Origin of the sequence: Photobacterium profundum (assembly GCF_003026285.1) — a bacterium.
GTDB lineage: Bacteria > Pseudomonadota > Gammaproteobacteria > Enterobacterales > Vibrionaceae > Photobacterium > Photobacterium profundum.
In genome coordinates, this window is the sequence record NZ_PYOD01000005.1 from 230,687 (window position 1) to 288,357 (window position 57,671).

51 protein-coding genes (2 of these 51 running past the window's edge) are annotated in these 57,671 nt (G+C 41.7%); 25 read left to right on the forward strand and 26 right to left on the reverse strand.

The annotated features are described in order from the left end of the window. On the forward strand, positions 1–731 hold the final stretch of the coding sequence (torA, locus tag C9J48_RS14935; RefSeq protein WP_006233654.1) for a trimethylamine-N-oxide reductase TorA. 1,747 nt of this gene lie to the left of the window's left edge; 731 of the gene's 2,478 nt are visible here — the last part of the coding sequence; the start codon falls outside the window, past its left edge; its stop codon occupies positions 729–731. Positions 732–862: 131 nt separating this feature from the next. After that, entirely contained in the window at positions 863–1,348 is a 486-nt protein-coding gene (locus C9J48_RS14940; protein ID WP_242610879.1) for a group II truncated hemoglobin, read from the forward strand. Positions 1,349–1,420: 72 nt separating this feature from the next. Here C9J48_RS14940 and C9J48_RS14945 read toward each other — a convergent pair whose 3' ends face one another. The 5 genes from C9J48_RS14945 to cuyB form a co-directional block, all read right to left on the reverse strand. Beyond that, positions 1,421–2,326, reverse strand: a complete 906-nt coding sequence (locus tag C9J48_RS14945; protein WP_006233656.1) for a LysR family transcriptional regulator — start codon at positions 2,324–2,326, stop codon at positions 1,421–1,423. Positions 2,327–2,447: 121 nt separating this feature from the next. Next, positions 2,448–3,194 (reverse strand): LutC/YkgG family protein, encoded by a 747-nt coding sequence (locus C9J48_RS14950; RefSeq protein ID WP_006233657.1) that lies wholly within the window; start codon positions 3,192–3,194, stop codon positions 2,448–2,450. 17 nt (positions 3,195–3,211) lie between these two features. Further along, positions 3,212–4,621, reverse strand: coding sequence for a LutB/LldF family L-lactate oxidation iron-sulfur protein (locus C9J48_RS14955; RefSeq protein ID WP_006233658.1), 1,410 nt, complete (start codon positions 4,619–4,621; stop codon positions 3,212–3,214). Positions 4,622–4,633: 12 nt separating this feature from the next. Continuing rightward, a complete protein-coding gene (locus C9J48_RS14960; protein WP_006233659.1) occupies positions 4,634–5,353 on the reverse strand; it encodes a (Fe-S)-binding protein in 720 nt (239 codons plus the stop codon). Between the two features lie 616 nt (positions 5,354–5,969). Then, positions 5,970–6,680, reverse strand: coding sequence for a cysteate racemase (gene cuyB, locus C9J48_RS14965; protein WP_006233660.1), 711 nt, complete (start codon positions 6,678–6,680; stop codon positions 5,970–5,972). Positions 6,681–6,873: 193 nt separating this feature from the next. On the opposite strand from cuyB, the gene C9J48_RS14970 reads away from it, so the two are divergent. Then, the gene (locus C9J48_RS14970; protein WP_006233661.1) at positions 6,874–7,758 is read left to right on the forward strand and encodes a LysR substrate-binding domain-containing protein; all 885 of its coding nucleotides are present in this window, start codon (positions 6,874–6,876) and stop codon (positions 7,756–7,758) included. Positions 7,759–7,849: 91 nt separating this feature from the next. On the opposite strand, the gene C9J48_RS14975 is transcribed toward C9J48_RS14970, so the two are convergent. Next, positions 7,850–9,151, reverse strand: a complete 1,302-nt coding sequence (locus C9J48_RS14975; protein ID WP_006233662.1) for an anaerobic C4-dicarboxylate transporter — start codon at positions 9,149–9,151, stop codon at positions 7,850–7,852. A 426-nt stretch (positions 9,152–9,577) separates the two neighbouring features. Between C9J48_RS14975 and C9J48_RS14980 the strand changes: the two genes are divergently transcribed. Then, the gene (locus C9J48_RS14980; RefSeq protein ID WP_006233663.1) at positions 9,578–10,348 is read left to right on the forward strand and encodes a TSUP family transporter; all 771 of its coding nucleotides are present in this window, start codon (positions 9,578–9,580) and stop codon (positions 10,346–10,348) included. Here C9J48_RS14980 and C9J48_RS14985 read toward each other — a convergent pair. Continuing rightward, positions 10,308–11,153, reverse strand: a complete 846-nt coding sequence (locus C9J48_RS14985; protein WP_036804399.1) for a LysR family transcriptional regulator — start codon at positions 11,151–11,153, stop codon at positions 10,308–10,310. The genes C9J48_RS14980 and C9J48_RS14985 overlap by 41 nt on opposite strands. A 216-nt stretch (positions 11,154–11,369) precedes the next feature. Further along, entirely contained in the window at positions 11,370–11,864 is a 495-nt protein-coding gene (locus tag C9J48_RS14990; protein WP_006233665.1) for a MarR family winged helix-turn-helix transcriptional regulator, read from the reverse strand. 500 nt (positions 11,865–12,364) lie between these two features. Between C9J48_RS14990 and C9J48_RS14995 the strand changes: the two genes are divergently transcribed. The 7 genes from C9J48_RS14995 to C9J48_RS15025 all read left to right on the forward strand — a co-directional run bounded on the left by C9J48_RS14995 (position 12,365) and on the right by C9J48_RS15025 (position 21,345). Further along, a complete protein-coding gene (locus tag C9J48_RS14995; protein WP_006233666.1) occupies positions 12,365–14,083 on the forward strand; it encodes a L,D-transpeptidase family protein in 1,719 nt (572 codons plus the stop codon). 153 nt (positions 14,084–14,236) lie between these two features. Beyond that, complete coding sequence (gene mepK, locus C9J48_RS15000; RefSeq protein ID WP_006233667.1) at positions 14,237–14,785, forward strand: peptidoglycan L,D-endopeptidase MepK; 549 nt, start codon at positions 14,237–14,239, stop codon at positions 14,783–14,785. 249 nt (positions 14,786–15,034) lie between these two features. Then, positions 15,035–15,688 (forward strand): MBL fold metallo-hydrolase, encoded by a 654-nt coding sequence (locus tag C9J48_RS15005; protein WP_006233668.1) that lies wholly within the window; start codon positions 15,035–15,037, stop codon positions 15,686–15,688. Between the two features lie 427 nt (positions 15,689–16,115). After that, a complete protein-coding gene (gene uhpT, locus C9J48_RS15010; RefSeq protein ID WP_006233669.1) occupies positions 16,116–17,516 on the forward strand; it encodes a hexose-6-phosphate:phosphate antiporter UhpT in 1,401 nt (466 codons plus the stop codon). Between the two features lie 237 nt (positions 17,517–17,753). Next, positions 17,754–18,362 (forward strand): response regulator transcription factor UhpA, encoded by a 609-nt coding sequence (gene uhpA / locus C9J48_RS15015; protein ID WP_006233670.1) that lies wholly within the window; start codon positions 17,754–17,756, stop codon positions 18,360–18,362. Next, the gene (gene uhpB / locus C9J48_RS15020) at positions 18,362–19,942 is read left to right on the forward strand and encodes a signal transduction histidine-protein kinase/phosphatase UhpB (RefSeq protein ID WP_006233671.1); all 1,581 of its coding nucleotides are present in this window, start codon (positions 18,362–18,364) and stop codon (positions 19,940–19,942) included. Before uhpA ends, uhpB begins: the two co-directional genes overlap by 1 nt. A gap of 65 nt (positions 19,943–20,007) precedes the next feature. Further along, positions 20,008–21,345 (forward strand): MFS transporter, encoded by a 1,338-nt coding sequence (locus C9J48_RS15025; protein ID WP_006233672.1) that lies wholly within the window; start codon positions 20,008–20,010, stop codon positions 21,343–21,345. A gap of 26 nt (positions 21,346–21,371) precedes the next feature. On the opposite strand, the gene C9J48_RS15030 is transcribed toward C9J48_RS15025, so the two are convergent. After that, a complete protein-coding gene (locus C9J48_RS15030; protein WP_006233673.1) occupies positions 21,372–21,986 on the reverse strand; it encodes a DUF2982 domain-containing protein in 615 nt (204 codons plus the stop codon). A gap of 505 nt (positions 21,987–22,491) precedes the next feature. Between C9J48_RS15030 and C9J48_RS15035 the strand changes: the two genes are divergently transcribed. Both C9J48_RS15035 and C9J48_RS15040 read left to right on the forward strand, forming a co-directional pair. After that, on the forward strand, positions 22,492–22,905 hold the full coding sequence (locus C9J48_RS15035; protein ID WP_006233674.1) for a hypothetical protein: 414 nt from the start codon (positions 22,492–22,494) through the stop codon (positions 22,903–22,905). Between the two features lie 321 nt (positions 22,906–23,226). After that, positions 23,227–23,532, forward strand: a complete 306-nt coding sequence (locus tag C9J48_RS15040; protein WP_006233675.1) for a hypothetical protein — start codon at positions 23,227–23,229, stop codon at positions 23,530–23,532. Positions 23,533–23,661: 129 nt separating this feature from the next. On the opposite strand, the gene C9J48_RS15045 is transcribed toward C9J48_RS15040, so the two are convergent. Next, entirely contained in the window at positions 23,662–24,852 is a 1,191-nt protein-coding gene (locus tag C9J48_RS15045; protein ID WP_006233676.1) for an amino acid aminotransferase, read from the reverse strand. 529 nt (positions 24,853–25,381) lie between these two features. Between C9J48_RS15045 and C9J48_RS15050 the strand changes: the two genes are divergently transcribed. After that, positions 25,382–26,764, forward strand: coding sequence for an MFS transporter (locus tag C9J48_RS15050; RefSeq protein WP_006233677.1), 1,383 nt, complete (start codon positions 25,382–25,384; stop codon positions 26,762–26,764). A gap of 154 nt (positions 26,765–26,918) precedes the next feature. Here C9J48_RS15050 and C9J48_RS15055 read toward each other — a convergent pair whose 3' ends face one another. Beyond that, entirely contained in the window at positions 26,919–27,695 is a 777-nt protein-coding gene (locus tag C9J48_RS15055) for an enoyl-CoA hydratase (RefSeq protein ID WP_006233678.1), read from the reverse strand. Positions 27,696–28,057: 362 nt separating this feature from the next. On the opposite strand from C9J48_RS15055, the gene C9J48_RS15060 reads away from it, so the two are divergent. Continuing rightward, positions 28,058–28,528: a YehS family protein gene (locus tag C9J48_RS15060; protein ID WP_006233679.1), complete on the forward strand. Its 471-nt coding sequence runs from the start codon at positions 28,058–28,060 to the stop codon at positions 28,526–28,528. Positions 28,529–28,620: 92 nt separating this feature from the next. Here the strand turns inward: C9J48_RS15060 and thiE are convergent, their stop codons facing one another. Both thiE and thiM read right to left on the reverse strand, forming a co-directional pair. Then, a complete protein-coding gene (thiE, locus tag C9J48_RS15065; RefSeq protein ID WP_006233680.1) occupies positions 28,621–29,235 on the reverse strand; it encodes a thiamine phosphate synthase in 615 nt (204 codons plus the stop codon). A gap of 22 nt (positions 29,236–29,257) precedes the next feature. Then, entirely contained in the window at positions 29,258–30,082 is an 825-nt protein-coding gene (thiM, locus tag C9J48_RS15070; protein ID WP_006233681.1) for a hydroxyethylthiazole kinase, read from the reverse strand. A 459-nt stretch (positions 30,083–30,541) separates the two neighbouring features. Between thiM and C9J48_RS15075 the strand changes: the two genes are divergently transcribed. Further along, positions 30,542–31,963, forward strand: a complete 1,422-nt coding sequence (locus C9J48_RS15075; RefSeq protein ID WP_006233682.1) for an alanine/glycine:cation symporter family protein — start codon at positions 30,542–30,544, stop codon at positions 31,961–31,963. Positions 31,964–32,078: 115 nt separating this feature from the next. Here C9J48_RS15075 and asnS read toward each other — a convergent pair whose 3' ends face one another. From asnS to queE, 3 genes are all read right to left on the reverse strand, one after another. Next, positions 32,079–33,479 (reverse strand): asparagine--tRNA ligase, encoded by a 1,401-nt coding sequence (asnS, locus tag C9J48_RS15080; RefSeq protein ID WP_006233683.1) that lies wholly within the window; start codon positions 33,477–33,479, stop codon positions 32,079–32,081. Between the two features lie 341 nt (positions 33,480–33,820). After that, positions 33,821–36,649, reverse strand: a complete 2,829-nt coding sequence (locus tag C9J48_RS15085; RefSeq protein WP_006233684.1) for a hypothetical protein — start codon at positions 36,647–36,649, stop codon at positions 33,821–33,823. Between the two features lie 317 nt (positions 36,650–36,966). Then, positions 36,967–37,635: a 7-carboxy-7-deazaguanine synthase QueE gene (queE, locus tag C9J48_RS15095; protein WP_006233685.1), complete on the reverse strand. Its 669-nt coding sequence runs from the start codon at positions 37,633–37,635 to the stop codon at positions 36,967–36,969. Positions 37,636–37,915: 280 nt separating this feature from the next. Between queE and mlc the strand changes: the two genes are divergently transcribed. Then, on the forward strand, positions 37,916–39,130 hold the full coding sequence (gene mlc / locus C9J48_RS15100) for a sugar metabolism global transcriptional regulator Mlc (protein ID WP_006233686.1): 1,215 nt from the start codon (positions 37,916–37,918) through the stop codon (positions 39,128–39,130). 76 nt (positions 39,131–39,206) lie between these two features. Here the strand turns inward: mlc and C9J48_RS15105 are convergent, their stop codons facing one another. Then, positions 39,207–39,770 carry an LON peptidase substrate-binding domain-containing protein gene (locus C9J48_RS15105; protein WP_006233687.1) on the reverse strand — a complete coding sequence of 188 codons (564 nt, stop codon included), beginning with the start codon at positions 39,768–39,770 and terminating at the stop codon, positions 39,207–39,209. 134 nt (positions 39,771–39,904) lie between these two features. Then, entirely contained in the window at positions 39,905–41,191 is a 1,287-nt protein-coding gene (gene bioA, locus C9J48_RS15110; protein ID WP_006233688.1) for an adenosylmethionine--8-amino-7-oxononanoate transaminase, read from the reverse strand. Between the two features lie 152 nt (positions 41,192–41,343). On the opposite strand from bioA, the gene bioB reads away from it, so the two are divergent. Genes bioB through bioD form a run of 4 tightly spaced genes read left to right on the forward strand, consistent with a single transcriptional unit; the run spans position 41,344 to position 45,063 of the window. Then, positions 41,344–42,396 (forward strand): biotin synthase BioB, encoded by a 1,053-nt coding sequence (bioB, locus tag C9J48_RS15115; protein ID WP_006233689.1) that lies wholly within the window; start codon positions 41,344–41,346, stop codon positions 42,394–42,396. Then, positions 42,383–43,561 carry an 8-amino-7-oxononanoate synthase gene (gene bioF / locus C9J48_RS15120; protein ID WP_006233690.1) on the forward strand — a complete coding sequence of 393 codons (1,179 nt, stop codon included), beginning with the start codon at positions 42,383–42,385 and terminating at the stop codon, positions 43,559–43,561. Before bioB ends, bioF begins: the two co-directional genes overlap by 14 nt. Beyond that, positions 43,551–44,390, forward strand: a complete 840-nt coding sequence (bioC, locus tag C9J48_RS15125) for a malonyl-ACP O-methyltransferase BioC (RefSeq protein WP_006233691.1) — start codon at positions 43,551–43,553, stop codon at positions 44,388–44,390. Before bioF ends, bioC begins: the two co-directional genes overlap by 11 nt. Next, the gene (bioD, locus tag C9J48_RS15130) at positions 44,383–45,063 is read left to right on the forward strand and encodes a dethiobiotin synthase (RefSeq protein WP_006233692.1); all 681 of its coding nucleotides are present in this window, start codon (positions 44,383–44,385) and stop codon (positions 45,061–45,063) included. The genes bioC and bioD overlap by 8 nt, the downstream gene beginning before the upstream one ends. 92 nt (positions 45,064–45,155) lie before the next feature. On the opposite strand, the gene C9J48_RS27935 is transcribed toward bioD, so the two are convergent. From C9J48_RS27935 to C9J48_RS15140, 3 genes are all read right to left on the reverse strand, one after another. Then, the gene (locus C9J48_RS27935; protein WP_006233693.1) at positions 45,156–45,320 is read right to left on the reverse strand and encodes a hypothetical protein; all 165 of its coding nucleotides are present in this window, start codon (positions 45,318–45,320) and stop codon (positions 45,156–45,158) included. A gap of 121 nt (positions 45,321–45,441) precedes the next feature. Next, positions 45,442–46,290 carry a universal stress protein gene (locus C9J48_RS15135; RefSeq protein WP_006233694.1) on the reverse strand — a complete coding sequence of 283 codons (849 nt, stop codon included), beginning with the start codon at positions 46,288–46,290 and terminating at the stop codon, positions 45,442–45,444. A gap of 10 nt (positions 46,291–46,300) precedes the next feature. After that, complete coding sequence (locus C9J48_RS15140) at positions 46,301–47,791, reverse strand: SulP family inorganic anion transporter (RefSeq protein ID WP_107281175.1); 1,491 nt, start codon at positions 47,789–47,791, stop codon at positions 46,301–46,303. A 600-nt stretch (positions 47,792–48,391) separates the two neighbouring features. Between C9J48_RS15140 and htpX the strand changes: the two genes are divergently transcribed. After that, entirely contained in the window at positions 48,392–49,270 is an 879-nt protein-coding gene (gene htpX, locus C9J48_RS15145; protein WP_006233582.1) for a protease HtpX, read from the forward strand. Positions 49,271–49,401: 131 nt separating this feature from the next. Here htpX and C9J48_RS15150 read toward each other — a convergent pair whose 3' ends face one another. The 3 genes from C9J48_RS15150 to C9J48_RS15155 all read right to left on the reverse strand — a co-directional run bounded on the left by C9J48_RS15150 (position 49,402) and on the right by C9J48_RS15155 (position 51,978). Further along, positions 49,402–50,640 carry an MFS transporter gene (locus C9J48_RS15150; RefSeq protein ID WP_006233583.1) on the reverse strand — a complete coding sequence of 413 codons (1,239 nt, stop codon included), beginning with the start codon at positions 50,638–50,640 and terminating at the stop codon, positions 49,402–49,404. Then, on the reverse strand, positions 50,640–50,813 hold the full coding sequence (locus C9J48_RS27940; RefSeq protein ID WP_006233584.1) for a hypothetical protein: 174 nt from the start codon (positions 50,811–50,813) through the stop codon (positions 50,640–50,642). Before C9J48_RS27940 ends, C9J48_RS15150 begins: the two co-directional genes overlap by 1 nt. Before the next feature lie 229 nt (positions 50,814–51,042). After that, positions 51,043–51,978, reverse strand: coding sequence for a LysR family transcriptional regulator (locus C9J48_RS15155; RefSeq protein WP_107281176.1), 936 nt, complete (start codon positions 51,976–51,978; stop codon positions 51,043–51,045). 141 nt (positions 51,979–52,119) lie between these two features. Between C9J48_RS15155 and C9J48_RS15160 the strand changes: the two genes are divergently transcribed. From C9J48_RS15160 to C9J48_RS15170, 3 genes are all read left to right on the forward strand, one after another. Then, positions 52,120–53,247, forward strand: coding sequence for an efflux RND transporter periplasmic adaptor subunit (locus C9J48_RS15160; protein WP_006233587.1), 1,128 nt, complete (start codon positions 52,120–52,122; stop codon positions 53,245–53,247). A gap of 3 nt (positions 53,248–53,250) precedes the next feature. Continuing rightward, positions 53,251–56,352, forward strand: coding sequence for an efflux RND transporter permease subunit (locus C9J48_RS15165; RefSeq protein ID WP_006233588.1), 3,102 nt, complete (start codon positions 53,251–53,253; stop codon positions 56,350–56,352). Between the two features lie 284 nt (positions 56,353–56,636). Further along, entirely contained in the window at positions 56,637–56,999 is a 363-nt protein-coding gene (locus C9J48_RS15170) for a hypothetical protein (RefSeq protein WP_006233589.1), read from the forward strand. 88 nt (positions 57,000–57,087) lie between these two features. On the opposite strand, the gene C9J48_RS15175 is transcribed toward C9J48_RS15170, so the two are convergent. Beyond that, positions 57,088–57,378 (reverse strand): YkgJ family cysteine cluster protein, encoded by a 291-nt coding sequence (locus C9J48_RS15175; protein WP_006233590.1) that lies wholly within the window; start codon positions 57,376–57,378, stop codon positions 57,088–57,090. A 106-nt stretch (positions 57,379–57,484) separates the two neighbouring features. Further along, positions 57,485–57,671, reverse strand: the 3' portion of a protein-coding gene (locus C9J48_RS15180) for a DUF6500 family protein (RefSeq protein ID WP_006233591.1). The gene runs 32 nt beyond the window's last position; only the last 187 of its 219 coding nucleotides appear in the window; its start codon lies off the right edge, out of view; it ends in the stop codon at positions 57,485–57,487.

Below are 57,671 nucleotides of genomic sequence, written 5' to 3' on the forward strand. Positions count from 1 at the left end.
TACGAATGTTGTACGCCGACTGCAAAGAAGCGAATAAAGCCAATTTCCCCATGCCAGAGTTTGATCAGTTTTGGGCGGATGGTGTTGTTGAATTTGGCCCCGGAAAACCCTTCATTCAACATGCCGGATTTCGTGAAGACCCTGAAATAAATCCATTAGGTACGCCTTCTGGTTTTATTGAAATTTTCAGTCGTAAGATTGATCGCTATGGCTATGAGCACTGCCAAGGTCACCCGATGTGGTTTGAAAAATCAGAACGATCTCATGGTGGGCCCCATTCAGATCAATTTCCACTGTGGTTACAATCTTGCCATCCTGATCAGCGTTTACATTCACAAATGTGTGAGTCTGACGAATACCGAGCGACCTATACGGTACAAGGTCGAGAGCCTGTTTATATCAGCCCTGAAGATGCGAAAGCTCGTGGTATTAAAGATGGGGATCTGGTGCGAGTATTTAATGATCGAGGGCAACTGTTAGCGGGCGCAAAAGTATCTGATAACTACCCTACAGGTGTTATTCGTATTCATGAAGGCGCTTGGTATGGCCCGCTAAATGAAAAAATTGGTGCGATTGATACCTATGGCGATCCTAATACGGTTACGCAAGATATAGGCTCATCAGAGCTTGCTCAGGCAACCAGTGCCAATACCGTTATCGTAGAGGTTGAGAAGTTTAAAGGTGAAGTACCGCCTGTAACAGCATTTGGCGGTCCAATATTTGAAAGTTAAGACTCATCTTTAATAATACTGAGAGTTGCTTTGGCAGCTCTTTTTATTTTAATGCCAATTGAATAAGTATTTAATGAAACACGCTATGCTTTGGTATAAAGAACATATTATCGAAAACACAAAAAGAAACCATGATGAAAACAGAACAATCTAGCAGTCCACAAGCTAGCGAAGCAAAAGACGCCATTCAAGAAGAGAATGTTGTACCAGCCAAAAAATCAGCACCTGTTTATGGTATGGGAGACGCTACTTTACAAGCTGCAGGCGGTGAAGAGGGGGTTAAAAAGCTGGTTGATGCTTTCTATGATTATATGGACACATTGCCGGAAGCTGAGATTGTACGTGCGATGCATAAGCCAGATCTGACTGATTCTCGTGAAAAGCTCACTACGTTTTTAACTGGTTGGATGGGCGGGCCATCCCTTTATGCTGAAAAATATGGCAGCATGAATATCCCTGGTGCTCATCGTCATCTTTCCATTGGTATTGCAGAAAAAGAAGCGTGGTTATTGTGTATGCAAAAAGCACTTGATGACCAAGGCTATGATGATGTTTTTAAACGCTACGTTATGGTACAACTTTCTTTCCCTGCTGAAATGTGTCGTAACCGAAGTTAATCTTTTCTTTGCAATAAAGAGCGTTGTTTTACCGCTCTTTATTGCAGGCAATAGCAGGTCTAATACAAGGCGTTAAAACCGTTCTTTCATTGTAATATATCGATCGCGAATATGTTCAATGAGCGCTTGAATTCGCTTTGATGGCTTTTTTGTATATGGATATACAGCGTAAATTCCCACCACTTTGCCGGAATGCTCCGGCAGCACCTCTATCAACTTTCCTGACTTAAGATCATCAAATACCAAGCAAGTGGGTAAGTAGGCTATCCCGTTATTCGCGAGTGTCGCTTTTCGCAGGGCGACGGCGTTATCTGAAGAAAAGTTACCGTTTACTTTAAGCGTGTAAGTTTCAGTGTTATTGCGAATGAATAGCCAATCAAACGGACCTGTGCTTTGTTGGGTATACCCCAGGCAGTTATGGTGTTGAAGGGCTTTTGGTGTTTCCGGAATGCCATTTTTTTCTAGGTAATCGGTTGAAGCACAGATCACCCAGCGAGAATTGAATATGTGGCGGGCAATTAAGCTTGAGTCTTCAAGGTAGCCTGTACGTATTACTAAGTCATAGTTTTGAGCGACTAAATCGACAAAGTGGTTATCCATCGACATTTCTACCGTTAGCCCCGGATGTTTTTGGCAGAAATCAGAAAGGGCTTCAGCAAGTAGCAGCTCTCCTGAAATGGTTGGAACGGATACTCTTATATTACCGGATAGGGCTTCACTATAACCGGTGATAGCATCAAAGGCTGACTGGGCAACTTGGTTAATATCTTTTGAACGATGATAAAGTATCGAGCCTGGTTCGGTGAGCGTGAGTTTACGCGTGGTACGGTAAATCAACTGTACCCCAAGTTGATTTTCAAGCTTGCTGATCCGCTTGCTGACGACTGATTTAGTGATTTTGTTTAGTTCAGCCACTTTGCTAAAAGAGGCGTGTTCTATAACTTGGGTAAAAAGAACCAGATCATCGATTTGAGGCATTCGGATGTTTCTCGTCGTTGGGTTGGTATAAGTATAAAGAGTAAAAGGTCAGCATCCTAGTTATGATATTAAGAACTAAGAACCTGACCTTTGATGGTTATGGGGCGATTAGGTTACGCACTTACATGTCGTCAATGATGACGTAGGTTGCGTAAATAGGGCCGTGTACACCAATAACTTTGATTAGCTCAATATCGGCGGTTGAACTTGGACCTGAAATAAAGTTAACGCAAGAAGGTAGGCGTTCACCTTTCTTGGCTTTTTCGTGTAAAACCGCAGTGGCCTGAGTGAGTCGTGCAACAAGGTGGCTTTTGGGCACGACAAAGATAGATGCTTCCGGTAATAGACTAATGGCACGGCCTTGCGCTGGCTGGCTGTATAGCACCATAGTGCCAGATTCGGCTAAAGCCTGTTCGGCGAAAACAATCCCCACTTTTGCACGCTCGGCAACCTCAATATTCGGGCCATAGCCAAGTTTTGTATCCCAAATATGAACAATATGATCAGGAGTATCAAGTTGTTCTGGGTCAAATATGGCTAGTAGGCGAGGGTCTGCAGAGACGATTGTCTCGTAAGGTGCTTGAGTGGTATCAGTACTGTTATCCTCATCAGTGCAGTATTTTTTACAGACGTCTGCAAGGGTAGTGGTAAGTGCTGCTTTTGTTGTTTCAATAGCCTGTGAACCCAAAGACGTGCGGGTGTAATTAACGAGCACGTCTTTGAGTTCATCGACACTAAACTCAGCCATTACTTCATGGTGGCAAGTGTGCTTTAGCTTAGGGCGCTCAACTGGTTCTGTTTGGCGTGGGCGCCCTAGTTTATTCGCTATATTATCGAGAAAGCTGTCACGGTTATGAATTTGACTCATGGTTGCCACTCCTAAAATTAATTACGGTTTTTGAACCAGCTACGGAAAGATTGACCATCAGGCTGCGGCAGATCTCGCGCTTCAGTCCATTCGCTAATAGCCCCCATTTGCAAAGGCAGTTTACCGTTTCGGATCAAACCACTTGCTGCGGTTGCCCCTATTTTTACCGTCTTATCCCACAAGAGTGGATGAGCATTAATGATGTTAAAGGCACCTACTGCAGCTCGCTCGGCAAACGGTGTGATCTTTTCTTCTCCCATTTTCTGGCGGTGCTTAAGTAGCAGATCGGAAAGAGGAATTTTTACCGGACACACATCATGACAGGCTCGGCACAAACTACAGGCGTAGGGCAGATCTTTAAAGTCATCGTAGCCACCTAATAGGGGGGACAGCACAGCACCAATGGGACCTGAATATATAGACCCATATGACTGACCACCGATATGGCGATAAGCAGGGCAGGTGTTAACGCAAGCTGCACAACGTACACAACGTAGAATGTCACGAAACTCTGAGCCTAGAATATCAGAGCGACCATTATCGACGATGACAAGGTGGAACTCTTCAGGGCCATCAAGGTGGCCTTCCTCACGAGGGCCAGTTAGCGCGGTAACATAGCCAGTGAGCGGAATACCAACAGCACTGCGACATAGTAAGCTGATGACAATATCGAGTTCTTCAAAGGTAGGAACAATACGCTCCATCCCCATAACAGCAATATGGGTTTTGGGCAGGCTTGTCGCTAATCGCGCATTACCTTCGTTGGTCACCAGCGTAACAGTGCCTGATTCGGCAACCGCGAAGTTGCACCCAGTGATCCCAATGTCGGCTTGCAAGAAGTCGTGGCGAATATAATCTCGGACATATCGAGTCAGCTCTTCAGGATCTTCACTACCTTCATAACCAATTTTATCTTTAAAGATGTCGCGGATCTGGTAACGGTTTTTGTGTAAAGCAGGTACGACAATATGTGATGGAGGATCGCAATCGTCAACTTGTAGAATATATTCCCCCAAGTCTGTTTCAATGACCTCACAGCCGTTACGTTCAATGATCTGATTAAGGTTAATTTCCTCTGTGACCATTGATTTGGATTTCACCACCTTTTTAGCATTCTTCGCTTTGATAATGCTTTCTACATAGTTGGTTGCATCACTGGCTGTGCGGGCGAAGAACACTTGTCCGCCATTGTTTTTCACGTTCTCGCTAAGCTGGTGGAGGTAGTAATCAAGGTTTTCTAGCACATGGTCGCGAATATCCATGCCCATTTCTCGCCACTGCTCCCAGTTACCCAGTTTATCTGCCGCTATTTGGCGATTGGTATACATACGGGTTTGGGCATTGGCGACAGATTCACGCATAAAGTCATCTTTCATTTGAACTTTGATGCGTTCTTTGAATTTCAGTTTGCTGGTTTTCATTGACATAGTGTGATCTCCTTAGCGGCTCATCAGCACATCGACAATGTGCAATACTTTCACAGGTTTTCCTTCACGGCTAATACGCCCGCCAATGTTAATCAAGCAGCTAATATCGGCGCCGATTAAATAATCAGGCTCAACCGCTGAAATATGATGGACTTTTTCTTTAACCATCTCTGCAGATATGTCAGCCATTTTGACGGAGAACGTGCCGCCGAAACCGCAGCAGGTTTCCTGATTTTCGATGGGTAGCATCTCTAATCCTTCAACGTTAGCAAGTAGGGCTAATGGTTCTTCTCGTACATTGAGTTTGCGGATTAAACTGCATGATGGGTGGTAGACTGCTCGGCCTTCAAGACGAGCGCCGACGTTGACTGTTCCTAGTTGGTTGACAATAAATTGCGTTAACTCGAACAGGCGATCGGCAACATGCTGTGCACGTTCTGCCCATTCTGGTTCATCGGCGAGGTATTCAGGGTAGCGTTTGATTGACGCAGCACACGATCCAGCAGGCGTAACAATTGGCAGATCATTGCGTTCAAATGCCTTGATTAAATTCTTCATGGCTGGCTTGCTGCTTTCGATATACCCGCTGTTTAGCGAAGGTTGGCCACAGCATCCTTGTTGCTCGGGAAAAATGACTTCGCAGCCAAGCTGTTCAAGTAGCATGACCGTTTTTTTGGCCACTTCGGCTTTCACGGTATCGCATAAGCAGGTGACGAAAAAGTTTACCTTCATAATTGCTCCAGTTGACGGTGATCCGCCATGTATTTCGTTTTGGCAACCGAAGTTGCTGTACTCGCCCTTGTCGATTAACTCTCGGGGCCGTAGGTTATCCAGTAATAAGCGCTGGGCTTAGCGTTGTAGGGTTAAGTAAACGCACCCTCCATGCTAATAATCGTGTTGATGCAAAACATGTTGTATGGGATGTTTTCTGCTTTGTAATTTTGTTTAACGAAATTGGAATGACGACGTCGTGATATAGAATATTTTAAGTATCAAGCGGTTTGGCGCTATGTTTATTTATTGATGCTTTCATCAGACAAATCATCAATGTGTGATTGATGTTTGAATGTTAAATTAGCCCTGTATTATTAATTCAGTGTCTTTCAATCACTTACTTTTCATCTGGTGTTTTAATGAATACTGATTAGTACAATATTGGAAACAATAATTTTGTAGCAGTGCATTAATCGAAGTGCGTGTTTGGTAGTGGGTTAGGGGGTTTTTACCGAATGACAAAGGGAAGGGGTATTGCGGAAGAAATGTAATGTCGTAAAATTACGACATTACAAGGGGATTGATGACTTTTCTGTTGTAAACTTTCTCTACATATTTACGATTTAAGACAAAATTATGCGACGAGCTCTGGCGCATCAGCTTGAGCCCAATGAACACACTGCTCAGCTAAAATATCGAGAGAATCTAAGCAGTGCTGTGGTTGAGAAATTGTCTGTTCTGCAAGCGCAACAGGTATTTCGGTACAACCAAAAATAACGGCTTCAGCCCCACGGTTAAGCATTGCTTCAAAGACAGGTTGCATAAGTTGCTTACCGTGCTCCACATTCCCCGCTTTGACCGCATAAATCCCATTCATTATTGCTTGCTGCTCTGAATCGGTTGTTTCTATCGCATTGATTTGCTGTTGAGCCAGTTTTGTCTGATACATGCCTGCCATCATTGTAGCAGTGGTCGCGAGTAAACCGACGGTTTGGTAGCGGCGGTGCTTAGCCTCGCTAACGACGCTGTCAATAATGCTGATGGTATGCACGTTACAGCTATTTGTTAGGCGGGTGTACCAATAATGGGCTGTATTACAGGGCATAACAATACACTCGGCGCCAGCTTGCTGTAACTGTTCCATACCTTGTTTTAGTGCTGGATATGGATCTTCCCCGTTGCTGATAATATATGCGGTTCTATCTGGAATCTGCGGGTTATTACTAACAAGCATCGGGATATGCTGTTGATCATTATGAGCAGGGGTACGTGAAATAATTTTCTGCATAAATTCAACAGTTGCTAATGGACCCATACCACCAAGAATTCCTAATTTTCTGCTCATGTTATTGTTCCTACAGTATTATTAACTGCAATCACTATAAGGTGACGGTGGTTCGATTTGAAATGCCGTTGCTGAGGCTATTATGCCGAATCCGTATGACTAAATAATTAAATTGTGATCATGGGCGCTTGAAATATATCTGGATAGCCCACTCGTTTCGATATACTACTTTTTTATCTTTAGCTCAAATTTTATGAATATAGAAAGTAAGTGGTTAGAAGATTTTCTGGCTCTCGCGGATGTTCGAAATTTTTCTATGGCAGCAAAAATACGTAATGTGACCCAGCCTGCCTTTAGTCGACGGATTAAAGCATTGGAGCACATGGTGGGTACGGAATTGGTAGATAGAAGCAAAACGCCTGTTTCTCTTACGCCCAGTGGTCGATTATTTCGGATAACAGCACGTAGCCTGATGAACCAAATGGTGGATGGAATTGGTCAGTTGTCAGATTTATCGAAACTTGGCGGTAATATGGTTCGGGTGGCGGCTGCACATTCATTAGCAACTAGCCTTGTACCGTCTATTCAACCTAAGTTATTGGCGGGCAAGCATAGCCCCTTATTGAGTGTTGAAGCGATCGATGTCGATCAGGCCATTGAAGAGCTGCATGAAGGTAGCTGTGATTTGCTATTAGCATTTGATGATGAGTTGCTTCGGTTACCCCCCTATCAGTCGTTACAAATTGGACAGGCGGAGCTGTTGCCCGTCTGTGCGTGTAATAGTGAAGGGCAACCACTTTATCAGATCACCAAAGACAAAGAAGTGCCATGGCTGGCATACAGTCCGAGTTCTTATATGGGGCGTCAAATTGAAGCTATTCGTGATCAGGTTAACCTGAAGGCAGTATTTTTATCATCGATGACAGATTTACTTAAAGTACTGGTACTTAAAGGGCAGGGAATTGCTTGGTTACCGGATTATGCGATACAGGAAGAACTGGCGAGCGGGAAAGTGGCGATTGTCGGTGAACCCTATCTTAGATTACCGATCACCTATTATGCTTATCGCTACCAGGCTCGTTTACACCCAGCAGGTGAGCAAGTGTGGCAAACATTGCGTAACTTGAATGGTGAATAAATCGAAGTAATGATACCAATCAGCAGAAGTCTTTGAATGACTACTTATCCTGATTGGTATCGATTGTTACTACTTCACTATTATGAGTTTGCTACACGATCAGTGGGGCAATCAAGAAGCCACATAAGGTTGAAATAGCGACACCGGCTAGCCCCGGAAGCAAGAAGGGGTGGTCAAAGATATTTTTTCCCATTCGTGTTGAGCCTGTCGAGTCAAATTCGATGGCGGCCAATGATGTTGGATAGGTTGGAAGAACAAATACTCCAGTGACTGCAACAAAAGAAGCGAGAATTGCCCAATGCGGTACTTGCAGACTCAGTGCTAACGGAATGATTAGCGGTGTTGTGGCACCTTGAGAAAGAAGCAGTGTACATGTACCGAATAATACCAGTGCTAATAGCATTGGGTATGATTGTAGCAGTGAGCCAGCGAACTCTTCAATTTCAGGCAAATAGGCGTTAACCATTGTAGAGCCCATCGTCACAATGCCAAGAATAACGGCAACTGAACTCATGCCAGATCGGAATGTCGTTGTACGAACAATCTTATCTGGGTGGATATTACATATTGGTACCATCAGACAGGCAACTGCAAACATAGAAACAATAATGATATCGCGCGTCGACATCATGCCGCCGTCTGCAAACTGGGGGCGAAGCACAGGAAAAGCAGCGTAAACTACAATTGCAGTAGTCGCGAGTAAGAACAGCATGACAGAATATTTGGCTTTAGGATCTAACTCGATTTTTTGATCATCTTTCTGTTGGTGTTCGTGTTGTAAGCGCTCTAAGTAAACAGGATCGTCTTTTAATTCGCACCCTTGGCGAGATGCAATGAAGGCAGCAACCATGGCTGCAATAAATGAAGTCGGTAGGCAGACTGCCATGATTTCAAGAAAGCTGACTCCGATGGGTTCCATAATAGAGATCATCGCAGCCATCGCCGCAGAGATAGGTGAACCAGAAATGGCGACTTGCGAAGCGACAACAGCACCAGCCAGCGGGCGAGAGGGGCGAACGCCAATTTCTTTTGCAACTTCTGAAATAACAGGAAGCGTTGAAAATACGGTATAGCCCGTACCCGCCATAATTGTCATTAACCAAGTGATCATTGGTGCTAGAAAACAGATATAGCGAGGGTTACGTCGCATAAGGTTTCCTGCATGATGAACCAGCCAGTCCATGCCACCTGCAGCCTGCATGGTGGATGCTGCAGTGACGACCGCCATGATGATCAGAATGACATTGACCGCCGGCGCACTGGGTTCAAGCCCGAAACCAAGCGTTAAAATGGCTAACCCAAGACCGCCAGCTAAGCCTACGCCTAACCCGCCCATCTTTAGTCCCCAGTAAATGCAGCCTAAAACTACAATAAGCTCAATTGCTACTAACATAAATTGTCCGTCCGTGTGGAATAATAAATTCTCTTCGGTTGATGGATAGCCACCAATCGGTAAATTCTTAGAGGTAACGTCTTAAATTGATTGTTGTTATGGTGCTTAAAGTGGTTGCTTCTGTTAAATGCCAAATTTTGTATTTTGATAACGAATCGGCATGGGACTATTGTTGAAATTGAGATTTAGTTAACGGAAGTGCCTATTTTCTAGGTGTAAATCACTGGTATTACACTATAAATTAGCGTTTATAAGGTTGTAGGTGCATATTGTTGGTGGAAGCAAAAATGTGACTTCATTTCATTAAGTATATTTTTCTACCAATTCCCATCTGGAATAGGTTGTCGTCCTATCTTTCGCTATTCGTTATTTGTGCGTAATGTTACCGTCATCGCTCTTACTGGTTGTTAAAAGAGACATTATTAAATGGACTTGTCGTTTGAAATTCTTGGGTTGCTGTTTTTGGTGGCAGGTGTAGCGGGCTTTATTGATGCGATAGCTGGCGGCGGAGGAATGATAACCGTACCCGCTTTACTTGCTGTTGGTGTACCACCGGCTCAGGCATTAGCCACCAATAAACTTCAAGGTTCGTTTGGTAGCTTTTCTGCTTCGTTATATTTTGTTCGTAACGGTTTTGTCAGTTTGAAGGAAATGCGTAACGCGATTGTTTTTACGTTTATTGGTTCTGCCATTGGTGCATTGCTTGTTCAGCGCATTGATGCAGGGGTACTAACAAGTCTGATCCCTGCTTTATTGGTCTGTATTTCTCTGTATTTTCTATTTGCTCCTCAAACAGGTAAAGGAGGAGGTACTCCGAAGCTGTCAGAGAATGCCTTTGCTTTCACCGTGGGTACAAGTATCGGATTTTATGATGGTTTTTTTGGGCCGGGTGCGGGCTCTTTGTTTACGGTTTGTTTTGTTGCTCTTGCTCAATTTGGATTAGTGGAAGCAACGGCAAGAACAAAAATTCTTAATTTTACGTCGAACTTTGCCGCATTATTGTTCTTCATAATGGCAGGGCTACCGATTTGGGAAATAGGTTTGTTGATGGCGGCTGGGGGGTTTATTGGTGCGCGTATGGGGGCCAAGGTAGTCATTTCTAAAGGGCAGAAACTTATCCGACCTATGGTCGTGATTATCTCGATGGTAATGGCGATTAAATTACTTTGGGAACAGAATCCGCAATGGTTTCAATAAGTTTACTAACACGTTCTGATTGATAGCTCTTCTGGCGGAAGCATAAATGAACCGGACGGGTGAGCTCATCAAGAAACTCAAAATGATGGCAGTAAATTGGTTCGATTTTTAAGGTTTTGATAATCGAAATAGGTACTAATGCAGGAGCAACACCACCTAATGCCAGTTGTGCTGCAGCCGTATAAGAGTCCATCTCCATTAACGGAATAATGCCTGCTTTTTGAAGTAAGCTGGCTTGGTTGGCATTTGATGGATTATTGAAGTCATTAACAAGTAGTTTCTGGGGCTGCTCTCGCAATGGTTGGTGGCTAATAACAGAGAAAGGCTCATTGAATAGGTGACGGGTTGACAGGCCATGCTGGGGAGGTAAATGCCCAGCACAAAAGCCAATTGTTGCGTCACCTGATTGCACTTTCTCGATGATGACCGGAGTGTGGTGAGTCGTAATGCTAATGTACGGGTCGTGCTGAATGTAGGCACCCATCATACTTCCTAGGTAACCAGCGACTAAGGTTTCGGAACAGGCGAGATAAATGGGGGTATGGTCTTGATAAGGTTGTTGATCAAAAATCAGCCCCTTTATTTCTTTATAACTTGGTCCGACATTGTCAATAAGCGTAATGGCATCGGCTGTTAGTTTTATATGGCGACCAGAAGGCTCGATTAATTTCTTTCCTAATCTCTTCTCTAATTTTGCAATACGTTTACTGACGGCTGATTGGCTTATATATAAACGGCTACCTGTTTTACTCATGGTGCCTTCTTTAGCCAACACCAGTAACGTTTCTATTCCTTCAAGTAGCACACTATTATCCAATCATTGACTTATTGGAATCAATATAATCATGCTTTAGGCTGAAAGCTAGGGTTTGGACGTTTATTATTTGAGAGGTAGTGCTTGAAGGGAGTACTAAGTTCACTGCTGGGGTATAAAAAATGGATTAATAAAGAAAGCCGATATCAATCGACTTTCTTTATTGAGCAATAACAATGTACAAAAGGAATAAGCTGAGTGGCTTAATTACTGTTCTGTCGTTGCTTCTTGCTGCGTAATGCTGCCTACTTCTAAAAGCGGCGCAACATTTAAATGTTCTGCATTCATCATCGAAGAGATACGCTGAACTGATGACAACAACAAAGACTGTTCCCAATCATCAAGATCTTGATATTGAGAGACAAAACTGTCTTGTAAAGGAAGAGGGGCTTTTGCAATAACCTCTATACCTTTTTCAGTTAGGTGTGCATGTACTTTTCGTTTATCTAACTTACTTCTTTCTCGTACCACTAATTCTCGTTTTTCAAGACGATCTAAAATGGTAGTTGCCGTCGCCTGGCTCATATTGGTGTTATTTGAAAGCTGGCGAATAGTGACGTCTTCTCCGGAATCACGGATAGCACGCATCAAAACAAGTTGCGGTCCAGTTAACCCTGCGTCTTTATTCAGTTTTCTTGAGTGCAGGTCGATTGCTCGGATAATTTGTCGAAGGGCAATGAGAACTTCTTCGTGCTTGTCCATTTAACTCTCCAAAGATAATTGCCGCGAAAATACAACAAACTGAACTAACATGGAAGCTTTAGTTTTTGCTCTGGACGACATTTTTCATAACTCAGATATACTTGATTAAAATAGAGACATGCTCAGAACTATTATATCGATACATTTTACGATATTCGTTTGATATAAAAAGTTTAGTGCACTAAACGATATTTATCTCGATGATGTGTATGGCATGTATTTGTCGGTGTATTTTGAAGAGGAAATGCTTAAATATGCAAATATTTCACTGATGATGGGGCGTTTTATGCTTCGTTTTTAATATATATCTAAGATACAGAATTCTCGCTGAAACGAGCCTTTATCTATCAGTATGATAGCTTTTAAACTTGAGAATAACGTGTAAGCGCTCAGGTGTTGTTGTAGTTTTGAAACACACAAAAGTGCCAGTACAAGCTACATTTAAGCCCAAAGGCAAGCATATTTGCCATACTTATGTGGTGCTCCTTGGGGAAATAGTAATGGCAATAATACGGCAATCATGTATTTCTTTACTTCTCAGCGCAATCATCAGCGTTAGTGTGTCAGCAAATGAGCCGGTGTTAACGCCCACACCAGCCCTTTTATCTGATCAAGGCATTAGCACACAGCAACAATTTATACCTGAACCTGTGGTGTCGCCCGAAATCGCATTGCAACAGCAAAAGTCTCGACTTTGGGTGAAAGAAGTTGCCGATGATCTCTCATCGATTCAATATATTGATAAACTCGCACAGCTTTATGCCTCTTTTGCTTACACTCCCATCTGGCAAGATGCATTTGCAGCCACTGAACTTGAAGAGCAATTACGTGTTGTCGCTCTTTCGGGTGTGAGTTCTGATTTGTCTCGCCGCTACTCTCAACTTAAACATTACAAATTAGCGAATGATTGGCGCCAGTATGATTTATTGGCGACAGATACATTGTTAGCGTATATGAGTTATATCGAAAATTTACCTGAATTTGGTCGTGGCTGGCTATTTGGAACAGGCGTCGATATGCCATTACCATTGCCTACCGAGGTGCAAACAGGGCGCTTGCTTGATGCGATTGACAATAATCGTATGCGTTATTTTGTTACCTCGCTTAAGCCTGTAAATGATAATTACAATAAAATGATACTGGCAATGCAGGCACTAGAAGCATCAGAATCTGAACATTGGCCAGGGTTCTATCAACAAGGGATTATCAGATTAGGAGGCCGCCTTAATAATCCTGATAGCCTCATTACTATTCTTGAAAGAATGGGAGATATCACAGAATACGATGCTGATAGAATGCGAGCGTCTCAACTCCGCACGCTGACTATTCCACTTTCATTAGGGGTTAAAACATTTCAAAAGCGACATGGCTTAAAGGTCGATGGCGTTATTGGACCTAAAACGCGATATTGGCTAGCCATAACCCCAAAAGAGCGTATTCGTGTTTTAGCGTTAAATGCTCAACGAGTACGTTTATGGCCTGCAGAACATAATTCAGTATTGATTGTAAATATTCCGGGTTATGATCTTAATTTATGGCTTGATAATAAACATGTATTCGATAGTAAAGTGATCGTAGGTCGTCCAAGCCGGCGTACACCTTTAATATCATCTAGGGTGAATTCAGTGGTATTTAACCCTTATTGGAATGTCCCTAAATCTATAATGCGAAAAGACATCTTGCCTAAAGCTCGCCGAGATAGAAGTTATTTGTACCGCCATAACTATGCGGTAATTCGAAGCTGGAATAGTTCAGAGCAAATTCCAATACATACGATTCATCCAAGCATGTTGTATGCAAAAACGTTCCCATATCGATTACGTCAAAAACCTGGCAATAAGAATGCGTTGGGTTTGTATAAATTTAATATTCCGAATGATGATTCGATTTATTTACATGATACCCCAGCCAAAAGCTTATTTAATAAAGATGACCGGGCATTTAGTTCTGGTTGTGTAAGGGTCGAGAATGCTGATGTTTTGGCATTAATCTTACTCAATTACTCTGGCGTTACAGAGCAGCGTTTTTATGAGCTCTCTGGACGTAAGAAAACCAAGACAATAGGACTTCGGAATAAGGTGCAAGTACACCTCATTTATCAGACAGCTTGGGTTGATGACGGTGGGCTTGTGAACTTCCGTGATGATGTGTATTTATACGACAAAGTGGGCGATGGTTCGCAAAGTGATCAAAAATATACATCTGCTTACAATCATTAAATTACTTATTTCTCAATAATTAGACACTGTTTTGATAAAAAAGCAGTGTTTTTTTGTCATTTTGCTATTTGACTGAACATAACCTGAACGTTATCTTGCTTGAGCTACTTAAGTAGTACACCTTTTTATTCGTTTGATTTTGGTTTTGTTTCGATGTCTGATTTTGATTACATGCGCCGTCAGCTTTTGATTGCTGGTGGACTCACGTTAGGTGCATGTCTAGTGCCAGGTATGGCGATTGCGAGTCCTTTTAAAGCTACCAACCCACGTAAAATTTCACTGTGTAATATTCACACTGGTGAAGATATAGATAGTGAGTTTTTTAATGGTGAAAGCTACATCAAAACCGAGTTAAAACGCATTGATAATATCTGCCGTGATTTCAGACGAAATGAAGTGGCTAAAATGGATAAGCGTCTTTTCGATGCGATTACTGAAATTCAAGCAAACTTAGGTCATAAAGGCCAAGTGCGTATCATTTCAGGTTATCGCTCTCCGGCAACCAATAAGATGTTACAAAAGAAAGGTGGTGTGGCAACCAAGAGTTACCACATGAAAGGTCAAGCGATAGATTTTAACCTAGAAGGTGTGTCTTTATCTAAAGTGCGAAAAGCTGCCATCGATTTACAATTAGGCGGTGTTGGTTATTACCCTAAGAGTGATTTTGTTCATATTGATACAGGTCCCGTTCGCCGTTGGTAATAGCTATTCGTTGCGTTTAATGGCGGGGGTACTCTCTCGCTGTAATACGTTTTTTCTTGAGTTACCTTTCCTCCTCTCTTTTTCTATCTTGTGTTTCTTCGCTATTCTCAACCGTTAAGATAACGACTCTTCATTTCCTTTTGGCAGTAACCGTGGCATTCTTGCCCCTAGTTTTTATGTTATGCCAATCTCGACAAGTACTGAACGTTTACTTATCGAGAGTGGTATCAGTTTAGGAAAAGAGCACGTATGAGTCTCCAGTTTGAAATTGTTCCTGTTACTCCATTTCAGCAGAACTGTTCTATTGTTTGGTGCGATGAAACTAAAGACGCAGCGATTGTAGATCCAGGTGGCGATATCCATCTTCTAAAAGCAAAAGTTCAGCAGCTTGGTTTGAATGTGACACAATTGTTGTTGACCCATGGTCACCTCGATCATGTTGGTGGTACTGCACCATTAGCCGCTGAATTAGATGTTCCTATTATTGGTCCTCATAAAGATGATGCATTCTGGCTTGAAGGTTTACCTCGCCAGAGCGAGATGTTTGGTTTCCCATTAACAGAAGCCTTTGCACCGACTCAATGGTTATCTGAAGGCGATGAAATTACTGTTGGCAATCAAAAGCTTCAGGTTATTCATACACCAGGCCATACTCCTGGTCACGTTATTTTGTTTAATGATGATGCCAAAGTAGCATTTGTGGGTGATGTGCTATTTAAAGGTGGTGTCGGGCGTACTGATTTCCCTCAAGGTGATTACCAAACACTGATCGATTCCATTAAAGGTAAATTGTGGCCGCTCGGTAACGATGTGACTTTTGTTCCGGGTCACGGGCCGTTGTCTACTTTTGGTAATGAGCGAGTATCTAACCCGTTTGTTGCTGATGAGATGCCATTGTATTAAGCAATGTAGGTAACACCTAAAAATAAGGAGATGAGCCTATTGAGTCTCCTTATTTTCGTAAGATCTTATTCATCGTATGTTTAGCCGTTATACGTATCCATAGTAAAAGTGTGATTACTTTCACGCTTTTCTGACAAAACACCTAGAACTAGGAATTATTCCTAATTGTTTTAGGTCGCCTTCTCAAGCCAGCCCTCTTCGTACTCTTTAATATTCTCACCATATCTGGTTCATCATCGCTTTTGGCTTTTTACAACGAAACATTTTTTTCCCCGATATGAGTTTTGTTTTGAATTAGCCATCGCTGGACAAATAATAATTATTCTTGCCCTGATGATAGCCCGCGATTCTGCTTACTGAATGTAACGTAATATTCATAACATTCAGTAAGCAGGCTTATTTTGAATAAATTTGTAGAGGGTTTCACATGTTTAAACTGTTGGAACAGGTCAGAAAGCCGACCTTAGATCTGCCTGTAGATGAACGCCGTAAAATGTGGTTTAAACCATTTATTCAATCATACTTGGTTGTATTTATTGGCTACATGGCAATGTATTTAATTCGTAAGAACTTTAACGTTGCCCAAAATGACATGATCTCTACCTATGGCCTGTCGATGACTGAGCTTGGTTTAATCGGTCTTGGCTTCTCAATTACTTACGGCATAGGTAAAACCGCTGTTTCTTATTACGCTGACGGAAAGAATACAAAACAATTTCTTCCATTCATGTTGATTCTGTCAGGTATCGCAATGCTGGGCTTCAGTGTCAGCATGGGCGGTTCGGGTGTTAGCTTATTCTTGATGATTGCCTTCTATGGCTTAAGCGGCTTCTTCCAAAGTACGGGTGGTCCATCAAGCTATTCTACAATCACTAAATGGACTCCGCGTAACAAACGTGGTTCGTACCTTGGCCTGTGGAACATGTCTCACAATGTGGGTGGCGCAGCAGCTGCTGGTGTTGCACTGTTTGGTTCGAACTACCTGTTCGGCGGCCACGTTATTGGTATGTTCATCTTCCCATCTATTATTGCGCTAATCGTTGGCTTTATTGGTCTACGTTACGGTAATGATTCACCTGAAGCTTATGGCTTAGGCACCGCAGAAGAATTATTTGGTGAAGAGGCGAGTGCAGAAGATCTAGAAGCTGAAGAAAACCAAATGACGAAGCGCGAAATATTCATGGAATACGTGCTGAAAAATAAAGTGATTTGGCTACTTTGTTTCGCGAATATCTTCTTATACGTGGTACGTATTGGTATCGATCAATGGTCTACGGTATATGCTTATCAAGAATTGGGTTTATCGAAAGAAACTGCAATCACAGGATTTACCTTATTTGAAGTCGGTGCATTAGTTGGTACGTTAATGTGGGGTTACTTATCTGACTTGGCAAACGGTCGCCGTGCAATCGTCGCTTGTGTTTCATTAGTGCTCATTATCTTTACACTTGAGTTTTACCAGAATGCAACGAACGAATATATGTATCTTGGTTCATTATTCGCTCTTGGTTTCTTAGTGTTTGGTCCTCAGCTATTAATCGGTGTTGCTGCTGTAGGCTTTGTACCGAAAAAAGCAATCAGTGTTGCTGATGGTGTAAAAGGCACGTTTGCATACCTAATTGGTGATAGCTTTGCAAAATTAGGTTTAGGTATGATTGCTGATGGCACGCCTATCTTTGGTCTAACAGGATGGAAGGGTACATTTGCAGCTTTAGATACGTCAGCTGCAATTTGTATCGTGTTATTACTTTTCGTAGCCATCGCTGAAGAGAAAAAAATTCGACGTGAAAAACGCATTCAAAAACAGCTAGTAACAGACGCTGCATAATTTGAATAATACATAGAAAGAAGCCACCTATTAGGGTGGCTTTTTTGTATAAGGGTATTTTTTATCTTGAATAAAATGTAACTACGAAAGATAAACAGCTCCTCATGACAGTAAAGAGCAATCACAAATAAAACCGTGAAATATCATGTTGGTTGTTCTTTCGCATTTTTTCTACCTTGCTTGCGACGTAGGATGGATGTAGTTTAGCCTCCTTTTCATTTTCTTGGGTATCTTCAGATGATCAAAGTTGCATTGGTTGATGATCACATTATTGTCCGTTCAGGATTTGCTCAACTCTTATCAATGGAAGCTGATATAAATGTTGTTGGTGAGTTCGGTTCTGCTTTAGAAGCGCGCAAAGGTTTACCGGGTTCAGACGCTGATGTGTGTATTCTTGATATCTCAATGCCTGATGAAAGTGGCCTTTCATTATTAGCAGATCTTCCTTCTGGTATATCTTGCATTATGTTAAGCGTGCATGATTCAGCGGCAATTGTAGAAAAAGCATTAGAGTCGGGTGCGCGAGGGTATTTAACCAAGCGATGCAGCCCTGATGAACTCATACAAGCGGTTCGAACAGTGGCGAGCGGAGGGTGTTATCTAACCCCCGATCTTACAATGAAACTGGTGACCCCCAATCGTAGTCGACAGCCTATAGAGCAACTGACAAAACGTGAACGTCAGATAAGTGAAATGCTAGCACTAGGTTTAGATGTTAAAGCCGTTGCTGTTCGTCTTGGTTTAAGTCATAAAACGGTTCATGTACATCGTGCTAATGCCATGGATAAGTTGAATGTCAAAAACAATGTAGAGCTTGCGAAATGTTTCGAGAGTGAAACAGTGTAATGCGAAATTACGGCATAACATCTTTATGTGGTTGGTTACTGATCTCTTGTAGCTGGTTTTGCTTATGGGTGCTTTCCTATTATTTCATCATGGAACCAGAGCTTGCGATTTTACTGTTCCCTTTTGCTCTGCGCCTTGGCATCGTGTTACATACCCCCAAACGCTATTGGCTTGCGGTTTACGGTGCTGAATGGTGGCTTATGGTGTCATTGGCTATTTTACTCGACCAGCCGCAATGGCTATCGGTTATTGCGGCCAGTCTGATCAGTGTACCGATTACTTGGTTTGCTCAAAAATATTATTATGGTTCTCAATGGCGACGATTATGCGTTATGGGGACAGTGATTTTCTCAACGGCACTACTGAATGTACTGGTATTTAGTTCACAAATACTTAGTTTACAAATGCCTAGCTTACAGATGATGGGTGCACAAGATGCCGTATTGATCTCGGCACCATTGTATACATTATGGATGGTTTTTCTTGTCAGCGTGACTGGCGGTTTAATGTTAGTGCCAAGCTGTTATTTAATCTGGAGTTATTTGTTCCAGAAATCATGGATACCATTAACGGTCAACCTTGTATCTAAACCCATTGAGCTAAGAAGCAGACACGTGGTTATCTATGTTGTGTTGTTTGCATTAAGTATTGCAGCTCAAGTGGGGTTACCTGAAGAATTACGTCGCTTTGCGCCATTTTGTTTAGCCATTCCTATTATTTTGCTCGCTTTTCGTTACGGATGGCAAGGGGCACTATTAGGAACATTGCTTAACAGTGTGGCTTTAATTGCCGCGCGTAGTGGCGTGAGTAATATGGAAATAACAGACCTGTTATTATCACTTTCTGCGCAAAGTTTAACGGGAATATTGTTGGGTATGGGGATTCAACGCCAACGTGAATTGAATCAAAAACTCAGGCATGAACTAAATCGTAACCACAATTTATCCCGCCAATTAGTAAAAGCTGAAGAATCCGTGCGTCGAGATATCGCCCGAGAGTTACATGATGAAATAGGGCAGAATATTACCGCTATTCGTACCCAAGCGAGTATTTTAAAACGGGTTGAAAATACCCCGATGGGTGAAAGTTGCGCATCAACCATTGAAAGCCTGTCGTTGAATATTTATGACACCACGAAAGGGCTGTTAACGCAGCTTCGGCCTAAAACGTTAGACGACCTTGGTTTAGAAGAGGCAATTCACCAGTTAGTGCGTGAGTTAGAGTGCGAAGCAAATGGGATTTCGACAACCATTATTTGGAATGAACCGACGGATGTTGATTTAGATTTAAGCGATGCGACCAGCGTAACACTCTATCGAATTTGCCAAGAAGCGCTAAATAATATGGTGAAATATGCGCAAGCGACTGAAGCCAGAATCACAGTAACCTTCGAGCAAGATGTCTACTTAACCGTAAAAGATAATGGTGTGGGGTTTAAACCTGAAGAGACGTTACGTGGTTTTGGTTTACGTGGAATGAAAGAAAGGGTGCAAGCCTTAGGAGGGGAATTTACCCTTAGTAGTGATTCTGGCACCCAACAGCCCGGTACAGCATTACATGTTGTATTACCTAAGCTCTAAATCATGAACATTCAATATGTTTCTTATGACACCATTATTTACTTTTCAAATGAAGACCTGAATATATGATCGGTTTTTTAAAGTCGGAACAGCATGTACAGCCAGTGAAAGATCCAAAGCAAATCGATGAGCTTTATAAGTACTGGCGCTTTCATATTATGTTTACCATGTATGCGGGTTATGCTTTGTTTTACTTCACTCGCAAAAGCTTTAATTACGCGATGCCAGCAATGATTGCTGATTTAGGGCTCGATAAGTCAGATATTGGCTTAATGGGTACACTTTTTTATATTACTTACGGTGTTTCTAAGTTTCTATCTGGCATCGTGTCTGATCGGTCAAACCCACGCTATTTTATGGGCATAGGATTGGTCATGACGGGCGTTGTGAATATTCTTTTCGGCTTTTCTAGCTCTATCGTTATGTTCACCTTGCTTTGGATGATCAATGCGTGGTTTCAGGGGTGGGGCTGGCCCTCTTGTTCTAAATTGCTTACAACCTGGTATTCCCGTTCAGAGCGTGGCTTTTGGTGGTCTTTATGGAATACCGCACATAATGTAGGGGGGGCGTTAATTCCCTTACTTGTGGGTGTTGTAACCCTGCATTACGGTTGGCGATATGGATTTATTATTCCCGGTATTTTAGCGGTTTTTGTGGGACTATTTCTCTGTTGGCGATTGCGTGATAAACCTGTGACATTGGGGTTACCGACTGTTGGGCATTGGCGTAACGATACGCTAGAGTTAGCGCAAGAAAATGAAGGGTTAGGTTTAACTAATACCGAAATATTAAAGAAATATGTCTTAAATAATAAATACATTTGGCTGCTGGCTTTTAGTTATGTTCTTGTTTATATCGTGCGAACTGCCATCAATGATTGGGGCAATCTCTATCTGACTGAGCAACACCATTACAGCCTCATCACCGCGAATGCTGCCTTGTCGTTATTTGAAGTGGGCGGTTTTGTTGGCTCTTTAGTTGCCGGTTGGGGTTCAGATAAAATATTTGACGGAAATCGTGGGCCTATGAACTTGATTTTTGCCATTGGGATCTTTTTATCGGTTGCGGCTTTGTGGTTAATGCCGATGACTGGGTTTGTGCTTCAAGCTGGATGCTTCTTTGCAATTGGCTTTTTTGTTTTCGGCCCTCAGATGTTGATTGGTATGGCTGCTGCAGAATGCTCGCATAAAGACTCTGTAGGAGCTGCTACAGGGTTTGTTGGTTTGTTTGCGTATATGGGGGCGGCTTTAGCTGGGTATCCTCTAGCGTTAATTATGGAGCAATACCATTGGGCTGGCTTCTTTACAGTTATTTCATGCGCTGCTGCAGTGGTAGGGTTATTGTTGTTACCGTTCTTAAAAGCACAAACGTCAGATGTAAGTGCAGCGGCTATACCAAAGTAACCTCAAGGTGCATATAGATAGCGAGATTAGCGAGAGTCTGCAATATACCGTCGAGTCAGGCCAATAAAATCATTTATTGGCCTATCAAGTACGTCTTCTGAAATAAAAAAATCGTAACCAAGTAATTCACGGTTGTATCGCATTCTATTTGCCAGCATGGCTAATAACCCCTTCATTCTTTTACCGCTGGAAGTAATGTAATGAGTGTCATCAAAAAGCATGTCTTCGATTTCATGGGGTGGGGGCGTTAATTGCTTGTACGCTAATATCAATAGCCCTCGCTGTTCTATCAGTATTTTACTGGCGATTCGAGGGCAAATTGTATCTAAAAATTCTTCGTAATCTTTAATCTTCACCCCCGCCCATGGCAAGGCTTGATGCCAGCCTTCTTTTGAAATAGTTGCGGGCCCTATTTCGCTAATATTCTTCCATTTTGTTACCCATCCGCCTGTTGGGCTATGGTATTGGAGATGCATAAAAGTGAGGGTGAAAGAGAGGTCGGTATCATTGGATTGTTTGATTGCAATTATAAGAAGTGTGATGCATATGATGAGAATAATGGCTATAGCGGCTCCATTAGCCTGCGGAAATAAAAACACCCCAACGCCAAGTAGAATTAATACTACAAGACTAAATATCATCAGATATGCCCCTGATTTAGGCACTGGTGGTTTTATGTATATCGTATTCAATCGCGTCCTCTTGTCTCTGAATCCATACGATTAAAATAACTACTTTAAATAGTATGGTGTAATCTTGGCATCTCTGCCTAATCGAACTTCAAATACATTAAAATAGTTCGATAAATAACCTCTAAAGCGAGTAACTTATGCAACAGGTCGATTAATGGATTGTACATCTGCATCATGATTGTATTAATTAACCATTTCACAATGGTTTACCCTATTTTATTATCATTTTTACAACAGAAAAACATCACTGCTGCCTGAATGATTTTGTCACTAATTGAGCGATCTTTTTGTTAAAAGTGAGAACTTGTCTTCTATTTTTGAGTAAAGTCATACTTTGTTGTGTGTTAAACGACCGTTTGCTGGCATTCCTCGGACATACTTGGTATAACACGCGCTTACTTTTTCCCGCTGGAACAGTGGTGACTGAAAGTAGTGCAACGGAGTAGGAAATTTAATGAGAATCTCTCACAAACGTAAAGTTCAGCTTAAGTTACAAAAGCGTATTAAAGCGACTGTAGCAGTAGCAAAGCCAACAGCTGAGAAAGTTGTTGTAAAAAAAGCACCAACTGCAGAAACAGTTAAAGCAGCTGCTGCACCAGCGTCAAAAGTCGTTGAAGAGCAAAAGCCAGTTGAAGCTACAGCACCTGCTGCGGCTCAAGTGTCTTTAACTCCAAAACAGCAGCAAGTGCTGGATATTGTTGTTAGCAATCCAGAAGGTCTAAATCCGAAAGGTATTGGCCTTCAGGCTGGCCAAGAAGATGCGAAAGCGGCTTCATGGGCAACTGGTGCGCTTAAAAAACTAGCTGAAGAAGGCTTAGTTGAGCGTATCCAATTAGCAGGTAATAAAGTGCTTTATAAAGCGGCTTAATTATAGCTAAACCCGCTTCTTAATTTTAAGAAGTGGGTGTCCTTACTCTTTTCTAACGTTTAAATTCTAATCTTTTCTTATTATTCTCATTTATGAGACTTTGGCGTAGTCCCTGATGCATTTGTCTTAATTAGCCCCTTCTATCATGCGGTTTACCTCGTTATTTCTTATTGATTAGAATTCTATTTATTTCCTTGTTTTATTGATTGATACCCTTAGCTATGTCACAAAAATGACTATTTTTTGTCTCTCTGCTATAACTATTGATAACGAAGTGAAATTTATCAGGTATCTAGCCATGACACTCGGAGGCAATCTTTTATGACAATGATAAGTGCTAGAGAATTTTCTGACTGGCTTCGTAATCGTTTTGCTGAAGATGAGCAAGGGGTATGTTTAACGCGCGATGATATTAATCAATTGACGGGAAGGCAGAGCTTCTCGCTTGGATTTGTTCATGATATTCATTACGAGTTAATGAGACATGGCATGGCGTTTGTTACAGATACAACACGTGAAACTTTTTATTTAGTACCTATATCAACTAAACCTTGGCGAGCACAATTAGAGACTCAGTATGAAAGGGAACTTTTTTGTAATGTGCTACCTTTAGGTAAATCTGGCTAATGTGCGATGTAGCAGTCGCATCAACAAAACGATTATAATAAAGCAGTTAGGTTATTCGTAAAAATGTAAAAAAGGCGCTGATTAGCGCCTTTTTTTATTTGCCCGATTATTTCGAGTAATAGAGAGCTCTTAAAGTACTGCGGCAATACCTTTACATAATGGCAGCATGTTGTTCTTTGTCATACCAGCAACACTAATGCGGCCAGAACCAACAATGTAAATGCCAAACTCTTCTTTTAGGCGATTTACTTGGTCTTTGTTTAGACCAGAAAACGAAAACATACCGTTCTGACGTTCAATAAAGCTGAAGTCAGCATCAACACCACAGTCTTTTAATGTTTGAACAAAAAGCGTGCGCATTTCTTGAATACGATCGCGCATATCAGCGACTTCTTGTTCCCACTCATTACGTAATGCTTCATCATTTAGAATCTGGGTAACAATTGCCGCACCGTGCGCCGGCGGGTTCGAGTAAATAACACGAGCAATACTTTTCACCTGGCTAAATGCTGTTGCAGCTTGCTCTGCAGTCGTACCCACAAGAGTGAATGCGCCAACACGTTCGTTGTATAGACCGAAGTTTTTAGAGAAAGAGCTCGCGACTAATAGCTCTGAACATTGCTCGGCGAAAATACGCAGACCTTGTGCATCTTCTTCAACACCCACTGCGAAACCTTGATATGCAAAGTCGAACATTGGCAGTAACTTTTTCTCTACACACAACGCCGCTAGTTGGTGCCACTGAGCTTCAACAGGGTCGATACCTGTTGGGTTGTGGCAGCAACCGTGTAGTAAAACGATATCGCCTTCATTTGCGTTTGCAAGATCAGCTAAAGCAGCATCAAAATCGATATCTTTAGTTTCTGCATTGTAATAAGAGTAAGAGGCCGTTTCTAATCCTGCAGCCGCGAATACACCGATGTGGTTAGCCCATGTTGGGTTACTGATCCATACTTTTACATCGCCTAGTTGGCGTTTAATAAACTCGGCAGCAACACGTAGCGCACCAGTACCACCTGGAGCTTGAGCTGTTTGAGCACGTTTGTCTGAAATAATAGTAGCGTTAGCACCAAATAATAACTGCTGAACGGCAAGACCATACTCTGCTGTTCCTGGAATGCCTAAGTACGACTTTGTCGTTTCCTTTTCCAGTAAAATAGCTTCTGCTTTTTTTACTGTAGCAAGTACTGGCGTGTTACCTGACTCGTCTTTATAGATACCTACACCCAAGTTAATTTTCTCTGGGCGAGCATCATTTTTAAACTCATCAGTTAAGCCAAGAATAGGGTCGGCAGGCGCTGCAGTGATTTTTTCAAACATTAGTGGTCATCCATGCTAAGAAATAATTTGTTTAGTAGTCTATTTATACCCTTTGCAGTGGATCATTGACAAGAAATTGTAACAATTTGGCGCTAAAAAAATCTGTAGCACGCTTTAGTTAGAACTTTTACTTAACTTTTACTACATATCCTCAATATATCCCTCCATTTAAATTGTTGAAATTTTACTACTTAAGTGAGTGTTTAGTATTCATTTTGCTATAAATCCCTGCAAATGTAGTAATTTAACCAAAATAATTATAACTGCAACTTGTTGATGTGAGTCTGATCACGGTTGGTAGGGCAACGTCTGTCATAGGATTGCATCCCGAAAGAAATCGTTCTAATGCAATGATTTTTATCATGTTATGTATCCAAAGTATAAAAAAGCTTTGTTTACTGTTAGATCACTACTTAAGTGAATATTAAGAGTGATTAGGTTGAAAGGAATGATCCAATTCTCCTAAGTGATTTACTGAAAAGAAAAAGACGATCATTTAATAGAATTGGAATTACTTTGGGAAAGAGAAATGGAAAAGCCACGCCTATCTTTTTGGCAAATATGGAATATGAGCTTTGGATTCATGGGGATTCAATTCGGTTTTGGTTTACAAAATGCCAATGTAAGCCGAATTTTCGAAACCCTTGGTGCGAGTATTGATCAAATCCCTATCTTATGGATTGCAGCACCACTTACGGGTTTACTTGTACAACCTATTATTGGTTACTTTAGTGACCGAACCTGGACACCGTTAGGGCGTCGACGTCCATATTTCTTATTTGGTGCAATAGCGTCATCGTTAGCGCTGGTTGTTATGCCGTATTCACCCTATCTTTGGGTTGCAGCAGGTATGTTGTGGATCTTAGATGCATCAATCAATGTGTCGATGGAACCGTTCCGAGCGCTAGTCGCAGATAATCTTCCATCCGATCAGCGTACAGAAGGATTTGCGGTTCAAACCTTCTTTATCGGGGTCGGTTCTGTTATTGCGTCTGCAATGCCGTATGTGCTGAGTAACGTATTCAATGTTGCAAATACAGCACCAGTTGGTGAAGTCCCACCGTCTGTTAAAATCTCATTCATTTGTGGTGCTGTGGTGTTCCTAGGTTCTATTTTATGGACGGTTTATCGCACCAAAGAATATTCGCCTAAAGAATTAGCAGTATTCAACGGTGAAGATATTTTGGATGTGAAGATGGCATCTGAACCCGAAGAAAAAGCAAGTATGAAAGAGATTCTGACTGATCTCCGTGCTATGCCTAAAACCATGATGCAACTAGCCTTGGTGCAGTTCTTCTCTTGGTTTGCTTTGTTTGCAATGTGGATTTACACCACCTCAGCGGTAACCTCTCAAATTTTTGGTGCTACAGATAGCAGCTCTGCGCTGTATAACAAAGGTGCTGACTGGGTGGGGTTGTGTTTCGCGGCTTATAACGGTATTTCTGCGCTAGCTGCCTTTGCACTGCCATGGCTTGCAAGACGTACAAGCCGTAAGTTTGTACATAGTCTGAGCTTAATTATTGGTGGCATCAGCTTAGCAACGGTGTCTTTAGTCGAATCACCTAACATGTTAATGCTGAATATGGTGGGTATAGGGTTAGCGTGGGCAAGTATTCTATGTATGCCTTATGCGATTCTTGCTGGCGCGTTACCTGCTAAGAAAATGGGGTTCTACATGGGGGTATTTAACTTCTTTATCGTATTACCTCAAATTCTAGCAGCTGGTATTCTGGGCTTCTTTACTCGCTGGGCATTTAACGGTGACACCATGATGGCAATTGTCTTAGGTGGGGCATCAATGGTATTTGCAGGTATGTTGGTTGTTTTCGTGAAAGATGAAGATGAGCCCAATAAAATACCGTCAGCAACCCAGCGTAGTTCAACGCTGAAGTCGCAAGCTACAACGGCTTAGATTATTTCTCTATTATACTCAAACAAGCCGACGATTCGTCGGCTTGTCTATTTCTAAGCATCTAAGCATCTAAGCATCTAAGCATCTAAGCATCTAAGCACCTAAGCTTTCAGTACGTCTTGTCCTAAAATTGTCTTGTTAGAGAAGTGTTGGCTCAGAATTGACTGAAGTCAGGCGCGCGTTTCTCAAGGAATGCCGAAATGGCTTCCTTTGCCTCTGGTTGTGCTAATAAATCAAACAACAACTGATTTTCTATTTCAATACAGGCTAATAATGGCTCGATTGACGATGCATTTAATAAGGCTTTTGTATTACGCATTGCATTAGGGGGAAGACTCGCTAATTGTTTGACGTAGGTTTGCGCTGTGTTGAATGGGTTATCAACCACTTGGTTAACGAAACCGAGGCTCTCGGCTTCACTTGCCATCATTGGCTCACCCATCATGAGCATTGCCTTGGCTTTTCTTGTGCCAATGAGTTTTTCGAGCTGAATACTAGAAGCAAATTCAGGGCATAAGCCCAATGGGGTAAATGGAGTCTGAAAGCGAGTGTGAGGCGCGCAAAACACAAAATCACAATATTGTAGTAGGGTAGTTCCAATGCCAATAGCTGCGCCGTTTACGGCTGCTACAATGGGTTTGCGGCAGTTGAGTAGGGCAACCATAAAGCGCTCAACCTGTTGGCGGCTGTTGCTATTGTCTAAAGTACCTTGAGACATGTGTAAAAAATCATGCATGTCATTACCACTACAAAATACTTCGGTTGTGTGGGTTAATAATATTACCCGTACGCTATCATTATTATTAGCCTCAATGAGTATATCCGCTAAGCTTGTGTACATTTCGATGTTGAGTGCGTTTTTAGCATTAGGGCGATTAATTGAAATAGTGTAAATATGTTGGTCATGTTGAACGCTAATAAAGTCAGACATAATAAGCTTCCATTTCTATAATTTATTTTCCCCTCACCATTCTGGCACAAATTCAAACATACGTTTAACTTTATATTTACAAACGGTGCGTTTATTTTTCGGTTTTAGCTTCTTACTGCACTGTATGGGATTTGGGCTACTATTATTATTCTGGTTGATGTACCTACATCGATAGAGCTACCTCAGTCAGGTATTGACGCGATCAATCAGCTGTAATGCGCCTTTCTTATCTTCTTATTTGATAATTTAACCGATGGAAGACGAGAAAATGGTGAGGTTGTGGTGAAATCTGTTAAAATAGTCGGCTACTAACTTTGCAGTGGATCATTTTGATGCTGCTGCCATTGAACTAGGACATATTTGTGACCAATAACGATATCTTGCGCCGTATTCGCTTTACCTTTGATTTTAACGACAGCAAGATGATTGAAATCTTCGGCGCTGCTGAACTTGAAGTAACGCGCGAGCAGGTCAGCAATTGGTTGAAGAAAGATGATGATTCAGACTTTGTAAAAATTCGTGATATTGAATTAGCAACTTTCTTAAATGGTTTGATCAATGTTAAGCGTGGTAAAAAAGAAGGTCCTCAAGTTGAACCTGAAAAACGCCTAACGAATAACATGGTTTTCATGAAACTGCGTATTGCCTTGAACCTTAAGGCTGAAGATATCGTTGATATCTTAAAGCTTTCAGGGTTTGATGTAAGTAAGCATGAGCTTAGCTCGTTCTTCCGCAAGCCAGACAACAAGCATTACCGTGAATGTAAAGATCAAATTCTACGTAACTTCTTACAAGGTATTCAGCTAGATATTCGTCCAGAAACGGCAGAATAAAGCGACAGCAAATACGTGAGTATTACAGATAAAGAAAAGGCTACCTATCTATAGGTAGCCTTTTTTGTATCTGCGCATTTTACGCTAGGGAATTAACCTATTAGTTGGTTTAATTCTTCACACGCAATCTTAGGTGATTGCGCATGACAAATTGCAGAGACGAGAGCAATACCCGCAACGTGTGTTTGCGCGACTGTTTGAATGTTCTCTTTGTTAATACCACCAATGGCGACCAGTGGTAATTTACTGCTTTTAACGGCTTTACTTAAGCCATCGATTCTCCACGTATAGACGGTGTCGGTTTTGGTTGGTGTCGGGAAGATGGCGCTAATGCCAAGGTAATCGATGGGTAGAGATTGCGCGTGTTCAAGTTGCGTTTCATTCTCGACCGACAGCCCCAGTATTTTATTGGGGCCAATTAAACGACGAGCAATATCAGCAGGCATATCTGATTGCCCCAGATGAACACCATCAGCATCGACAGCCAATGCGACATCAATACGATCATTAATAATTAATGGAATACCCGTATTTAATAAAAGGGCCTTAATCACCATAGCACGCTGAATGAATGCTCGAATATCACCATGCTTCTCACGGATTTGTACCATGGTGACGCCGCCAGCGATGGCTTCTTTAATTACAAATGTTAATGCTTCAATATCTTGATGTTCATCGGTAACAAGATACAGTCGATATTTATTCATGTTTGTATACCCAAGTTGCCTTTTAGTGACATCCGTCTTCAACAAGATTAATGCGAATGTGTTCTCGTATTACAGCTTCATCAAGATGGTAGAGCGAATCTAATAGGTTTACTTGTAAGCTACCTGGTCCTGCTGCATCACGAGCTGCTATCTCGCCAGCAATACCTAGTACAGCGGTTGCAGCTAAGCCTGTAGGCTCTCCAATTGCGGCGAATGCGCCAGTAAGTGCAGTGTGAGAGCATCCCATTCCCGTTACATAAGGCATCATTTCATGGCCATTGTTAAGCGCAATGGTTGCTGTTGTGGTAACAATATAATCTGTTGCACCAGAGATCACGACGCTACAGTTATTTTGTGTCGCAAGGTGGTGTGCAGCGTGAACGGCTTTATCGCTGTTATCGAGTGCATCTACACCTTTTGATTGGGCCTGTTCGCCTGCAAGAGCAATAATTTCAGATGCATTACCACGAATCGTCAATTGATCGGCTAATGCCACAATCTGCCGCGCGGTATTAGTACGTAGCGCACTTGCCCCACAACCGACAGGATCGAGTATGACCGGCTTATTATTGGCGTTGGCTTGTTCTACCGCGTAGATCATACGAGGAATCCAGACTGAGTCTAGGGTACCAATATTGATCACTAAACTGCCTGCAAAGCTCATCATCTCTGCCATTTCTTCTTGGCTATGCGCCATGATAGGAGAGGCGCCAATCGCTAGCAGAGCATTGGCGGTATTATTCATGACGACGTAATTAGTAATGTTTACTACGAGTGGCTTTTGTTGGCGCAGCGTATTTAAAGCATCACAGATAGACTGTGTGTAATCGAGATCGCACTTTTTCAAGCATCTATTCCTTTTTTGTTTATTGCTAGCCAGTGTTTATTACTAACCAACGTAAAAGGCCAATGGAAATATTACTATCGAACCGTTGATCAAAATGGACAGTTCGACAACCCTGAATATTTATCTGTTTGGAATAAATTCTACGCGCTTGCAGCCTAATTGTATCTGAAAATAAGTGCGTGTGTAGTTAGACTAAATCTGCGGCAAACCCCTTTGGGCATTGAAATAACCAGAACGCCTCAGAGATTTCCGACTAAAGATTTTGTGACCGACTATACTCTTCTCAACTATCTTTCAGGGTTGGTAGTACATAACAGAAGTTTTGACGAGTCAGTCACCAAACTTAATCATTCCGTAAAGTGAGGAACGAACTTGTACGGTATCTAAGGCGTACACGGTTATAGCTGGATCCCGGATATCTCGTTCCTCTATTCCGGACTGATATGTTTAGGAGTCGAGATGGAATTGTTAGAAAGCCTTTTTGGTGTAATTGGAGATCTCACTTGGGGATGGGCACTTATACCATTCCTGGTCGTATTGGGTCTATTCTTTACTTTCGTTACCGGATTTGTTCAATTTACTTTCTTTGGACGCATGTTCAGTGTTTTATTAAACAAAAACCAAACAGCCGACAGGAATGCAATTTCAGGTCGTGAAGCGCTTTTATTATCTGTTGGTGGTCGTGTTGGTGGCGGTAACATTGCAGGTGTAGCTGTTGCAATTTCTCTTGGTGGTCCTGGTGCTGTATTTTGGATGTGGGCAATTGCGCTGGTTGGTATGGCAACAAGCTTAGTGGAATGTTCACTCGCTCAGCTTTATAAGCGAAAAGAAGGTGATGCATTTCGTGGAGGTGCTGCACGTTCGATAATTCATGGTCTTGGTGAAGACTATCGATGGCTTGCTTACCTATATGCCGTTTGTTTGATTGCTTCCTTTGCGATTGGTTTTAATGCCTTTCAAGGTAATACCGTTGCAGGGGCTGCGCAGGATAGCCTGGGTATTGACCGCATGTGGACTGGTGGCCTGTTAGCTATTATTACTGGTTTTATTATTTACGGTGGTATTAAACGTATCGCTAAAACGGCGGATGTTATCGTACCTATTATGGCTATCGGGTATGTCGCAATGGCGCTTCTAGTCATCTTAATCAACATCACTGAGATCCCAGCGGTCATTGGTAGTATCGTATCTAACGCATTTGGTTGGGAGGAAGCTGTTGGTGGCGGTATGGGGACTGCGATGGCACAAGGTTTGCGCCGTGGCCTGTTCTCAAATGAAGCTGGCCTGGGTTCGGCGCCCAATGTCGCCGCCACGGCCGATGTCGCTCACCCAATCACTCAGGGCATCACACAGTCTTTATCGGTATTTATTGATACAATCTTAATCTGTAGCTGTACGGCATTTGTTATCTTACTGGGTGATGTTTATGTTCCTGGCGCAGAAGGCATTGATGGTGTCGTTTTGACTCAGCAGTCACTGGTTTCACATATAGGGGCTTGGTCTCAGTACTTTCTGACTGGGGCGATTTTGCTCTTTTCTATTAGTTCTATCATCTACAACTACTATCTGGGGGAGAACGCCCTCACATTCATGTCAAAGAACAAACTGTCTGTACACATTCTTCGCTTTGTTGTGATCGGGATTATCTTTTTGGGCGCAGTTGCTCCGGGAGCAACGTCAGTGTTTTTCTTCTCAGATCCGATGATGGGCATCCTTGCTATCGTTAACTTGTTAGCACTTATAATGCTGTTTCCTACGCTCATCCGTATTTTGAAAGACTATAAGAAGCAACTTAAAGCAGGTATCGAACACCCACAATTCGACCCCAAAGATTTCCCTGATCTAGATATTGACCTCAAAGCGTGGAAACCAAAAAAATAAGATCGTGATATTGAAATGAAGTTAAAAAAAATCCCCAGTTTAAAAACTGGGGATTTGTGTATAAGAGACAGCCTAGAAGGAAGTCTTTTCAATTCACGTTAGTTGCAAGTTCAAATTAGAAGTTTGCAGAACGTGGTGCGCGTGGGAACGGAATTACGTCACGGATGTTTTGCATGCCAGTAACGTAAGTAACCAAACGCTCAAAACCTAGACCGAAGCCTGAGTGAGGAACTGTACCGTAACGACGTAAGTCGCGGTACCATTCGATGTGGCTTGCATCGATACCCATTTCAGCAATACGCTTATCTAGCAGCTCTAAACGTTCTTCACGCTGAGAACCACCAATAATCTCACCGATACCTGGTGCTAGAACGTCCATAGCAGCAACCGTTTTACCATCGTCATTCATACGCATGTAGAATGCTTTGATATCTTTCGGGTAGTTTTTAACAACTACAGGTGCTTTGAAGTGCTCTTCTGCAAGGTAGCGTTCGTGTTCAGAAGACATATCAATGCCCCACTCAACATCAAACTCAAACTTACGACCAGAATCTTGTAGGATCTGGATTGCATCAGTGTAATCAACTTGTGCAAAGTCAGAATCGACAAATTGCTCTAGACGAGTGATTGCTTCTTTGTTGATACGCTGTGCAAAGAATTCAAGGTCATCACGACGTTCTTCAAGTACGGCTTTGAATACGTACTTAAGCATGTCTTCAGCCAGTTTCGCTGCATCATCAAGATCGGCGAAAGCAACTTCAGGTTCTACCATCCAGAATTCCGCAAGGTGGCGGCTGGTGTTTGAGTTTTCAGCACGGAAAGTAGGGCCGAATGTGTATACTTTGCTTAATGCACAAGCATAAGTTTCAGCGTTTAACTGACCAGATACTGTCAGGAATGTTTCTTTACCGAAGAAGTCTTTATCGTAATCAACTTCGCCAGCGTCCGTCATCGGAACGTTAGCCATATCAAGTGTTGATACACGGAACATCTCACCCGCACCTTCACAGTCAGATGCTGTGATAAGTGGAGCAGACATCCAGAAGAAACCTTGCTCGTGGTAGAAGCGGTGAATTGCCTGAGACAGACAGTTACGTACACGCGCTACAGCACCAATCATGTTAGTACGCGGACGTAGGTGCGCAACTTCACGAAGGTACTCAATTGAGTGGCGAGTTTTCGCCATTGGGTATGTATCAGGGTCTTCAACTAAACCTACAACTTTAACGTCAGTTGCAGCAAGCTCAAAATCTTGACCTTTAGCAGGAGACTCAACAATTTTACCCGTTACTTCAACAGAGCAACCAGTAGTTAGTTTTAGGACTTCTTCTTGATAATTATTTAACTCATTCGGGACCACGGCCTGAATCGGGTCGAAACAAGAGCCGTCATAAATGGCAAGAAAAGAGATCCCAGCTTTGGAATCACGACGTGAACGGATCCAGCCTCGAACAGTAACTTCACTGTCTACTGCTAGCTTTCCGCTTAGTACGTCTGTTACAGGCGCGTAAGTCATGTTTAAAATATTCTCCGTTAAGGCACTCATACTTCATCATTAAAGATAAGTCGTGCTTTAAAATACATTCCGAATAATCAATATTACCTTTCTTACGTCAGGCATCAAGCTTTGTTATCACTTGAAAGCGTAAATAGCGAAAGTAATCGCTCTAGACGCTATGATTGCTGCCTAATAATTGCACGAATCTCTTAATGTTGAGGTTATTGTGCGTAATTTGACCAGAAATGGTGATACTGAGGGTGGCGTTATCCAATCAGGTAGCTGCAATGACACGCGAAATAAATATAGATAAAAAAATCAGGCAAGTATTCTTGCCTGATTATTATTATTTAAGCACTTTAGGCTTGATTAAGGTATTCACAGGTTTGACCGTCATTCAAAATCGTCCCTTTTGCTGGCACTGATGGGGTTTCTGGTTCAGCTGGTGGCTCTCCTTCTGCTGGCACTTCAGGCTCAGGTGGAGGAGGCGGCGGAATGATAACTGCTTCAGGTATATCATCAGCGCGGACTAAGGTCACAATATCACTCCACATTTCACCTTCTTGCGTGGTGTACATTAAGGCTTCATCACTCTGCCAACGTGTTTGGTGATTAAAGGCTTTAATCGCAAAGTGTAGGCCATCAGACTCTGTGACTTTAATTCGCTCATTCATTGAACCATCAAGTGCTTGATAATAAAGGGTGCCATCTTCTTCAATTCGCCACCTGATTTCGAAGTTAAAACCACAACCATCAGTATCGCCGTATGAACCTTTGAAGTAGTCACCGTCAAAATTGTCTGTGAGTTTTAAATACCGTGAACTATCACCAGCAAACGTTAAAGCGAGATCATCGCTGGTAACACCGGCATCATTAAGCAACATATTTTCTGTAAAACGAGTGGTTTTTTGCTCCCAGCTAACAAGGCACGCTGCTGTTTGCGTTGTGTATTGAGTCAGTGATTGTTTGGTGATTGGGGCTATGGTGTCAAAGCTCCAACCAGAATCATTTGTATCACAGGCTAAAAGCTGATCGGGTGCGTATTCTTTTACGATTTTAGAATAAACCGTTTCAGAGGGTGAACCGACACCGTCATCGTTAATTGAATAGGCCTTTATCACATGTAATTTATCGTTTAGGTTGTGGTTCGTTCTTGCCCAATAATCGAAATTGTCATCACTGGCTGGTGATGTCCAATCCATACGTAAATAGCCATCGTCTGTTAAAGACCATGTTCTGACAATGTCTTCTTTAACGCTATTTTTGTAAAATTCCCAATTATTATTTTCCTTTAAAATGATGGTGCTTATTTCACCTTCAGGAGTGATTTGAACAATATGTTGATCGATTAATTCGCTAATGGTTTGAGTATTAAAACGATCATCACCACCACATTCAATCACAGCGTTAAGGTATTTATCTCCATTGGCATTGGATGTGTTGCCATAATTACAAAGACCAAAAGCGGGAAGATTACTGCGTGAGGCAAGAGCAAAAATTTGTTCCTTAGCGGCAACGTTAAATCCTGAAAAATGAGATTTTTCACCATCGAGCAGTGTTTCACCTATATTGATGTAATTTTTATCATTCACTAAGAACAGTTGGCGTGTATCGAAGTCATAACTTGCATCAAGTTGGGTAATAAGATTGGGTACCTCGAATCGGATGAGTTCTTTACCAAACGTATTGACTGAGCCCCATGTACCTTCGGCTTGAACTTGCCAATTATCACCTGCAACCTTGTACCAGTAAAGTACGGTATTGAAGTCATTACTAATAAATTCAGCCACGATATTATCTGAGATCTTAAAGCCATTAACATTTAGGAATGTTTCGCTAGGCTCGTTGGTAAAGATATCGTCAAGATCAGTGTAATAAAGAAGCGGGGCGATAACGGGAGCAATACGGCAATCAGCGACATCATTTCGGTTATTACATAATAGGTGTTGGTCTGTTTGAGGTTTCCATGTGAAATAAAAGCCGTATGCACCGTCTTCAAACACGCCATCTTCTTTTATGTATTTAGTCAGGCGGTGATTCTCTTCTGTCGCTAAATAATCGTGCATTTTTTTATCAGTTAACGAGTAAGCATTAGCTTCGAGTGTTAGCCCTTTATCATCATCGTTATTGAGTGCCGCATTGGTCAAAATAGCGGTTCTTGGTGTAATAAACAGCACTTGTAAATAATCGTACAGCCCGACCCAACCTTCAGCGGTAAGGATTTGTTCCGTAATATCATCGTCACTAAATGCAGTTGTGCCGCTGAAGTAAGTGAAATATTCACTCAATGTGATTTCTTCGTCACCATTTTTATCCCACTTATATTGAGCGGTTATACTTTCTTGCCCATCGTGAGACGTATGGTCGGCATTGATATTATTACCTTCGTTAGATGCCTGACTTTTTAGCTGCCAGAATCCTTCCGTTAAAATCGCCTGTACGTCTGAAATTTCGCTGCTTTGCTCGGTGTATTTACGTTCAATTAAGCCTGATGTCATTGCTTTAACGAGGGTTAAATCCATCATACTTTCAACAGTGATACCCCTTAGGCCGATTTGTGAAACTAAAATATTATTAAGTTCGACCCCTATTTCATCAAACATCTCTGTCGCAGTACGTAACTCTATAAAGCCAGGTTTAGAAACGACCTCACTAAATATTCCCCAATCGTCATCATTAACTACTTTTTGTGCCACAGAGAAGTAGGCGAGGGTCGAGCTGAGCGTGACAGCAACATCGGTAGAGAGAAGTGGCGCAACAAAGACATTATCAGGCAGTGCTTCACCAATGATAAAATCAGGCGTATTGAAACGGCTAACAAGAACAACAGCATTGAAGCGTGTAAGCGTATCTGCATCAATAATATATGTTCCTACTGGGCCTTCTTCCCAATGGGTAATATCAGCTTGTCGATAAATTTTACCCTCAGCATCAAGCAGAACAATAACAAAATTACCCTCACTAAGATTGATGAGTGCATCGGCATAGGCACTTTTCATGATACCAGTCGTTGATTGGTAGGCTGTGTTAACACCTAGTGGTACATCAACACTAATATTGAAGCGGGTTGAGACTGGTACTTGTGCTGCGGGTGCTGCTGCAACAGGATCTCCAGGTCCTCCGCCACCACAGGCTTGTAACAAACCTAATGCCACAGCACAGAGTAATACTCTTAGATAATTGCGCATGCTGACTTCCCCAATTGGTAAATTTTTATGTGTCTTTATTTTTGCTGAGTATAGATATAGGGGAATTATTTTGTGTAAAAGGGGAGAGCCGATCTTGGCTATGAAACGGATTCTAATATTTGAGATTATTGTGAGACAGGTAATGAGAAGCGGGTTTTCGCATCAGGCTGATGATTTTTATTCTAAATAAATCAGTTATTTTAAATAAATTAGCTTTTCAAAGAAAACGGTGTCTCTTTAGGAGCCACCGTTAATCTTAATATGTAACAGCTGTAATTCTTAACAAGTGTTATAGGTAAAAATATGAACGTCAGAATTTAAGCAATAGCTAAATATTTATGTGTCTGAATAGACAACCGCCAGTTACGTTTAATGCAAGTTTCGATACATAAATCCGTTGCTCTTGGTTTCTGGCTGATCGGCTGCAAAGCGATGGTCACGTTTTGTTTTAATGTTACGCCGTTAATAAGTGTATCAAGCTGTTCAATGTCTTTACTTGTGCCAACAGGGTGCTTGATTTCATCTGCACGTGAAAGTGCTGAAGCTAAAACGGGAAGCTTCGCTTTCATATTGATTTTAGGGGAGACCGTTACCCAGGTATCTTCAGTTGCCAGAATCTCAGATGTACCACTGGTTTCTATCTGGCAGTTAAACCCAGCGGTTTCTAATGCCGCTGTTAATGGTATAAGATCATAAATACAAGGTTCGCCACCTGTAATAACCACATGCCTTGCTGTGTAACCTTGATCTTGCAGTAGAGCGACAATACCTTGGGCGTCAATATTGGTCCAAAGGGGGGAGTCTCCTTTTTTTGCCATGATGTCATTTAACGATGCATAATCAGTCGGCTCTGCATCCCATGTTTGCTTGGTATCACACCATGAGCAACCAACAGGGCAAACCTGTAAACGAACAAATATCGCAGGAACACCAGTGAAAGTACCTTCACCCTGAATTGTCTCGAAGACTTCATTTATCTTGTACACCGCATAACCTCATGGCGAATCAGAATTGTGATGAGGGATTCTGATTCAAAAAATATAAATTTTATTTTCAAAATTAAATGTGCAAAAAACACAAGCGGGGCATTATGTCAGAACAAAAAGTAGTTGTCTTTACTCATTCCTCGTGACACGTATCACGTACTGAGAAGAATAGTCTTCACAATTACTTCGCAAAGTAAAAAAATTAGTTCGCAACGAAAAATAATGTTATTTTTTGTTTTTTTATAGTATCGATTTTTTATTTTTAGACGGGAGTAATGGCATGTATGTCGCTCAGCCTGGACATATTGACCACATTAAACGTAATAATGCCGGCAGCGTGTACAAACTTATTGATTTATTTGGGCCTATTTCGCGAATTGAATTATCTAAACGAAGTCTGTTAGCACCTGCAAGTATTACAAAGATTACGCGTGAGTTGATAGATGCTCACTTAATCAAAGAAACGCAGTATCAAGAAACCCTAAGTCGAGGTCGTCCCGCTATTGGTTTAGTGCCTGCCAATGAAGGCTGGCAGTTTTTATCAATACGATTAGGACGTGGTTATTTAACTATTGCTTTGCATGAATTAGGCGGTGATATCTTGATGGAAGAGCGTCAAGATATTGAAGAGTTACAACAAGAAGCGGTTATTGAGAAGTTACTGAGTGAAATTAACATTTTCTTTGCTAACCATGTTAGTGAGTTAGACCGAATAACTGCGATTGCCTTAACATTACCTGGCTTGGTGAACTCACAAGAAGGTATTGTTTTACAGATGCCGCATTACGATGTGAAAAATCTGGCGTTGGGTCCGACTATTCATGAAGCGACGGGCTTACCTGTATTTATTGGTAACGATACCCGATCTTGGGCGCTGGCTGAGAAGCTATTTGGTAACTCCCGAGGTGTTGCTAACTCCATTTTAGTGTCAATTCATAATGGCGTTGGTGCTGGTATTATTTTGGATGACAAAGTACTACAAGGCAGTACGGGGAATGTCGGAGAGTTAGGGCACATTCAAATTAAGCCTTATGGCAAGCGGTGCTTCTGTGGCAATCACGGTTGTTTAGAGACAGTTGCGAGCTTAAAAGCGATTTTGGAGCAAATTGAACAGCGATTAAAAGAAGGGCACCCTTCTTGTTTGCATGGCACAACACCTACAATTGAAAGTATTTGTGATGCAGCAGTTGCAGGAGATACGTTAGCGCGTCAAGTTATTATTGAACTTGGCCATCATCTTGGGCAAGCTATTGCGATCATGGTGAACTTGTTTAACCCAGATAAAATCTTAATCGGAGGGGAATTTAATCGTGCTAAAAAAGTGTTATACCCCGCGATATTAGAGTGCATTCGTAATCAATCTTTACCTGTTTATAATCGTGACTTAATTGTTGAAGAAAGTTGCTTTTATACACAAGCGACGATGCCCGGTGCAGCTCTGGTTAAGCAGGCGATGTATGACGGTCACTTATTAATGAAGTTAGTTGATGGCTAGGGGTTGTTTGTATTTTAAATAAATAAACGCAGTGAATAACTGCGTTTTTTTTGAATATACAAAGACAAAATAGATATCATCTTTTTTTCAATTCTTCTTCAATTACAGTATGAAGAAAAGACATAGCGGCACGACTATCAACTCTGCTCATGAACCATTGTTTTTGATTCGTCTCGAGAGGTAATATTTCCAACCATCGCTGGCATACCCAGGTCATGTCATTGAAATCAGGTTCTTGATAGTACTCACCATGTTCAGGGTACTCCCTAAAAAGGGTTCTTAAGCTATTAGCAATATCGCGGTCAACAAATTTAATGTCGGATTTTGACCAATTTTCTAACATGGTTACCTCGCCGACAATTAAGCCATCTTCCTCTTCCCAATGGTCGTTAATTATAAATTTTTCAACACCTTTGATAGTGATACCAAGTAATCCATCAGGAAGAGCTTCAAAATCTGTAATGATGACACGAGTACCAAAGTGGCAAAGTGTTTTATCATTTTTCATGCACAAGCCAAAGCCGTCATTGCAAGCCATCGCAAGCTTCACTAAGCGTATGTAGCGTGGTTCGAAAATCCTAAGCTTACTGATACCACCTGGTAACAAATACATTTGCATAGGAAAAAGGGGCAGTTGCATCATTGGTCACCCTTACTGTCGTTATATCTATATTACGTATGATGTTTCTTTAACGATCAGTATTCAGTATAAGCAGACAAAGATAGGAATCTGTCTGCTTTTCGATAATACGAAAGAGTAATCCAACCCTGGCTTTATTGTGATTTTAGCGTTCGCAATATTGCTACAGTGAGACAGCTAAGTTCTTGTGGTGTAATAATAAAAGGGGGCATGATGTAAATCAGTTTGCCAAATGGACGAATCCATACACCTGCGTCTACAAAACTTTTTTGAATTTCAGCCATGTTGACAGGTTCGTATAGCTCAACTACGCCAATAGCGCCTAACCATCTAACGGCTTTAACACAATCAAGTTGACCAATTTCTGGCAATAGCTCTGACAATTGTTGTTCAATGCTTAAAACTTGCTGCCGCCAATTACCTTGTATTAAAATTTCGAGGCTGGCATTGCCAACGGCACAGGCCAAAGGATTACCCATGAATGTGGGGCCGTGCATAAAGCAAGCGGCTTCACCACTGCATACTGTATCTGCCACGTGTTTGGTGGCTAGCGTCGCCGATAATGTCATGTACCCACCAGTGAGTGCTTTGCCGACACACATAATATCAGGGCTAATTCCTGCATGTTCACAGGCAAACATTTTTCCTGTTCTACCGAAGCCCGTTGCAATTTCGTCTGCAATTAATAATACATTATGTTCATCACATAATTCACGAATGCGTTTGAGGTACATCGGGTGGTAAATACGCATGCCTCCTGCACCTTGAACAATGGGTTCAATAATAACAGCGGCTAATTGTTCTTTATTATTGTTTAGCTTCTCTTTGAAATCGCTAATGTCACTCTCACACCATTCCTCGTAAAAACCAAGCTCTGATGATTCTGCAAAAATGTGCTCAGGTAAAAAGCCTTTGTATAGGCTATGCATGGAATTATCAGGGTCGGTAACCGACATTGCAGCAAATGTATCGCCATGGTAACCGTGACGAACGGTTAAGAATTTAGGGCGAAGCTGCCCTTTTGCATGCCAATATTGCAATGCCATTTTTAATGAGACTTCAACCGCAACAGAACCAGAATCAGCTAAGAAAACATGCTGTAAAGGTTCAGGCGTTATGGCTATAAGTTTACGGCAAAGTTCGACAGCAGGTTCATGCGTAATACCACCAAACATGACATGTGACATTTTATCGATTTGATTTTTTGCTGCCTGATTAAGAGCCGGGTGGTTATAGCCATGAATTGTTGACCACCATGAAGACATACCATCGATAAGCTTACGACCATCTTCTAATGTGAGATACACCCCGCTGGCACTTTCAACCGGATAACAAGGCAGCGGATTTATCGTCGATGTGTAGGGGTGCCAAACATGCTGTTGGTCAAATTCCAAATCAATCTTATTGGTTGTTTTTTGCACAGATGTAAACCTTGGTGTCTATTGTATGTTGACAGTCTACTAACTCTCAGTAGACTAGCCAAGTATAGAAAGCCGCTAGGGTCCAGATATTTTCTTAAAAAGAGGATTCTAGTGAGAGCAACAATATTATTACTATAAAGAGGTTATACACTGTGGAAGTACGTCACGATTGGACAGTTGCGGAAGTTCAAGCCTTGTTTGAAAAGCCGTTTATGGATCTTGTATTTGAAGCTCAGCAAGTACATCGCCAATATCATGAACCTAACAAGGTGCAGGTGAGTACATTACTTTCAATCAAAACGGGTGCATGCCCTGAAGATTGTAAATACTGCCCACAAAGTGCGCACTATCGTACAGATGTCGAGCGTGAGCGTTTATTAGAAGTTGAAAAAGTATTGGATGCTGCGCAGAAAGCGAAAGTATCGGGTGCAACGCGTTTTTGCATGGGCGCTGCTTGGAAGAACCCTAAAGAACGTGATATGCCGTATTTAATGGATATGATCCGTGGCGTTAAAGATATAGGTCTTGAGACGTGTATGACACTGGGTATGATCACGGGTGGTCAAGCCGATGAATTAGCGGGTGCCGGTTTAGATTACTACAACCATAATCTTGATACGTCGCCAGAATATTACGGTCAGGTTATTACAACACGTACTTACCAAGATCGCTTAGACACATTAAGCCATGTGCGCGATGCAGGCATGAAAATTTGTTCTGGCGGTATTATCGGCATGGGTGAAAGTTCACGCGACCGTGCAGGTTTATTGGTAGAGCTTGCAACATTGCCAACCCACCCTGAAAGTGTGCCAATTAATATGTTGGTAAAAGTAAAAGGCACACCAATGGAAAATGTGGAGGATGTCGACCCGTTTGATTTCATTCGTATTATTGCCGTTGCACGAATCATAATGCCAATGTCTTCAGTGCGTTTGTCTGCAGGTCGTGAAGACATGAACGAACAGATGCAAACGTTATGTTTCATGGCGGGTGCTAACTCAGTATTCTACGGTTGTAAGCTATTAACGACACCGAATCCAGGTGAAGATAAAGACATGCAATTGTTTGCTAAGCTAGGTATTAATAGCCAAGAGCAAGCAGCGAAACCTGATGAAGTGCAAGAGCATGAATTGTTAGGGCAGGTTGCACAACGTGTTGCTGCGCGTCCGGGTAAAGATGATTTATTCTACGATGCCACTGTCTAATCGTCGTTTTAACCACAAAATAAAACACGCGCTGGAAGCACGAGAAACCCAAGGGTTATATCGCCAGCGTGCTTGTTTGTCTCGTGCTGAGCAAAGTGTTGAGCATCAAGGTACATCGTTACTTAACTTTTCGAGTAATGACTACCTTGGTTTGGCACAAGATCCCGCCATATTATCGGCATGGCAAGAGGGCTTAACCCTGTTCGGTGCCGGTAGTGGTGCATCACCTTTAGTAACTGGTTTTCATTCCGCTCACAAAACACTAGAAGATCAACTCGCCGACTGGCTGGGGTACGATCGGGCATTATTGTTTAATAGCGGTTTCAGTGCGAACCAAGCGGTTTTGTTTACGATTCCAGATAAGCATGATGTATTAATTCAAGATAAGTTGAACCATGCATCATTGATGGAAGCTGGTCTGTTATCACCTGCAACCATGCGCCGATTCGCTCATAATGATCTTTCTGCATTAACTCGCTTACTTCATCAAACCAATGATAAATCTCCCTCTATTAACCCATTAGTGATTACTGAAGGGGTCTTTAGTATGGATGGTGATTTATCACCGTTGGCTAACATTTCAGAGCAATGTAGCCAACATGATGCGTGGTTAATGGTTGATGATGCACATGGCTGTGGGGTGTTGGGTGATAAAGGGCGAGGCAGTTGTGACCTTGCAGGGGTGAAAGCCGACATACTTATTGTGACATTTGGCAAAGCCTTTGGATTATCAGGTGCTGCTGTCATGTGCAATAACGATACTGCTGAATACTTAATTCAATTTGCTCGTCATTTCATTTATTCGACGTCAATGCCTCCATCACAAGCTCACGCATTAAGTGCGGCTTGTTGCCTTATTCAATCAGATGATTGGCGTCGTGAAAAATTGCATGATTTAGGGCACTTACTCTTTGAAAGTGTCGAGAGTTCAATACAACTGGTTGATACGCATACTCCGATAAAACCCTTAATTATTGGTGATAGTCATAGAGCGTTATCGGTTTCCAATGCATTAAAAGCGAAAGGTTTATGGGTAAGTGCAATTAGACCACCAACCGTTCCCGTCAATAGTGCACGTTTAAGAATAACGTTAACGGCCGCACATACAGAACAAGATATTAAACGATTAGCAACAACGTTAAATGAGGTGATTAATGATGAATAAAGTTAATGCTGTCACCCATGACACAGCAAAATTAAAAACAAACGACATTCCTCAAATAGATAAACAAGCCGTGGCAGAAGCATTTGGTCGTGCAGCAAAGCATTACGATAAAGCGGCTGCTTTTCAGCGCATTGTCGGTCATCAGTTACTTGAGCGTTTACCTGCGGTTATTCAGGCAGGTACTCGCGTATTGGATTTAGGGTGCGGCACTGGGTATTTTTCAGAGCAATTAATGCAACGTGGTTATGATGTTTTGGCCGCTGATTTGTCGATAGAAATGCTGGTACAGGCAAAGTCTCGTTGTGGCGATAGTGTTACCTATTTAGAAGCAGATGCTGAGAACTTACCTATTAAAGATAATCAGTTTGATGTTGCGTTTAGTAGCCTTGCCCTGCAGTGGTGTGATGATCTGTCTGTACCATTGAAAGAGTTGCGTCGTGTGGTGAAGCCTGGTGGTAAAATTATGTTTACCACTTTAGTAGAGGGTTCATTATTTGAGCTTTCGCAGGCATGGCAAGAGGTTGATCGATATCAACATGTGAACCATTTTCTTTCGCAAAAGGCGATAAAACTTGCGCTGGCGCAAGCGGGAGGAGCAATCGATACCCTAGACTTCAAGCCAATTAGAGTGAATTATCCAGCGGCAGTTGGACTCATGAAGGACCTAAAAGGGATAGGGGCGACTCATTTACCACAAGGGCGCAAAGCAGGCTTGGCCGGTCGTAAAACGATCATGGCATTAGAGAGCGCCTACAATGAGTTTCGAGATGAGAATGGTCAACTGCCAGCTACATATCAAGTCTGTTTTGGAGTAATAATAAATGACTAACGCTTTCTTTCTTACAGGTACAGATACCGAAGTAGGTAAAACTGTAGCCTCTCGCGCAATTTTACACGCAGCTGGTGGCGCGAATATTAAGATGGCGGGTTATAAGCCTGTGGCATCAGATAGCACACCAACAGAAGCTGGGATGCGTAATTCAGACGCACTGTATATCCAAGATGCTTCAGTTGTTGAACTGGAATACCAAGAAGTTAACCCATACGCATTTGAAGCCGCAATTTCTCCCCACCTTGCTGCAGAGCAAGAAGGGCAAATAATTGATTTTGATGTACTAAGTGCGGGCTTAGAGCATCTGAAAAGTAAATCAGAAGCCGTACTTATCGAAGGTGCTGGTGGCTGGCGTGTGCCGATTTCTCATACCGATTTTCTATCAAGTTGGGTAAAGCGTGAAAAGCTGCCTGTTATCTTGGTTGTGGGTATAAAGCTGGGTTGTTTAAGCCATGCAATGCTTACTGCAGAAGCGATTAAAAATGATGGTTTAGAGTTGGTTGGTTGGGTTGCTAATCGCATCAACCCAGGCACAGAAAACTATGCTGATATTATTAAAATGCTAGAACACAATCTGCCAGGTAAAAAGATGGGCGAAATCCCATACATGCCAGCAATTAAAAAACGTGACTTATCAAAGTATATTGATTTAAGTGCGTTAGGTTTATAGCGCTGTTTAGTGTTTAAGTAAGCAAATACTAGATATGAAAAAAGGCACTGAAAAGTGCCTTTTTATAATTCAAATTTTAAAACTAAATTATCTTAGCTGTTATCGCCGGTTAATCCGATAAGTGCTTCTTGAGTATTTGTCAGCTTTGATTTACCTGATGCATCAAGCCCTAATTCCTTATGAGCTTCATCAACTGACATACCAAGATGACAGCAAAGAATATCAATCGCAACTTGGTAGTTCTCTTTGTCGGCCATCATTCCTCCTTGATAAATAGACTGGTGTTTTAAACAACTGACATCACAATAGTCAATATGCGCACAAGATGCAATAAGACCAAAGTCTAAGATTTAGCCTTATCACATATTCATTCCATTTCTAGCGAATGAGTAAGAGCGGTACTTGGCTTTTGGTTAGCATTTCAGTGGTATTACTGCCTAAGAAAAATTGCCTAACGCGTGAATGCCCATAAGCGCCCATCACAATAAGACCAATATCATTGTGTGTTTGATAGTGCACCAGTGCTGAGTGGATATCGCCCTCAATGATTTTTTCCAAGACATCGATATTTGCAGCACGTAATTTCTTAGAGGCAACATGGAAAGACTCTGTGCGATTATTCTCGTCTTTCACCATCACTAAGTGGCAGGTTAATCCATTTAATAACGGGGTTTTTATCGCTTTATCGATGAGTTTTAAACTGATATCACTGCCATCAAATGCAATCATGAACGACTGGGGTTCGTTAAATGGTTTTATCGCGACTAAGGTATGCGCCTTTATGGAGCGAATAACACTTTCAAGCTGAGAACCAATAGCGGTGGTTTGGTTTTGATGTGCTTCACCTGATTTTCCAATAACCAGTAAGCGGGTTTCAGTTTCAATATCAAGCAGAGACTCAACAAAGTCACCGTGTCTTTGCTGTTTAATAACGTTAGGCAAACCTTGTAGATTCGCTCTTTCCATCATATCGGCAAGTAAATACTTCCCATGCTTAAGGGCCAATTTACTGCGTTGCTCATCTAGTGCTGTTAAATCTTCAAGAAGTTGCTCTCGGCTGCCTAATCCAATACTACCTGATAACTCACTTGTGACAGGGTACTCCGATTTGTCTAAGACATGCAGTATTTTTAAAGGGACGTCTAAGTGTTTGGCTGCCCAAATGCTAGCATCACACACAGTTGTCGACATGGATGAACCATCAATACACGCGATAATATTTTTCATTATAAATTCCTTAGTGGCCAGCCATTAGTTTTTCAACTTCTTCAGGTTTGTCGTGAATACCAAATTTATCGACAATGGTATTCGTTGCTTCATTCATTCCAATTAACTCAACGTTTGCACCTTCACGACGGAATTTGATAACGACTTTATCAAGTGCTGATACTGAGGTGATATCCCAAAAGTGGGCGGAAGAAAGATCGATAGTGACGTGATCTAATACTTCTTTAAAATCAAATGACTTCAAAAATTGCTCTGACGAGGCAAAGAATATTTGTCCTATCACTTTATAGTGACGTGATGCACTAGCGGTATTATCAGCACTTTTCACCACCATAAAACGACTGATTTTGTTGGCAAAGAATAAAGCCGCGAGTAATACACCGACAAAAACGCCGATAGCGAGATTATGACTGGCAACTACCACAGCAACGGTAACCACCATCACAATATTGCTCGAAAGCGGGTGCTTTTTTAGGTTTCGTAGCGAATCCCATGAGAATGTACCAATTGATACCATAATCATAACGGCAACTAATGCAGCCATTGGGATCTGCTTGAGCCAATCACCGAGGAAAACCACCATCACTAATAAGAATACGCCTGCTGATAAACACGATAACCGGCTACGACCGCCTGACTTAATGTTGATTATTGACTGGCCGATCATTGCACAGCCCGCCATGCCACCCATTAAACCCGCGCCAATGTTCGCTAAGCCTTGACCTTTACATTCACGGTTTTTATCACTTTCTGTATCGGTAAGCTCATCAACAATTGTTGCTGTCATTAGGGATTCAAGTAAGCCAACAGCCGCTAACCCAAGTGAGTAGGGAAGAATGATCATCAATGTTTCTAGGTTTAAAGGAACATCAGGCCAAAGGAAAATAGGAAGAGTGTCGGGAAGCTGCCCCATATCACCCACGGTTTTAATATCTAAGCCGAGCAAGATAGAAATAATGGTGAGAGAAACAATACACACTAAAGGAGAAGGTAATAATTTTCCGACAACGGGTAGGTAGGGGAACAGATAAATAATACCCAAACCAGCAGCTGTCATAGCGTAAACGTGCCAAGTTACATTCGTTAGCTCTGGTAACTGTGCCATGAAAATTAAAATAGCGAGTGCATTTACAAAACCGGTGACAACCGATCGAGAAACAAAGCGCATTAAGCTACCCAGTTTAAGATACCCGGCTGCTATTTGTATCACACCTGTGAGTACGGTTGCCGCTAATAGGTACTCCAGCCCATGATCTTTTACTAACGTGACCATCAGTAACGCCATTGCACCGGTTGCCGCTGAAATCATACCAGGTCTACCACCTGTAAATGCAATAATAACAGCCATAGAAAATGATGCATAAAGACCGACTTTCGGATCGAGACCAGCAATAATAGAGAAGGCAATAGCTTCAGGAATAAGTGCCAAAGCAACAACAAGACCAGCAAGAAGATCGCCCTTCACATTGAAGAACCAGTCTTTTTTTACAGTATCTAACATTAAATATACTCAAATTATTAAAATTTGCGCGAACGGAAACCATCAGGCAATACCTGATAAAAATGTAGCGACAAATTTTATAGGGGTGCTATTAGCGATTAAAAACGCATAGCAAGATGGATAGCAAAAGTGCTACCTAGATAGTGATTTGTTGGAACGAGAGTGTTCCGAAGTGATTGTCTAAGGCGGAGTGATCGTCAAAAGTTTATATCCACAAAATGTGTAGGCGCACATTGTAGAGATAAAGATGGGAAGAAACAAGAGCGTATGTCGGCCAAATATTCATCCTATTGAACGGTGTTCAGCTCTAAGTCAGCCGTGATTGTTATAACATCTGAGTGTTAACAATTATAAATATCGACATTATGCCGCACTGGAATTGTAACGTTTTAATAACAAGGGCTGTAATCCTTGAATTTACCTATGTAATATCAACGTATTAAATATAATGGTCTTTTTTTACTTTGATACGAATGGTAACAATTATGTTCTTTCACTTGTAATTGCTTTGAACGACCATATATTAACTAAACTGTAGATGGCACATACCATCTATTATGTATTTGAAGCTTCTTTTATTTATTGGAGATAATTGGAAATATGAAGCGAATTGCTCTGTTCTTGGCAACCAACCTTGCCGTAATGCTGGTATTCAGCGTTGTCTTGAATGTCGTTTATGCTGTAACAGGTATGCAGCCTGGTAGCCTATCTGGCTTATTGGTAATGGCTGCGCTGTTCGGTTTTGGTGGCTCGCTATTCTCACTCTTCATGTCAAAGAAGATGGCTCTTCGTTCTGTTGGTGGCTCAGTTATTGAGCATCCTCGCAATGAAACAGAGCACTGGTTGATGGAAACCGTTTCTCGTCAAGCGCAACAAGCGGGCATTGGTATGCCAACTGTTGCTGTTTATGATTCTGCTGATATCAACGCATTTGCAACAGGTGCTAAGCGTGATGATTCACTTGTTGCTGTTTCAACGGGTTTGCTTCACAGCATGACACGTGATGAAGCTGAAGCGGTACTTGCTCATGAAATCAGTCATATTTCTAATGGTGATATGGTAACGATGACCTTGATGCAAGGTGTTGTGAATACCTTTGTTATTTTTGTTTCTCGTTTAGTGGCGGGTGCAATTAGTGGTGTTAACAACAGTGATGAGGAAGGTGGAGGCGGCAGCTATATGACGTACTTCATTGTCTCTTCAATTATGGAAGTACTGTTTGGTTTCTTAGCGAGCATTCTGACAATGTGGTATAGCCGACACCGTGAATTTAAAGCGGACGCGGGTTCTGCGAATTTAGTCGGTAAAGAAAAGATGATCGCAGCGTTAGAGCGCTTAAAAATGAGCCATGAGCCACAACTAGAAGGCTCGATGATGGCATTCGGTATCAATGGTAAAAAATCATTGTCTGAATTGTTTATGACTCACCCACCGCTAGACAAGCGTATTGATGCTTTACGCCGTGGTGAGCACCTTTAATCAATAATAGTTAAGCGTTTATAAACGTTACGTTATTTGATTATAGATTATCTTATTTGATTATAGATAGAGCAAACCCTTTTGACCTTATATTACGATGAGTAACAGGGCAAAAGGGTTTTTTATCCTTGTTATGCCGCTGCACTCAATGCTGCTAAACGAGGAACGGGCTTGTCATTTATCGGCAAGTGGATTAATGCTGCGCAGAAGGCGAGAAAGACGGTTGACCACCAAATTGGCTCGTAGCTGCCGTAATAATCGTAAATACGGCCACCGACCCAAGCCCCTAAGAAACTACCGACTTGGTGAGTGAAAAATACGAGCCCATATAGCGTCGACATGTATCGGGCTCCAAACATCTGACGTACTAAACCCGACGTTAACGGCACTGTGCCTAGCCAGCAAAAACCAATAGCACCACCAAAAATAGCCGCGGTATCAACGGTTACAGGTAGTGTCACAAAAGCTGCAATAACCACTGTTCGTATTAAATATAGCGATGTCATTACATAGCGTTTATCGAACTTGTCACCCATCACGCCCCAAAAGTACGACCCGAAAATATTAAAAATACCGACGTAGGCGAGCGCCATCGCAGCTGTTGATCCCGGTAGCCCTTTATCGGCTAAATAACTAGGAAGGTGAGTCGCAATAAACATGACATGAAAGCCACAAACAAAAAATCCCGCATGAATTAACCAGTAACTTTTATTATTAAAGGCTTCTTTCAATGCTTCGCGTAACGTTTGTGTATCATCTATTTTCGGTACAGTAGACACTGCTTTTAATGAAGACTTAGCCTCTTTGTTGGCCGTTTTCATGAAACTAGCAAAAGCGATGATCACACAACATGCTAGGGCAAAAATTTGTAATGTTGTTTGCCAATCGTATGTATGCATTAATGATTGTGCGCCAGGTATGACTGCAAACATACCAAATGAGCCAGCGGCTGTGGTTAAACCAAAGGCTTTTGCCGTATGTTCTGCGGGTACTACGCGGGCAATAGAACCCAAAATAATCACATAGCTGGTGGCACTTAAACCAAAACCGATCAAAGCACCAAAGGTGACGTAAAGAATGCTAGGTTCAGTTGCCAAAGAGGTCAGATACAAACCGGTCGCATACGATATTGCCCCAATGGCAATGATACGGCGTGAGCCCCAGCGATCGGCAGCCATACCAACGAATGGTTGGAATAGACCAAAAAGCAGATTTTGCAGTGCAATCGTAAAGCTAAAGAACTCTCTACCTGTATTGAATGAATCAGAAATTGGCATCATGAAAATGCCGAAAGATTGTCTTATCCCAAGACTAATAATTAGCGTCCCTATTCCCAACCATACTAGTAGTGGAAAACGAAAAATACTCATTAATGGTGCTCTTTATTGTCGTGTTCGATAGATGATTGTTGATGGCAACCACCACTGGTGGCGTGTTGCGCCAATGCATCGAGTAAAGGTTGACAGTGATGTACGCCAAAAAGTGTAATTATGAGCAGTACTAGCATACGTAATAGCTGCGCAAATAATGATTGTGAAAACATCAGTGCCTCCGAACGCCAAAATTAGCGAGCGCGGATAATAATGAACTCAGTGGTATGACACAAATGAATAAAAATCAGGATAGTTATGCATAATATGCACTTTGATAGGTAAGTGAGCATATTCAGGGTAACTGATGAAAGTTTGTTCCTAAATATGCATTACGCTGTTGGTGGGTTTAACGCAATATATTGATGATGATAGATCTTACGACAACCGATGAATAAAAAATCACACTACTATTCCACGTACATCCGTTTTAATAAGACCGCAAATTGGTTCTTTTTCGACTTCAGCTAATATGAATTCCACAAAAGTACGAGCAGCTAAGGTTAGGTTTTTACGCGATGGATACACCAGCCAACCATAATTAATAGACGGTTCTATATGTTCGAATAAGCGTATTAACATGTCACGTTCTAGATAATAATTACCAATATCTTCTGGAATAAAGATGATGCCTCGGTTCTGCAAGCAAGCCTCCATACACAGTGACACGCTGTTCGTTATTAAGTTACCCGACACTTCTACCGTTTCATTTTTGCCAAAAGGCAGGTTGCCGTATATTTGCCCGTTGGGAAAACGAAAGCGAATAACATTCAGTTTGCGTAAATCGTCAGCAGTTTGTGGCATGCCGTGTTGTTCTACATATTCCGGTGTGCAGAAAAATCCGAAAGAAGCATGTTTGAATGGACGAGCCACCAAGCTGGAATCTTCAAGGGTTTTGCCTTCAGCAACACGCAGCGCAATATCAATGTGATTCTCGACCATATTTTTGTCTTCTGCACTGGTAATGATCTCGACACTGATCTTCGGGTACATATCCATGAATGTGAAAATCATTCGGCCAATATCAAGAATCTCAGGAAAGGGCAGTAATTGAATGCGTAGGTGCCCAGATACTTCATAAGTCGGTGCAGTGATTTCTTGAATACTCGCTTCCAAATCAATCAGCATCGCTTTGGTTTTTGTGTAGAACTTGGTACCTGCTTCTGTCAGCTGTAAAGCGCGGTTTTGGCGATGAAACAGCAGAATATTCAGCTCTTCTTCCAGTGATTTGATACGTCGGCTAATGTTTGACTTTGGTAAGTCGAAAATTTCAGATGCGCGATTTAAGCTACCCGTATCCACAATTTGGTGAAAGAGCTTGAGATCTTCTGTTTTCATGATGTTGCTCACAGTATTAATGATAGATCAATAGATTAAGTGTTCCATAAAGTGAAACTCTCAGTTCTATATCGTTCGGTTATTTGGAACACTCTATCAGGTTATAGTTCGCACAGAAAGATTACTATAAGGAATGATTTAATGATGTCAGCCAAACCGAGTTTGTTAGCATTGGTGCTAGGGAGTGTTTTAATGAGCTCAGTTCTGACAGGGTGTGACTCTGCAGAGAGTGCTGTGGCTGAAATCGCCACCGTACGTCCAGTAAAATTAATCACAATTGGTGATGTGGCATTTGAACAAAGTCGCATTTTTCCTGCTGAATTGGTGGCCAATCAACAAGCCGATTTAGCTTTTCGTGTGAGTGGTGAGCTGGTTACATTGGGGTTAATTGAAGGTCAGAAAGTTGATAAAGGACAGTTGCTGGCGAAACTTGATGATCGTGATGCAAAGAATGCCGTGTTAAATGCAGAAGCGAATTATGATTTAGCTAATGCTGACTACAATCGTAAAGAACAATTATTAGGCCGAAAACTGATCTCAAAAGCAGAGTTTGATTCTGCAAAAGCCACATTAAAGTCTGCTAAATCATCATTGAATTCAGCCAGAGACCAACTGCAATATACCAATTTAACAGCCCCTTTTTCAGGCATTGTTGCCAAAGTTGAATCTGATAACTATCAAATGATTCAAGCATCGCAGGTCGTATTATCACTGCAAGGTGATCAGCTAATGGATGTCACTATTCAAGTGCCTGAATCACTCATTATGCGTTTAAATAAAAAGAACTTAGATGAACATTACATGCCACGTGTGCGTTTTGTTTCTCAAGGTGAAAGTGTGACGACTTATCCTGTTCGTTTTAAAGAGAGCTCAAGTAAAGTCAGCCCTGGTACGCAAACTTATGCCGTTACCTTTAGTTTTAAACCCGAAGATGGCGTGAACGTTATTCCGGGTATGAGTGCTGAATTATTACTCGATATGTCAATCGATCACCGTCGTTCTCAAGATAATGGCATAAGCGATTTTCTCACTATTTTACCACAATCAGCCATCGTGAAAGCGGATGAAGATAACCAGATCAAAGTGTGGCGATACAATAAAGAAAGTCATCGAGTTGAATCTGTAAACGTGACGTTAGGGCAAGTACGAACGAATGGTATTGAAGTGTTATCTGGATTAAACAAAGGCGATCGAATCGTCAGTGTTGGGGCGAATGCAATTAAATCTGGCATGGAAGTGAAACCCCTTCGCTGGGAAAGAGGCGTGTAATTGATGAATATCGCGCATTACAGTATCAAAAACAAAGTCATCAGTTGGATGTTTATTTTACTGATGTTAATTGGTGGTGGAATTTCGTTTACGGGATTAGGCCAATTAGAATTTCCTGAATTTACGTTAAAAAACGCCCTTGTTATTACCGCTTACCCAGGGGCTTCGCCTGAACAAGTTGAAGAAGAAGTAACACTTCGGTTGGAAGATGCTATTCAGCAGATGCCACAGATAAAGCACATTACATCAATCAATAGTGCGGGTTTATCTCAAATTGAAATCGAGATGAAAGAGCAATACGACGCGAAAGCCTTACCACAAATTTGGGATGAGCTTCGTCGTAAAGTGAATGATGCGGTTGCCGATTTACCGCCAGGCGCTGTAATGCCGCAAGTGATTGATGATTTTTCTGATGTCTACGGTGTTTTAATCAACATCACAGGCGAAGGATATAGCTATCGAGAACTTAAAAATTATGCCAATTACTTACGTCGAGAATTGGTATTAATTGGGGGTGTTAAAAAGGTTTCTGTTGTTGGCGATCCGCAAGAGCAAGTCGTTGTCGAAATTAGCCAACAGAAATTGGCTACATTAGGGCTTGATCAAAATACGATATACAGCCAAATAAAGAATCAAAATGGTGTGTCTAACGCCGGAAAAATTCGAGTAGGTGAAGGGCGGATTCGTATTCATCCTACGGGTGAGTTTATTGATGTTACTGATATGAAACGCTTATTGGTGAGCCCGCCTGGTAGTAAAGATATGGTGTATCTGGGTGATATTGCCAATGTCTATAAAACGGAAAGTGAAACCCCAACGCTGATTTACCACAATATGGGCGAGAATGCGCTGTCTTTAGGGATATCTTTCAGCCAAGGTGTCAATGTTGTTGATATCTCGAATGAAATATCAGCAAAGATCATACAGTTTGAATCAAGTTTACCGATAGGAATGAGCTTGAACACCGTGTATGACCAAGGAGCAATGGTTGATGTGTCTGTTACGGGTTTTTTGATCAATCTTGCTCAGTCTGTGGCAATTGTGATCGTGGTGCTTTTAGTATTTATGGGCGTGCGATCTGGGCTATTAATGGGTGCAGTGCTGTTACTGACTATTTTTGGTACGTTCATTGCGATGAGCGTATTGAATATTCAGCTGCAAATTATTTCATTAGGCGCACTCATAATTGCATTAGGTATGTTGGTTGATAACGCCATCGTGGTCACTGAAGGCATTTTAATCGGTATAAAACGGGGTCAAACCCGTTATGAAGCGGCAGGTCAGGTAGTTAAGCAAACCCAATGGCCATTATTGGGCGCGACAATTATTGCAATTTTAGCGTTTGCACCCATTGGATTATCACAAAATGCCACCGGTGAATTTTGTAAATCATTATTTCAAGTGCTGCTAGTTTCACTGTTTATCAGTTGGGTTACAGCAATTACCATTACGCCATTTTTCTGTAATTTATTATTTAAAGATGGCGACATTAGCGATATACCTGAAGAGTTGTATAAAGGCTGGTTCTTTACGGCTTATCGTTCAATTCTTTCGTTAGCAATGCGATTTCGAGTGATCAGCTTAGGCCTAGTGATTGCGATGCTATTTGCAGCGATAGTGGGAATGGGGCATGTAAAAAATGTATTCTTTCCGCCATCAAGTACGCCTATTTTCTTTGTTGATGTATGGTTGCCAGAAGGTTCAGATATTCGTGCAACAGAAGGTTTTGTACGCGAACTTGAAGAGAAAATCATCGCAACCGACAAAGAGGTTGGCGTTGGGCTTAAAAATGTCACTTCGGTGATAGGCCAAGGAGCACAACGATTCGTCTTGCCGTATGTGCCAGAAAAAGGCTATGACGCGTATGCGCAGTTAATTATCGAAATGACAGATTTAGAATCGTTGAATGCAGGCGTACCTGAACTCACGAAAGTATTGCGTGATAATTATCCTGAAGCTGAGTTTCGCGTGAAGTTGCTGAGTAATGGCCCATCACCAGCTGCGGCAATTGAAGCGCGATTCTATGGTGAAGATCCCGTTGTACTACGTCAGCTTGCTACTCAGGCAGAGCAGGTCATGATTGATGAGCCGACCGCTGAAAATATTCGTCATAATTGGCGTAATCAGGTGAATGTTGTTCGTCCACAAGTGAATAATGCTCAAGCCAAAAAAGTGGGTATCAGTAAGCAAGATCTTGATACCGCCATGCTGATTAACTTTAGTGGCATGTCGGTTGGTACGTATCGTGAACAATCGCATTTATTGCCCATTGTTGCACGTGCACCAGAGCAAGAGCGCCTTGATGCCGATAGTTTGTTAAAGCTACAAGTGTGGAGTGCTGAAAATAGTGCGTTTGTGCCTGTTACCCAAATTGTATCGTCATTCGATACTGAGTGGGAAAACCCTATTATTATGCGTCGCGACCGCAAGCGGGTATTAACCGTATTAGCTGATCCACTTTTAGGTAGTGATGAAACAGCAGATTCAGTGCTAAAGATATTACGCCCTAAAATAGAAGCAATTCCTCTGCCTGCAGGGTATGAACTCGAGTGGGGAGGCGAATATGAAACTGCAGGTGAAGCACAAGCAGGTATTGCTAGCTCTTTACCATTGGGTTATTTAGCGATGTTCTTGATCACTGTTGTACTGTTTAATTCCGTGAGACTCCCGCTGATTATTTGGTTCAATGTGCCTTTGGCGCTTATAGGTATTGCTGCTGGCTTATTGATATTTGATGCACCATTTAGCTTCATGGCGATACTGGGTACATTAAGTTTAAGTGGTATGGTCATCAAAAATGGGATTGTATTGGTTGATCAAATTCAGGTTGAATTGGCTGAGGGTAAAGATCCGTATGATGCTGTATTTGAATCTTCAGTGAGTCGTGTTCGCCCTGTGTGTATGGCGGCAATTACGACAATGCTAGGCATGATCCCGTTATTGTTTGACCCATTCTTCAAATCGATGGCAGTGACTATTATATTTGGTTTAGGTTTTGCCACGTTACTTACATTGATTGTATTACCCGTTAGCTATGTCGTTATTTTCCGAATACCTAACAAGCAAAAAGAGCCAGTGAATAATGCAACATTAGTGACGGTGTAACCTTTCTGGGTTTTCTGAATAGAAGCAGCCTCAAAGAGAGAGATGTTAGTCTTTCTTTTTGAGGGTGTTGCACTTATTGCTTGAATCCAGCAGCAGTCAAGGTAAACCCAGATAGTAATTCAATGATTTAAGAGATAAAGTGCGCCAATTTGAATTTGAAGTGAATTATTACGCTGAGTGCTGGAGTCGATGGGAAAAGTGAAAGGCTAATATAAATGAAATTCATAAATAGAATTAAAAGGAATGACCACATAACCATAGCCACATATATAAAAGATTTTACCTTGTATATTGAATTAAGTAGTGGCGAAAAAGGCGTGATTAACTGTTCACCATTGGCTGAACAGCAGATGTTATTTAAACAAGTTATTGCTGATGATAAACGTGATTTATATTCGTTAAATAACCGCGTTATTCAGTGGTACAACAATGCATATATTCACATTGAGTGGATTAAGCGAAATATGGTTTCGCTAAACAGTGAACTACCGTTTGAAAGTGTAGTTTCCCACAATGATTGGCGCATAAAAATGAAAGATTGGTTTATTCATTTCACACTTTCTGATTTATCAGAAAATATAGGCTTTTTATTAATAGTCGTTTCATTTGGGATCGCAGGGTGGCTGATTGGCTCAATGCTTATTTAAGCGTATAAAGTATCAGCTTTTACAATCCCATTTTTTGTCTGCAGTGAATTGATGCGTTGACTAAATATGTATTGTTGAAGGCGTCGCACTATAAATTAGCGTTACGCTCATCGATACATTCGTATTCACCCATCTCAAATTCACGGCAGATAAAGGGGCGCACTTCGTAAATTGAACACATTAATGTATCGCGATCTAACGCAGCACACCAACCATCATCAAGACGGTTCATTACTTGACCACCCCAAGCATCTGTTGCGATGTATTCTTTAGGTACGCCAGTATCGGTAATTAGCATGACCTCTAAGCGGCAACAACAAGCCTGACAATTCGCACAAGTTATTTCAGGTTCCGGTATTACTTTAATTTCTATCGTCATAAACTACTACAGTGTCGACATTAATGGATAGCTTATAACAATGGTAGCACGTAGACGCAACTCAATTATGCGTTAGTCATCAACTCAGCTTGTACAATTACTAGACTTAGTGCATATCTTCAACCATCTGTTTTATTTTTATCGCTTTCTCAAAATGATCCAATTGATGCGTCATTATCCACCATTGGGCAGCTTCCATTAATAATTCAGGGTTATCGTTTTTATTGGCAAAAAAAGCATAAAAAGATAATCCAACATTTTCGTCTTTTTGGGCAATTTTACGGTTACACACA

Bases quoted from the DNA above. Each gene is read 5' to 3' on its own strand.
- C9J48_RS15085 (WP_006233684.1), bottom strand. From the start codon at position 36,649: ATGCGCAATTATCTAAGAGTATTACTCTGTGCTGTGGCATTAGGTTTG.
- C9J48_RS15035 (WP_006233674.1), top strand. From the start codon at position 22,492: ATGAGAATCTCTCACAAACGTAAAGTTCAGCTTAAGTTACAAAAGCGT.
- C9J48_RS15155 (WP_107281176.1), bottom strand. From the start codon at position 51,978: ATGAAAACAGAAGATCTCAAGCTCTTTCACCAAATTGTGGATACGGGT.
- C9J48_RS15175 (WP_006233590.1), bottom strand. From the start codon at position 57,378: ATGACGATAGAAATTAAAGTAATACCGGAACCTGAAATAACTTGTGCG.
- thiE (WP_006233680.1), bottom strand. From the start codon at position 29,235: ATGAATAAATATCGACTGTATCTTGTTACCGATGAACATCAAGATATT.
- C9J48_RS27935 (WP_006233693.1), bottom strand. From the start codon at position 45,320: ATGGCCGACAAAGAGAACTACCAAGTTGCGATTGATATTCTTTGCTGT.
- uhpA (WP_006233670.1), top strand. From the start codon at position 17,754: ATGATCAAAGTTGCATTGGTTGATGATCACATTATTGTCCGTTCAGGA.
- C9J48_RS14980 (WP_006233663.1), top strand. From the start codon at position 9,578: ATGGACTTGTCGTTTGAAATTCTTGGGTTGCTGTTTTTGGTGGCAGGT.
- cuyB (WP_006233660.1), bottom strand. From the start codon at position 6,680: ATGAGCAGAAAATTAGGAATTCTTGGTGGTATGGGTCCATTAGCAACT.
- C9J48_RS15055 (WP_006233678.1), bottom strand. From the start codon at position 27,695: ATGTCTGACTTTATTAGCGTTCAACATGACCAACATATTTACACTATT.
- C9J48_RS14975 (WP_006233662.1), bottom strand. From the start codon at position 9,151: ATGTTAGTAGCAATTGAGCTTATTGTAGTTTTAGGCTGCATTTACTGG.
- C9J48_RS15075 (WP_006233682.1), top strand. From the start codon at position 30,542: ATGGAATTGTTAGAAAGCCTTTTTGGTGTAATTGGAGATCTCACTTGG.
- bioC (WP_006233691.1), top strand. From the start codon at position 43,551: ATGATGAATAAAGTTAATGCTGTCACCCATGACACAGCAAAATTAAAA.
- bioD (WP_006233692.1), top strand. From the start codon at position 44,383: ATGACTAACGCTTTCTTTCTTACAGGTACAGATACCGAAGTAGGTAAA.
- C9J48_RS27940 (WP_006233584.1), bottom strand. From the start codon at position 50,813: ATGTTTTCACAATCATTATTTGCGCAGCTATTACGTATGCTAGTACTG.
- C9J48_RS15135 (WP_006233694.1), bottom strand. From the start codon at position 46,290: ATGAAAAATATTATCGCGTGTATTGATGGTTCATCCATGTCGACAACT.
- C9J48_RS15140 (WP_107281175.1), bottom strand. From the start codon at position 47,791: ATGTTAGATACTGTAAAAAAAGACTGGTTCTTCAATGTGAAGGGCGAT.
- C9J48_RS14995 (WP_006233666.1), top strand. From the start codon at position 12,365: ATGGCAATAATACGGCAATCATGTATTTCTTTACTTCTCAGCGCAATC.
- C9J48_RS15025 (WP_006233672.1), top strand. From the start codon at position 20,008: ATGATCGGTTTTTTAAAGTCGGAACAGCATGTACAGCCAGTGAAAGAT.
- htpX (WP_006233582.1), top strand. From the start codon at position 48,392: ATGAAGCGAATTGCTCTGTTCTTGGCAACCAACCTTGCCGTAATGCTG.
- C9J48_RS15160 (WP_006233587.1), top strand. From the start codon at position 52,120: ATGATGTCAGCCAAACCGAGTTTGTTAGCATTGGTGCTAGGGAGTGTT.
- uhpB (WP_006233671.1), top strand. From the start codon at position 18,362: ATGCGAAATTACGGCATAACATCTTTATGTGGTTGGTTACTGATCTCT.
- C9J48_RS15040 (WP_006233675.1), top strand. From the start codon at position 23,227: ATGACAATGATAAGTGCTAGAGAATTTTCTGACTGGCTTCGTAATCGT.
- bioF (WP_006233690.1), top strand. From the start codon at position 42,383: ATGCCACTGTCTAATCGTCGTTTTAACCACAAAATAAAACACGCGCTG.
- mepK (WP_006233667.1), top strand. From the start codon at position 14,237: ATGTCTGATTTTGATTACATGCGCCGTCAGCTTTTGATTGCTGGTGGA.
- asnS (WP_006233683.1), bottom strand. From the start codon at position 33,479: ATGACTTACGCGCCTGTAACAGACGTACTAAGCGGAAAGCTAGCAGTA.
- C9J48_RS14960 (WP_006233659.1), bottom strand. From the start codon at position 5,353: ATGAAGGTAAACTTTTTCGTCACCTGCTTATGCGATACCGTGAAAGCC.
- C9J48_RS14990 (WP_006233665.1), bottom strand. From the start codon at position 11,864: ATGGACAAGCACGAAGAAGTTCTCATTGCCCTTCGACAAATTATCCGA.
- C9J48_RS14970 (WP_006233661.1), top strand. From the start codon at position 6,874: ATGAATATAGAAAGTAAGTGGTTAGAAGATTTTCTGGCTCTCGCGGAT.
- C9J48_RS14950 (WP_006233657.1), bottom strand. From the start codon at position 3,194: ATGAGTCAAATTCATAACCGTGACAGCTTTCTCGATAATATAGCGAAT.
- C9J48_RS14945 (WP_006233656.1), bottom strand. From the start codon at position 2,326: ATGCCTCAAATCGATGATCTGGTTCTTTTTACCCAAGTTATAGAACAC.
- C9J48_RS15165 (WP_006233588.1), top strand. From the start codon at position 53,251: ATGAATATCGCGCATTACAGTATCAAAAACAAAGTCATCAGTTGGATG.
- C9J48_RS15105 (WP_006233687.1), bottom strand. From the start codon at position 39,770: ATGCAACTGCCCCTTTTTCCTATGCAAATGTATTTGTTACCAGGTGGT.
- C9J48_RS15005 (WP_006233668.1), top strand. From the start codon at position 15,035: ATGAGTCTCCAGTTTGAAATTGTTCCTGTTACTCCATTTCAGCAGAAC.
- C9J48_RS15045 (WP_006233676.1), bottom strand. From the start codon at position 24,852: ATGTTTGAAAAAATCACTGCAGCGCCTGCCGACCCTATTCTTGGCTTA.
- C9J48_RS15050 (WP_006233677.1), top strand. From the start codon at position 25,382: ATGGAAAAGCCACGCCTATCTTTTTGGCAAATATGGAATATGAGCTTT.
- C9J48_RS15030 (WP_006233673.1), bottom strand. From the start codon at position 21,986: ATGATATTTAGTCTTGTAGTATTAATTCTACTTGGCGTTGGGGTGTTT.
- C9J48_RS14940 (WP_242610879.1), top strand. From the start codon at position 863: ATGATGAAAACAGAACAATCTAGCAGTCCACAAGCTAGCGAAGCAAAA.
- uhpT (WP_006233669.1), top strand. From the start codon at position 16,116: ATGTTTAAACTGTTGGAACAGGTCAGAAAGCCGACCTTAGATCTGCCT.
- mlc (WP_006233686.1), top strand. From the start codon at position 37,916: ATGTATGTCGCTCAGCCTGGACATATTGACCACATTAAACGTAATAAT.
- C9J48_RS15150 (WP_006233583.1), bottom strand. From the start codon at position 50,640: ATGAGTATTTTTCGTTTTCCACTACTAGTATGGTTGGGAATAGGGACG.
- C9J48_RS14955 (WP_006233658.1), bottom strand. From the start codon at position 4,621: ATGTCAATGAAAACCAGCAAACTGAAATTCAAAGAACGCATCAAAGTT.